The sequence below is a fragment of the Pseudarthrobacter sp. alpha12b genome (genome assembly GCF_054130495.1).
On sequence record NZ_CP196746.1, the window covers coordinates 3,526,617 to 3,584,287 of the forward strand.

Here is a 57,671-nt window from a genome sequence, read left to right on the forward strand (position 1 = left end):
AGAACTGGACCTCTGCCGGAAAGGTACTCTACGTCGCCAAATGCGCGCCGCTGCCGCCAGGCGAGGTGATCGATCCGGTGGATCCGCCCGTCGTCGTTGATCCTCCGGTGGTGACACCCCCCGCCGTCGTTGATCCTCCGGTGGTGACACCCCCCACCGTCGTTGACCAGCCCGTGGTGGCGCCGCCCGCCGTCGTCGACCAACCTGTGGTGGCGCCGCCCGTCGTCGTCGACCAGCCTGTGGTGGCGCCGCCCGCTGTACAGCCGGAAACCACCGCGGTGGAGCCGCCGGCCGCGGTGGCGCCGGCTGCTGTATCCGCCCAGCCTGCACCTGCCAAGCAGGCTGCCGCCGCCCCCAAGGCAGCCCCCAAGGCTGCGCAGGCACCCGCCAGCGTGGGGACCAACCAGGGCTACAACGCCCAGACGGCGGTGGGAGCCCCCGAAGGCGGCCCCGGCTGGCTTGCAGGTGTGGGAGCACTCGCGGCCGCAGGAGCAGCTGTGGCGGTACGCCGCCGGCAACGTCCGCTGCACACTGCCGGCTAGCCCATAATCCGCCACTTCCGGCGGCCCCTCGACAAGGAAGGCGTCCTGCCAGTGCCCGGCAGGACGCCTTCCTTCCAATCCCGCCCCAACCCGTGAGGAGTGCCATGCCACAGGATCGAAGCCGGCACGCGGCGCCAATGCGGCGCAGCACCAGGTGGCAGGCCCTGCGGCGGTGGAACCGGGGCGACCTAACCATCCTCTGCTGTGGTGCCCTCACCTTCCTGTCCTTCACCCTTGGCGCTCCCCTGTTCCACCCGGCACCACTGCTGGCTGCCGGAAGCGCCCCCGCGTCGGCTGCACGCACCCCCGGCACAGTCCCACCCGTTGGCGCAGTGGCCCCGATCGCGGACACTGGCGTACCGCAGGCCACGGCAGCGGACGGACCTGACCTTCCGCCGGCCGCCCTAACCCCGGGTAACCCGGCAGCGGACGGACCTGACCTTCCGCCGGCTGCCCAGCCACTCCACATCCGTTACCCGGCCGCCGCCTTCGACGTGGCCATCCATCCGCTGGACCTGGACGGCGAAGCCCAATCCAGCCGCACCATCGAGCCCCCTGCCACCAAGGACGGGTACTGGCTCACGGCTTTTGGCACTCCGGGCAAAGGCTCCGGCAACACCACCTATGTCATCGGCCACAGCTGGGAAGGGGCGGACGCTCCCTTCAACCATCTCAGTTCCACCGCGGCGGTTGGCGACCGGCTCGATGTTGACACCCCGGCCGGAACCATCAGCTACCGCGTGGACAGCGTCACGACCTACCTGAAGTCCGGCCTCAAGGACAGTTCCGTCTGGGACATGGTGCCCAACCGGCTGGTCCTCATCAGCTGCTTCACCGAGGATCCGTGGGGCAAGAACGTGGTGGTCATCGCCTCCCCCGCAGTTTCCTAATTCCGCGGGCCGGCACTCAGGTACTCCCGGGCCTAACGTACCTGTTCACACAGCGTTGGACGGGCGGACAATGCCAGCATGACATGGGAACACTTCGACGGGGCCCCGCTGCTGGTGGGGGTCATGCCCAAACAGCACCCTGAGGTTATCCAGACCGCGGCCACCCTGGCTGCCCGGTTGGCCGCACCCCTGGTCTGTGCGTACGTGGATGAAGCCAGCTACCTGGTGGAATGGGACCCGGCCCGCTCGGCCCACCGCCTTTCCCTCCACCCGGACGCCGATGACGACATGCTGGCACTGACAACGGAGCTGAAAGCGCAGGTCCAGGCCGCCATGGACAAGCTGCCGGGGGGTGGAAGTCCCCCTGAGTGGTCCTTCCGCACCCTCAGCGGGGACGCGGCCCGCGCCCTGGGACAGCTGGCAGCCGAAGTGAACACCCCCATGATCATTGTGGGAACCTCGGAACGGGGATTTTCCCACCGGCTCTCGGAAGCCCTGGGCGGATCCGTTGGGGCCTGGCTCAGCCACCACCAAAGCCGCCCGGTGCTGGTGGTTCCCTACCGGATGCCCGCCCATGAGGACCGGCCGTAAGCGGCACATATGGGGGCAAGGCGCCTCTATTCCGGACCCGCTTAAAGTAAAGCGAAAGTAGTTATTCGCGGTGCTGGCGCAGTGCCGTACCAGCCAGTAAGCTAATTCAAGCAAGGCCGATCCACAAAAGTGGAAGCCGGACTTGCCCAAAAGCTGCTCCGGAGTGCGTATCCCCCAATAACGCACTCCGGAGCTTTTTTGTGTCCGAACGGACCTGCCCGCCGTCCCCCCGATATACCCCCATGGGGTACTTGCGCTTATACCCCTCCAGGGTATAGCTTGGCTGCATGAACGCTATCGAAGAAACCGCCGCGGCCATCGAACGGCCCGCCCCGGAGGATGGCACTGCCCCCCAGCACGGGTACACGGGTAACAAGGACGCATACCTGCGCCGCCTGAAGCGAATCGAGGGCCAGGTGCGCGGCATTGCCCGGATGGTGGATGAAGACAAGTACTGCATCGACATCCTTACCCAGGTTGCCGCCGTCACCAAGGCCCTGCACGCCGTCAGCCTCGGCCTGGTGGAGGAACATATCGGCCATTGCGTGGTGGGGGCAGCGTCCGAACCGGATCCCGAAGCACGCGCGGAAGCCATTGATGCCAAGGTGAAGGAAGCTGCCGACGCCATCGGCCGGCTGCTTCGCTGACACACCCCCACATCCAACCCCGGCCAGCGCCGGCCCCAATGAAGGAGCAAGCCATGAGCACCACCTCCCCCACCACCACGACCATCAGTGTCTCCGGCATGACCTGCGGGCACTGCGTGTCGGCCGTCAGCGAAGAACTTGAAGCCATTGAAGGCGTTGAAGCAGTCAACGTGGACCTGAACGCCGGCGGCATTTCCACCGTGACCATCACCTCCGCCAAGGACCTCTCCCCCGCGGAGATTGGCGAAGCCGTAGCCGAGGCCGGCTACCTGGTTGTTGCCAACGAGGCCTAGAACCCCCAGTACCGGAAAGCTGAGAAATGAGCCACCAGGAACTGCTCCATCCGCCGGGCACCCGTATCGTCGAACTCGACATCGAGGGGATGACCTGCGCGTCCTGCGTCAACCGGGTGGAAAAGAAGCTCGGCAAGCTCGACGGCGTGGCCGCAACAGTCAACCTACCCCTGGAGTCGGCCTACGTCACGGCCCCGGAGGGCATCACCGACGAGCAGCTCGTGGACACCGTCAACGCTGCAGGCTATACCGCAAGCGTCCGTGCGTCGCGCGGTCCGGCCGGCGATGCCGGGGACTTGCGGCAGCATGCGTCTAAGCGAGGAACGAGCGAGCATGCAGAGCAAGGGTCCGGCATCGCCGCGCAGCTCCGCCCCCGCCTGATAGCCGCAGCGGTCCTGACCGTCCCGGTTTTCCTGGTCAGCATGGTCCCCGCATTCCAGTTCCCCAACTGGGGCTGGGTGGCGGCCGTGCTGGCGCTGCCGGTGGTCACGTGGTCAGCGTGGCCCTTCCACCGGGCAGCGGCGATCAACGCGCGGCACTTCGCCTCCACCATGGACACCCTGGTGTCGCTCGGCGTGGCGGCTGCCTACCTGTTCTCGGGGTGGCAGCTGCTGGCGGATCCGCGCATGACCGAGCACCCCGGCATGGAGGGCATGTCCGGTGGCCTGTACTTTGAGGTGGCGTCCGTGGTCACCACCTTCCTGCTCCTGGGCCGGTACCTGGAGGCCAATGCGAAGCAGAAGGCCGGTGACGCCCTCCAGGCCCTGCTGAACCTGGGCGCCAAGGACGCCACGGTCCTGCGCAACGGCACGGAGGAGAAGATTCCTGCGGACCTGCTGCAGGTGGGCGACGTCCTGGTGGTGCGCCCGGGCGAGAAGATTGCCACCGACGGCGTGGTGGTGGACGGAGCCTCGGCCGTTGACGCCTCACTGGTGACGGGCGAATCGGTCCCCGTGGAGGTGGGGCCGGACAGCCGGGTCACCGGCGCCACCATCAACACCTCCGGCCGCCTGCTGGTCAGGGCCACCCGGGTAGGTTCCGAAACCACTCTTGCCCAGATGGCGCGCCTGGTATCGCAGGCGCAGACCGGCAAGGCACCCATCGCACGGCTCGCCGACCGGATCAGCGCCGTCTTCGTGCCGGTGGTCCTGGCGATTGCGGTCCTGACGTTCGTGCTCTGGCTCCTCCTCGCCGGTCCGGCCGCGGACGGGGACCACCTGCGGCAGGCGTTTACGGCCGCCGTCGCCGTGCTGGTTATTGCCTGCCCCTGCGCACTCGGCCTGGCCACGCCGGTGGGCCTGCTGACGGGCACCGGCCGGGGTGCCCAGCTGGGCATCCTGATCAAGGGCCCGCAGGTCCTGGAGGACACCCGCACAGTTGACACCATCCTGCTGGACAAGACAGGGACGGTCACCACCGGCGTCCTGGCCGTGGATGCCACGGCAGCATTCCCCGGCTTCCGGGACCGGGACGTCCTCCGGCTTGCCGGTGCTGTCGAGGCCGCCTCCGAGCACCCGGTGGCCCGTGCCATCGCGGCAGCGGCCTCAGCAGCACCCTCCACGGGCGCAATGGACGACGCCGGCACCCTGCCACCTGTGCAGGGGTTCAGTTCCGCCCCGGGCGGCGGAGTGTCGGGAACCGTTGAGGGCAGGGACGTCATGGCAGGGCGGAGCGGCTGGCTGGAGCAGAACAGGATCGTCCTGGATGCTGGCCAGCAGGCCCGGTTGGCGGCTGCTGAGGAGGGCGGCGCCACGGCCATCTGCGTCGCAGTGGACGGCAAAGCCGCCGGAATCATCAGCCTCCGGGACACCGTCAAGGAAGGGTCCGCCGCCGCCGTCGACCGATTGAGGGCACTGGGCCTGCGGCCCATCCTGCTGACCGGGGACAACGCAGCTGTCGCCGCCCGGGTGGCTGCCGCCGTCGGGATCGCTCCGGACGACGTCCATGCCGGCGTCCTGCCGGAAGGAAAGGTCGAGGCAGTACGGAAGCTCCAGGCCGGTGGTGCCACGGTGGCCATGGCCGGCGATGGCGTCAACGACGCCGCGGCGCTGGCGCAGGCCGATCTGGGGATTGCGATGGGGTCAGGAACGGATGTGGCCATCGAAGCCGCCGACCTGACAGTGATGGGCAACGACCTCGCCCAGGTGGCACAGGCCATTGAACTGTCACGGAAGACCCTGGGCACCATCAAGACCAACCTGTTTTGGGCGTTCTTTTACAACGCGGTGGGGATCCCGGTGGCCGCCCTGGGGCTGCTCAACCCGATGATCGCCGGCGCCGCCATGGCTGCCAGCTCCGTGCTGGTGGTGGCCAACTCGCTGCGGCTGCGGAGCTTCGGAAAGTAGCGGAGCCCGCCTTGGGGCAGGGAGTCAGGCCGCGCCGTACCGCACTGCGGCGCGCGCCCTGGCCTTTGCGGCCTCGGCCTCCCGGTCCTTGGGCGGCGCCTGCGTCACCAGGGAATCCAGCAGATGCTGCGTGATGTGGGCGATCTGGTGCACGGCTTCGTCAAAGGCCTCCTCGTTGGCCTTCGACGGCTTGGTGCTTCCGCTGATCTTGCGGACATACTGCAGGGCGGCCGCGTGCACCTCGTCGGACGTCGCGTGCGGCTCGAAGTTATGGAGGGTTCGGATATTCCGGCACATAACGCCATGCTAGGCTCTTCCAACGCCTGGGATCGACCCCTTTTTCATGGTCTCCGCCCGGCGTCCATGGGGAGCCCGGCATGGGCAGGGCTGCCCATCGACACTGTTTGGGGGCCGGGATAGGTTTTAGGCAATGGATCTTCCGGATGAGCCGGGGGGCCGCTGGGGATGCCGATCTGGTTCGGATCCACGACCTAACAAGGAGAAACTGATGGCTATTTGGGGTGCAGACGTTGAGCAGCTTCGCCAGCTCGGCAGCAAGCTTCAGGAAGGGGCGTCCCAGATCGAGACGCAGAAATCCACACTTACCAAGCTTCTGCACGGGACCGACTGGAAGGGCCCGGACGCCACCAAGTTCAAGGGCGATTGGGATGGCCAGCACGTCACCATGCTGACCAAGGTTGCCGAGGCCCTGAAAGAGGCTGGCACGCAGGCCAAGCGGAACGCCGAGCAGCAGAGCCAGGCCTCGAACGGCTAATGCATTGGGCGGCAGGAATTGCCGCGGACGAAGGCCCGGGCACCGCAAGGTGCCCGGGCCTTCGTCTCTTAAGGGCGGGTGTTTCCCAAGGGTCTTTAGGGCACGGGCTCGACGTCGTTCGCGTGATCCAGTGGTGATGCCGGCACCCGGGTGCCCGTTCCGCCGTCGTAGGGAACAGCGGTGCTGGGCGAACGCAGCTCGTCGAGCCGGACCAGGATGACGCCGCCGACAATCAGCAGGCCGCCCACGAGTTGGATGGCGCCGGGAAGTTCCCCCAGCAGCAGCCACGCCCAGACCACGGCGAACAGGACCTCGGTGAGTGACACGAAGGACGCCACCTTGGAACCGAGGGCCCGGGCCGCCATGACACCCGAGACGTACGCCAGCACGGTGGCCAGCACCACCAGCCCGGCAAGCGAAACCCACCATGGCACGGTCCACGGCCCCAGGCTGGTGTCCGCGGTGCTGACGGCCATGGGCAGCAGGCCCGTGGCAGCAGCGAGCCACATGGCGGCGGCACCCACCAGAAGGCCGCCGGAGGCCAGCACGATGGGCGGCAGGGTGTCATTTTCCTTTGCCGTGATGAAGAAATAGATGGCCAGGCAGACCGCGGCCGCCATGCCCCACAGCACCCCCACCAAGTCAACCTTCACGGCTCCGGTGAGGTCCAGCACCAGCACCAGCCCGGCCAAGGACAGCAGCGTCCCGCCGGCAGTCAACACCCGTGGACGACGGCGGCTCGCAGCCCAGAGCCACAGGACGATGATCACCGGAGCCAGGTACTCCAACAGGAGCGCGACGCCCACGGAGAGCCGGGCCACCGCGTTGAAGTAGAACAACTGGCATGCCGCCACCCCGATCAGCCCGAACAGCACGATGGTGGGCCAGTTGTCCTTCAACTGGTTCCAGCGGCCCTGCAGCGCGCAGGCGGCGGGCACGGCAAGGATCAGGGCGGCGCCTGTCAGGCGGGCAGTGACGGCGGCCCCTGGAGACCACCCGGTTTCCAGCAAGGATTTTGCGAAGGATCCTGACAGGCCAAAGACTGCGGAGGAGAACAGTGCGATGCCGAGCCCGGATGCCAGGAAGCCAGACCGGCCCGTGGGCAGCTCCGGGGTGGCGATGTGGTGGTTGGCGGCAGGCATCGTCGCCTCCTGTCAGGAGTAAAGTGGGGTAATGCTCATGACACTACGCTCGGGTGCTGTAAGGAGTCAACATGGTTTTCGCCCCTGACACTGAAGTGGCGCTGCGTACGGTGGTGAACCTCATCAACACGTCCGCGAACGGCAGGGAAGGGCTGGCCTCCGTTGCGGACCTGGACGCCTTCCTGGCCGCCGAGGGGTTCTCCGGGGGCCGGAGTCGGGATGCCGCGGAATTGGCGAGCGTGCTGCAGCTCCGCGGTGAACTGGCGGCGGTGTGGAGAGCGGATGAGGATGCCGCCGTGGACACAGTCAACCGGCTGCTGCGGGATGCAAATGCCCTGCCGCAGCTGATGAAGCACGACGGCTGGGACTGGCATCTGCATGCGACGGCGCCCGAGGCACCGCTGGCGGACCGGATGAGTACCGAGGCAGCCATGGCCCTGGCTGACGTGATCCGCAGCAAGGAGATGGAACGGCTGCGGATGTGCGAGTCAGAGGACTGCGATGCCGCAGTGCTGGATTTGAGCCGCAACCGGTCCAAGCGGTACTGCGATACGGGCAACTGCGCCAACCGGGCCCATGTTGCGGCCTACCGGGCCAGGCAGGCGGCCGCAGGTTAGCGTGCCGGTCCTGCGTGCCCCGTTTCGCCCCTAGTGCCGGGGCGTTCCGTCGGTGCCATCACCGGATGCCGGCGGGTTCTGGCTGCCCGGAGCACCAAAGCCGTGGCTGGGCCCTCCGTGGGGAGATGCTTTGGGCGCGGAGCTCAGGTTCACGCCCGATCCCTTGCCCAGGTGCTCGGCGTTCTCCTTGTAGCTCATCGACAGCATGGCGGCGATCACCAGGGTGACGATGAAGGCGATGCCGGCTGCCGTGAAGGCGAGGTCGAAGCGGGGCGCCCGGGCGCTTCCCCCGGAGGCGAAGATCAACACGGCCACGAAGGCGACGACGGCCCAGAACGCCGAAAACATCAGCGGCCCCTTCACCGAGGTCCGCAGCTTGCGCGGTTTTCCTTGATGCTGGTCAGCCACAGTGGTTCCTCCCTGCAGGCGGCGCGCGGCCGGCCTGGTTTACGAATTGCGGTGTCGCACCGGATTTTCTACAGAAAGTAGAAGGGCGCTCTCCCTAGTTTACGGCTTTCCTGCGCCGGCGCGGGCATCGTGCCGCAGCGTCAGGCCGGACAGTACCCACAGGACGCCTGAAATAATGGCCCCTCCACCGGCCACCCCCAGCAGGGCATGGGCCCCAAGGTTGATGAAGAACGGCAGCAGCACGGCCGTTCCGACACCGATGACCCCGGACGCAATCCAGTCGCGGGCAAGAACATGGCGGCCCCGGTGCTGCAGGCCGCAGGCAAGCTCGAGGACGCCGGCCACGCCCAGACCCAGGGCGGCGATCACCCCGAACAACAGGTCACTGTGCAGCAGGAGCACAGCAAAACCGGCGCCGGCCAGGACCGCGCCGCCAGCAGACAGCAGCTTGCCGGGCGCCGAGCCCTGGGCAAATCCCGCTGCCGGGATGGCGCGGAGTGACACCACACCGACGGCCAGGAGGTAGAGTCCCCCGGCCCAGCCCATGACTTCCACGGAAGGCGATGTCCAGAAGACCGTCACGGCGCCGAACACCAGCGCAGCAGCCGCGCGGAGCAGGACCGGCTTCCAGAGGTCATTACGGGGTGCGGTTCCCGGGGCAGCGCCTGCGGGGGTGGATGGTTGCGTCACCGGTCCAGTTTAGTGTGGGCCGCCGGAAGGTCGAACCGGGCCGCAATGCAGGACCCGCCGCAAAGCTTCTCACCCGGACCCCAGCACCATCCACCGGTCAGACCGGGCACGCAGGCCGAGGGTCACGGCGCGCGCCGCCATGTACCCCAGCGCGAAGGCCGCCCAGAGCCACCCGAGCCCCGGCACGCCGGCAGCACCGGAGAGCGCAACCCCTGCCAACAGCGGCACGTAGACGGCCAGGTTCACCAGCCCGGCGAGGGCGAGGTAGCGAGCGTCCCCCGCCCCGATCAGCACACCGTCCAGGACAAAGACGTAGCCGGCGATGGGCTGCCCGGCAGCCAGCACCCAGAGGGCCACTGTGAGCACTGACTGCACCTGGGGATCCGGCGTGAACAGGGCCCCCAGCCAAGGGGCAACCGTGGCCAGCAGCAGGCCCGTCACTACGCCGAACCCGGCGCCCCAGCGGATCATGGTGCCGGTCAGAAGCCGGGCCCTGGCCGCATTTGACGCACCCAGCTCCTTTCCGATGAGTGCCTGGGCTGCGATGGCCAGGGCATCCAAAGCGAATGCCAGGAAGGAAAAGATGGTCATGGCCAGTTGATGGGCCGCGAGGTTGACCTCGCCCTGCGCCGTCACCACCAGCACCGTTGCCAGGATCGCTGCACGCAGGCTGAGCGTGCGAAGCATGAGCCAGGACCCAACCCGAGTCAAGCTGCGGATGCCCCGCCAGCTGGGCAGAAGACTTACGCCATGCCGCACTGCATTCCGGCGCACCATCACCACATAGACCGCAGCCATGGCCCACTGGGCCAGGCTGGTGCCGATCGCCGAACCGGCCACGGACAGTCCCACGCCGTAGACAAGCCACAGGTTCAGCAGGATATTAAAGCCGAAGCCCGCCGTGGCCACCACCAGCGGGGTCCGGGTGTCCTGCAGCCCGCGCAGCACCCCGGTGCCGGCGAAGATCAGCAGCATTGCCACCAGGCCCGGCATGGACCAGCGGAAATAGTCGATGGCAAACGTCCGGACGCCGCCTTCTGCGCCCAGCAAATCAATGAGGGGTTCGGCCGCGGCGAAGCCGGCCGCCGCCAGGAGCACGCCGAGGAGCGTTGCCAGCCACACACCGTCGCGCCCTGCCGCCAGGGCCTTGCCCAGCTGCCCGTCGCCGATGGCACGGGCCACGGCGGGCGTTGTGGAGTACGCCAGGAAGACCATCAGTCCGACGGCGGTTTGCAGCACTGCGGATGCCAGCCCCACCCCCGCAAGCTGGGCGACACCGAGATGTCCCACGATGGCGGAGTCCGCCAGCAGGAAGAGGGGTTCGGCCACCAGCGCCCCGAAGGCGGGGAGGGCAAGGCGAAGGATTTCGCGGCCGGGCCCGCGGGTGCCGGCCGCGGCGGCAAGGGCAGGTTGTTGGGGCACGCTGCCAGCCTAACCGCGGCCGCCGCCGAAAGGAGCCGGGCATGACAAAGCCCACAATCTGCCAGTATTAGTTGACACTTCAACAATCGATCCGGGACAGTGGAAACCATGAACAAGCCAGCACTGACCACGACCGCCCTTACCGCCCTCCGCATCATCCTTGGCTTCCTCTTCGCAGCCCACGGCTGGCAGAAGTTCAATGAATGGACCATCGCCGGCACCCAGGCTTCCTTCGCCAAGATGGGCGTTCCGGCCGCGGACGTCATGGCCCCCGCCATCGCCGTCCTGGAACTGGCAGGCGGCGTTGCCCTGATCCTGGGCATCCTGACCCGCGTCGTGGCCGGACTTCTTGTCCTGGACATGCTGGGCGCCCTGTTCCTGGTGCACGCGCCCGCCGGCATCTTCGCGGCCAACGGAGGCTACGAACTTGTCCTGCTCCTGGCCGCAGCGTCCTTCGCGCTGGCCCTCACCGGAGCCGGCCGCCTATCCCTGGACCGGGCGCTCTTCGGCCGCACCGATTCCAAGCTGGCCGCCCTGGCCTAGGAGCACCCGCCAAGACCCCGACGGCGGTTGGACACCGAGGTGCCCGGCCGCCGCCGGACTTTAAGCGGCGCATCGCATTGTGGCGGCCCCAACCCGCCAGTAACCGGGGTCCTCAGTAAGATCGCAGCATGACTGAGACCGGCCGCCCCAACTCCGTAACCCTCCGCTTCCTTGCCGCCCCCACCGATGTGGGACACAGCGGCTCGGTGGACGCAGGTACGGTGCTGGAGTGGGTGGACAAGGCCGCATATGCCGCGGCGGTGGGATGGGCCAAGTCCTACTGTGTCACCGCGTACGTGGGAAACATCCACTTCGCGGATCCCGTCAACAGCGGAGACATGGTGGAGGTGGAGGCAACGATCGTCTACACCGGCCGGTCCTCTATGCACATCCGCACCGTGGTCTCCTCCGGCGACCCGAAAGGCGGCCCTGCCACGATGCGCAGCCAGTGCATGGTGATCTTCGTGGCGGTCGGTGCGGACGGCAAGCCCATCCCGGTACAGCAGTTTGAACCCGTTACCCCCGCCGAGATCGAGCAGCGGGACCACGCCCTGGCAAGGATCAAGGTCCGGGAACAGATCGTTGAAGCTATGAACCGGCAGGAATATACCGATGCAGGTACGGCCGAACGCGTGACGCTGCGGTTCATGGCCGCCCCCACCGACGTGAACTGGGGCGGCAAGGTCCACGGCGGCATCGTCATGAAGTGGATTGACGAGGCCGCCTACGTGTGCGCCTCCCGCTACTGCGGCAGGGACACCGTGGCGGTCTTTTCAGGCGGCGTGCGCTTTTACCGGCCCCTGCTGATTGGCCATGTAGTGGAGGTGGAGGCCCGCCTTGTTTACACCGGGACCAAGGGCATGCACATCGCCGTCCACGTTCGCTCCGGCGACCCCAAGGGCCGCGAATTGAACCTCACCACCTACTGCCTCACCGTGATGGTGGCGCGCGACGACGAAGGCACCTCTGTGCCAGTCCCGGCGTGGGTGCCGGTCAGCGAGGAAGACAAGCGGCTCCACGCGCATGCCCGCGAACTACTGGAGATCCGGGGAACAGCCCCCGGGAACCGCCTGCCGAACCATCTGCTGGCCGCAGCCGGACCTGCCGGGGGCGCCGCACCCCGGTCCGGCAGCCAAAGCGGTTAGAAGCCGCCGCCGCCGGTATCACCGGCCATGTTGGCGAAGCGGGAGTAGTGGCCCTGGAACGCCACCACGATGTCCTTGGTGGGGCCGTTACGGTGCTTGGCAACCAGGATGTCGGCTTCCCCGGCGCGGGGTGATTCCTTGTCATAAACGTCTTCGCGGTGAAGCAGGATGACCATGTCGGCGTCCTGCTCGATGGAACCGGACTCACGGAGGTCAGAAACCATGGGCCGCTTGTCCTGGCGCTGTTCCGACCCACGGTTCAGCTGGGACAGGGCGATCACGGGGACCTGGAGTTCCTTGGCCAGGAGCTTCAGCGCACGGGAGAATTCAGAAACTTCCTGCTGGCGGGACTCCACCTTCTTGCCCGAGCTCATGAGCTGCAGGTAGTCCAGGATGACCAGCTTGAGGTCATGCTGCTGCTTCAGGCGCCGGCACTTGGCCCGGATTTCCATCAGGGACATGTTGGGGCTGTCGTCGATGAACAGCGGGGCATCGTTCATCCGGCCCATGGTGGTGGCAATCTTGGACCACTGTTCATCCTTGATGGTTCCCTTGCGCAGGTCCTGCAGGCCGATGGTGGCCTCGGCGGAGAGCAGTCGCATGGCGATCTCGTTCCGGCCCATTTCGAGCGAGAACATCACGGTGGCCAGGTTGTTCTTGATGGCAGCGGAGCGGGCGAAGTCCAGGGCGAAGGTTGACTTACCGACGGCGGGGCGCGCAGCGATGACAATCATCTGGCCAGGGTGGAGCCCATGGGTCAGCTCGTCGAGTTCGTAGAAGCCGGTGGGCACACCTGTCATACCCTCCCCGCGGTGGCCGGACGCCTCGATTTCGTCCACCGTGGACTCCATGACGTCCTTCAACACCACGTAGTCCTCTGCGGTGCGGCGTTCAGCGACGGCGTAGACCTCCGCCTGCGCCTGATTGACCAGGTCCTCAACTTCGCCGTCGGAGCCGTAGCCAAGCTGGACGATCTTTGTTCCCGCGTTCACCAGCCGGCGAAGCACCGCCCGCTCGGCCACGATCTCGGCGTAGTAGCCGGCGTTGGCTGCGGTGGGCACGGTCTGGATCAGTTCGTGCAGGTAGGCCGGGCCGCCGATCCTGTTGATCTCGGCGCGCTTGGTCAGCTCATCAGACACCGTGACGGCGTCCGCGGGCTCCCCGCGGCCATAGAGGTCGATGATGGCCTCATAGATGGTCTCATGCGCCGGTCGGTAGAAATCCTGTCCGCGGAGGATCTCAACCACATCCGCAATGGCATCCTTGGACAGCATCATCCCGCCCAGCACCGACTGTTCGGCCGGAATGTCCTGCGGGGGCTTCCGGCTCGCGTCCGATCCACGGGTCGTCTCGACAGGGTCCAGATGAGCGATTGACAAAGCTGCCGTCCTCCATTTGTACCGGGCGTGCGGCCCGGTGATCCATCCTGTTCGCGGCCTCCGATATCCGGCTCCGCCACCCGTCCAGGTCTACCCGCAGGCCCTGACAATCAAGCGCCGGGGTCAGGAACCCGGCTCCGGACCGGAGTTATCCCCAATATCCACAGCTTTTCCACAGAGAGACGCGGGAGGCGGGTACGAAGAGGCCCCCAAAACCGAAGCAGGAGGCCCTGTTTCGGCCGCGGAGAACAGGTACCCCGCTACGCTAGCCGCCGCAGCGCCACCCGCAAAGCCAGCAAGGCGGTGCCCCTGTGGATAACCTGTGCAGTACGGGGCATAGCTTGTGCACAGCCTGTGGGGAAGTCTGTGGATACATATTTATTTTGACGCGCATTCCGCCTCTGACCTGCGGAAACACCACCGACAGCATGTGGAGTAAATATTTCTTCCAAGGAATTTCATCCACAGGCACTGACCGGGATCCCGGGCGGGAGGAATGACCAAGGGGTCCCTGCAAGTGCTCGGGAATAGGCCCGTGACACCCCTCATATTCCTTGCCGGGAGCTTGACCGCCCCTCCGCCCCGCACTGTATGCGGAGCGGTGAATATTGCTGTGGATAAACCTAATCTGGAATAAGCTCTACGTATGGGCGATCTTCTGCTGGTGCTGTTGCCTGCGATAGTTTTGGCGGCGCTCATGTGGGGCGTTGCCACCGCTCTGCGCCCGCGTGATGCGGGGACTTCGGAGGCCGACAAATACCAGCGCGAGCTCGCCGAGCGGTCCGCCCGCCACTACGCAGACCAGGTCCAGGCTGCCACCGCTGCCCGTGCCCGCCTGGAGGCGGCTACCCGCCCCAGCCAGAACGCCCAGCAGCACAGCCAGCAGCAGGAACATCTGCGGGCTATTGACCGGCAAAGCAACCGCACCTGGCGAGGGCCAGGAAGTACATAGAAGAACGGCTCGTGAAAATGGAATCCCTTGTGGTCCCGGTCCTTATCCTGCTCGCGGTGGTTGCGGGGGTCACGGTGGCATACCGTGCCGCCCGGAGGCGCAAAGCGGCGCACGGAGCCACCCGGTCCCAGCCCGCTGCCACACCGCAGGAACTGGCCCGGGCAGCGGCAGACCGGCTGTCAGAGGACCAGCACCGGAGGCTCTACGCCTTGATCGCCCAAGGGCAGGCCATGGCCGCCATCAAGCTCTACTACGAGGCCACCGGTGAGGGGCTGCGGGCCTCACGTGACGCAGTAGGCGCCCTCGCGGCCCATCCCCAGCCCCACCGGAGCCAGGAGCCGGCACAGGTCCCTGACGAGGACGACGATGAGCCCCAGCGGTTCCCGTACCGCTACCGGGCGATCGCCAGCAAAGGCGACGTAACCCGCGAGGTAAGCAGCAACATGCTCAATGATGAGATCTACGGCAGGATCCGCACCCTGGCCCGGAGCGGTGATACCGAGGCGGCTGCCAATGCGTTGACGCGGCACTCGGACATCTCCCTAAAGCAGGCACGGGAATTCATCGAGCTGCTTGACGACTAGCGGGATCCGGAAATACCGGCCAGAAGCTGCTCGAACGGAAGGGATTCCAGCGGGACGGACTTTCGGCCCGGCTGCGGCCCGTCCAGCAGTCGCGCAAATTCGCCTGCAGCGCGCTCAATCCGGTCCGCAAGGGACACCCCGCCCTCCTCTGCGGTTCCCCAGTCCTGGGGCCCGGCAAAGACGCCGGTTGCCGCCATGCGCGTCCGCAGGTAGCTGAACAGCGGCCGCAGCGCGTAGTCCAGGACCATCTGGTGCCGGTCCGTTCCGCCGGTGGCGCCCAACAGGACTGCCTTGCCGTCCAGTGACTTGGGGTCCAGGACGTCGACGAAGGACTTGAAGAGGCCGCTGTAGGAGGCGCTGAAGACGGGACTCACGGCAATGATCCCGTCCGATGCCTCCACGGCGGCGATCACGTCCGCCAGCCGCGGGGCCGCGTAGCCGGTGACGAAGTTGTTGGCGATATCCACGGCCAGGTCGCGGAGCTCGACGACGTCCACTGCCACCTCATAGCCGCCTGCCTTGAGCTGCCGCACGGCGGCCGCTGAAAGCTGGTCGGCCAGCAGCCGGCTCGATGAAGGTACGCCAAGTCCTGCGGAAAGGACGGTGATGCGGCGGGTTTCCATGGCATTCTCCTGGTGCTCGTTCAATCCATCATACATGCGTTTGCATCTATATCAATGAACTGTTGCCGGCGGCGGAGTATTCCCGCACAGGTATTGGCTGGCTTCGGATCAGAGCAGGACGGTTCCCCGGATGCAGGTGGCGGAGTCGCCGCCCACCCACGTGTCCCCGCCTTCAGTACTGATGTGGATGCGGCCGGCCCGGCCCAGCACGGTCCCCTGCGAGGCCACATACTTCTCCGGCGCCCGGCCGTTTCCAATCAGCCACTGGGCGGCACCGGCGTTGAATCTGCCCGTGACGGGGTCCTCCGCCATGGAATCACCGGGCAGGAACGTGCGGACCTCAAAGTCGGTGCCGGTGCCGGGAGCGTGGGGCCCGATAACGCCGATTTTCAGGTGTCCCATTGCCGCATAGTCCGGCTCAAGGGCCAGCACGTGATCCGCGGATTCCAGCAGGACGCCGATCCATTCGGGACCATTCACCAGCCAGGACGCGTCCACGATGTCGCCGCCGGACACCCGCAGCGCCGCAACCAGCTGCCGGCGGATGGATTCCTCCACGGGGCCACAACGCGTCAGTGGCGGGGCCGCGAAAGCCAGCCTCCCGCCGTCGCGCTTTACCCGGACCAGCCCCGCGGCGCACTCCTGCACTACATAGCCGCCGGACTTCGGCACGCCCCCGGCTTCCAGCCAGGTATGGGCCGAGCCGAGCGTGGGGTGGCCTGCGAACGGGAACTCCTCACTGCCGGTGAAGATGCGGACCCTGTAATCGGCACGGGGATCCTGCGGAGGCAGGAGGAAGGTGGTTTCAGAAAGGTTGGTCCAGTTGGCGAATTGCTGCATGGTTGCCGCGTCCAGGTCCTGGGCATCAAGAACGACGGCGAGCGGGTTGCCGCGGTAGGCCTGGCCGGCGAAGACATCCACTTGGTGGAAGGGGCGGCTGCGGGGGTTCGGGTTCACCGGAGCAGGCTACCACCGGCCTGCGCCAGGACCGGGCCGGCCAAGGGAACGGTGATGATTACTGCGCAGGAAACCAGATTGATCCACCTGTAGGTTGCAAGGATGGCGATGAATTCCCGTAGGAAGGCACTGGGGATGAAGTAGCCCGCGGTCCTGGCTCCGGTGACATGCGCCCTCAGCCCCGCGCGCCGGGTGAACATGGCCGCACGAAATACGTGGTAGCTGCTGGTGACGACCGTGACGGGTGCATCCGGCCGCTCCATCAGATCACGCGAGAAGTCCAGGTTCTCCATGGTTGTGGTTGCCCGGTCCTCCACGATGATCCGGTCGGCAGGAACACCCTTCCGCTGCAGGTAGCGGGCCATCGCCGTTCCTTCCGGGAGGAGTTCGTCCCTCCCCTGCCCGCCGCTTGGAATCAGTGCTTTGATGGAACCGCCATGCTTCCCGCGGTACAGGCGGACGGCGGCGTCCAGCCTGGAAGCCAGCAGGGGCGGGACAGATTCACCGTTCAGGCCGGAACCCAGAATCACCACGTACTCAGGGTGTCGGCGCGGCGGAAGATTCGAGTAGATCAGGGAATAGACCAGGTAGCTGACGAACACGAATCCCACATAACCGGCCACCAGGGCCACCACGGAAGTGACCGCGCCCAAACCCGGTGCAACCGACTTCAGGGCGGCCAGCAAGAGGGGCGCGGCCACCACAGCGAGTCCTGTCAGCAGGGACAGCAGGTTTCCCGGGCTGCGGCCCTCGCGGCGCAGCATGATGATCCCGTTGAGGACCAGGAAAAGTGCCAGTAGCGGCCCGGACACGATGAGCAGGACGGCCAAGGCCAAAGTCATGACGGCCGGAACGGAGTTGTTGCCGGAGGCCAGGAGCAACCCAAGCCACCCGAAGATCACACCCGAGACCAGGAAGACGCCGTTCCGCAGCCGCCTGCGGTCCGTCACAAAACTGATGGCCGCAGCCGCCAGGAGGATGCTGCTGACGGCAAGGAACGGCAACGCTTGACGACCTTACTGGGAAATGGCGGATGGGGCCCGCACCGAACATCCGGGGCGGCATCCCAGCAAGCTTATGGTGCCGGCAGCCGGCAGAGGGAAAAGCCGGCGGTGATATGGGACGCAAAAGGCCCCCGCCGGAGTTCCAGCGGGGGCCTTTCAGCTGCGGTTGGAGACTACTTGCCTGCAACCACGTCGAGTTCGATCACAGCGGCAACGTCAGCGTGGAGGCGGACGTTGGCCTGGTAGGAACCGACCGACTTGATGTGGGCGGGCAGTTCCACCTTGCGCTTGTCGATCTTGCCAAGGCCAGCGGCCTCAACAGCGTCGGCGACGTCGCCCTGCTTGACGGTGCCGAACAGGCGGCCGGACTCGCCGGCCTTGACGATCAGCTTGACCGGCTTGGCGGACAGTGCAGCGGCCTGCTTCTGAGCATCTTCCAGGGAAGCGTGCTCGCGGGCGGCGCGGGCAGCCTTGATGGACTCAACCTGCTTCTCGCCACCCTTCGACCAGGTCAGGGCGAAGTTGCGGGGCAGCAGGTAGTTACGTGCGTAACCGTCCTTGACCTCGACTACATCGCCAGCAGCACCGAGACCGGTGACTTCGTGGGTCAGAATGAGCTTTGCCATGTTAGTTAATCCCTTCCTTAGCCGCGGCCAGCGCCGGAGTAAGGCAGCAGAGCAACTTCGCGGGCGTTCTTGATTGCCTGGGCGATCTTGCGCTGTTCCTGCACCGTAACGCCAGTGACGCGACGGGCGCGGATCTTTCCGCGGTCGGAGATGAACTTGCGCAGCAATGCTACGTCCTTGTAGTCGATGACAGTGATGTCAGCGGCCTTCAAGGGGTTGGACTTTGGTTTGGGCTTACGGAGTTCAGCCTTAGCCATCGTGGAGCTCCTATTCTAGGGAGCCCGTGGATATTGATCCACGGGATGGTGGTGGTCCGACGGCGGCAGTGCCATGGGTGCGTTACGGCACCCGGGCAGCCCCGGAGTCGGGCCGTTATTTGGGGTTTAGAAGGGAGGTTCGGAATCGGGGCCGTTGCCCCAGCCGCCTGCGTTGGACACACCGGGCGTGGCCCAGGGATCGTCCTGTGCAGCCTGCTGGTTGCCGCCGCCCCAGCCTCCACCGGAGTTGCCGCCCTGGTTTCCACCAGAGTTGCCGCCTCCGAAGCCACCGCCGCTGTTGCCGCCACCGAAGCCGCCGCCACCCTGTCCGCCGGAGCGCTGGGTGCGGTTGACCTTGGCATTGGCATAGCGCAGGCTGGGGCCGATTTCGTCGACCTCAAGCTCGATAACGGTGCGCTTTTCGCCTTCTTTTGTTTCGTAGGAGCGGCTCTTCAGGCGGCCGGTAACAATCACGCGCATGCCCTTGGTCAGGGATTCGGCGACGTTCTCGGCTGCTTCACGCCATACAGCGGCGCGGAGGAACAGGGTCTCCCCGTCCTTCCACTCGTTGGACTGGCGATCAAAGGTGCGGGGGGTGGAAGCGATGGTGAAGTTCGCTACTGCCGAACCGGACGGTGTGAACCGCAATTCCGGGTCATTGGTGAGATTACCGATGACCGTAATGGTGGTCTCGCCTGCCATCTACTGCCTCCTTGTTCGATCCTGGGTGAAGAGTGCGTTTCCTGCGGGGTAAAGAATGAAGACCGGTGCTGAATTACTCAGCAATAACCTTCTGCTCTTCGGGGCGGGTGATCTTGGTGCGCATGATGGTCTCGTTAAGAGACAGCTGGCGGTCAAGTTCCTTGGCGGTCTCCGGCTTGGCGGTGAAGTTCACCACGGCGTAGATACCTTCGGACTTCTTCTTGATCTCGTAAGCCAGACGGCGACGGCCCCAGATGTCAACCTTTTCGATGGTTCCACCATCGTTGGTGATGACGTTCAGGAACTTCTGAAGCGACGGCTCAACGGTACGCTCTTCGACCTCGGGGTCGATGATTACCATCAATTCGTAAGGACGCATATGTGAACCCACCTCCTTTGGGCTAAGCGGTTACGGCATTTCCGTAACAGGAGGTTCATTTGCGATTCCGTGCAATGCCCCGCCGCCGGAACGGAGGCAGGACGCAGCACAGACTTCAATATCCTAGTGCATTTGGACCCGATAGGCGATTCGCGCTTGTCCCAAGGCTAGGCCCATGATGTACCGCGGGCAGCCCCGACTGACGCTATGTGGAAAACAATGCCGCGACCGCTGCGCATTACAACGTCCCGCGCCGTGGCCGGCCGGCGCCGCGCCCACCCAGTGAGGTCCGTTACCTAATTGTGATTCTTGCGTCCCTTTCGTGTACGGTCATCCGGGGGCCGCCCCCAGCCGGCCCCAGTCCCGAAGGTCGTCCAACTCTGCCGCCTCCGTGACTAGACCCGGACTCCAGGCAGAGGCGGGGGACCCAAGCGTCCCGGGCACGGCCCCGCGCCTGCCCTTGGGGTGAAGCCGCGATTCGCGGCCGAATGGCCTCATTCGAACCCGACAGCTAACTCCGCAGGCGATGAGAGGTGACTTCCCCATGCCCGCACTCCGCAATGATCGCGCCAAACCGTCCCACCGTTATCAAAATGAGACTGGACCTGCCGGAACCTCTCCGGACTCAAGGTCCACCACGCCCGGCCTGCCCCGGCGGCGCTGGCCCCTCGCCGCGGGGCTTGCCGCAGCCCTCCTCGGAGCCGGCTCCCTGGGCCTCGGCCTGACCCACAACGATGGCGCCGCCGACATGGCGCGGGTGGCCAGTGCCGCCGACGCCGGCAGCGACGCACCCACCCAGACTCCAGAGGCTGTTCCTTCCTCCGTGGCGCCTGCCCCGGCACCGGTACCGGCAGCTGACGCCGCTCCCGCTGCAGCCCCTTCCCCGGAACAGGCTCCGCCCGCGCCCGCAGCTGCACCGGTTCCCGCCGCGCCGGCTCCCTCCTCCGAATCCCCCATCGCAGTGGCGCCGGCCGCGGCGCAGCTTGCCAGCAGCGGGGCCCCTGCGCCCGCCGGCGTTCCGGGCAACTGGACCATGACCTTCGCCGACGAGTTCAACGGGGCCGGACTGGACACCGCGAAGTGGTCCGGATGTTGGTTCTCCCCCGGCTGCGGGACCATGAATAAGGTTTCCACCAGCCCGGCGAACGTCTCGGTGGCCAACGGAAACCTGGCCCTGGGCCTCGCCTCCGCCACCTCCGGGGGATTGGTATCGACCAACCCGAAGGGCGGGGCAGGCACGGGCTTCCAGTTCACCACCGGCTATGTGGAGGCCCGCATCAAGTTCCCCGGCAACGCCAACGGCCTCTTCAACTGGCCCGCGTTCTGGACCACGGGACAGTCCTGGCCGACCACCGGCGAGAATGACATTGCGGAGGTCCTGCAAGCGAAGATGACCGTTAATTACCACTCCGGTTCCGGCTCCCAGAACCAGGGCGGCGTGGGCGGCAACTGGGCCAACGAGTACCACACCTTCGGCCTGCACAGGATGGCGAATTCCTCCGACGTCTACTTTGACGGCGTCAAGGTCAAGTCCTACCCCACCAACGACGGAAACGCTCCGCAGTACATCGTGCTGAACGTCGGCGCCTCCTCCACGAACCCGGCCTACGGCCCACAGTCCCAGATGATGGTGGACTACGTGCGCGCCTGGCAGTAGCCGGCCACGCACCACCTGATGGAAGGGCGACGGCGGGACCTCCCGCCGTCGCCCTTCCAGCTTCACCTCAAGGTTGCCCAAAGGTCACCCTCCGCCGGCAGTGTGATCCAGTACACTCTTGCAATGAGGCTCCTGTACGTGACGGAAAGCGTGCCCAACCGGGATCCGGAACTGGGCGATGGAAGCTCGATGATTCCGTACGAAGTGATCCTGCACCTCCCTCCTGACGTTGCCGTCACGCTGCTGACTTTTTCGGGCCCCGTCCCGGTTCCGGCGGAGATCAGGAACCGCTGCGAAACCGTGTACGAACTGGCGCCGCGGGAGGAAATTTCGGCCTTTGTCCGTTCCCTGGGCGGCCTCGCCGGGCTGGGGAAACACCGCCGTTCAACCCCGTCTGCCCGCGCCGCAGCCGCCCGGTTGTCCGCAGACAGGGACGCCACCCTCATCCACGGCCCGCACGCCCTGTTCCTGTCCCATCACGTCACCGGGCCTCTGGTGCTGCAGACAGTTGACCCCTGGTCCATCCGGGCCGGCATGGACACGGCCATCGCGCGCACCTTCCGGCCGGCCTATCGGCTGCGCGAGCAGCTGGCCGCCCGGGCTGAGCTGCAGCTGCCGCCCAGGGCCCGGCTCCTCACCGTCGGGGCCCAGGATTCTGCGGCCTGGTCCGCCAAGCTGGGCAGGTCCGTCCGAAGCATCCCCAACGGAACAGCAATGGCTGCCGGTCCCCGCCGGGAGCGGGATATCCCCGTTGTCTGCTTTGCGGGCAGCCTGAACTACGCCCCGAACGTGGACAGCGCCACCGTGCTGGTCAGCAGGATCGCGCCGCTGGTGTGGCGGGAAGTCCCCAACGCCCGCTTCGTCATCGCGGGGCGGCGGCCCACCCCGGCGGTGCAGGCGCTGGCCGGACCCCAGGTGGACGTCCTGGCGAACGTGCCTTCCATCCTGGACGTCTTCCAGGGGGCCGACGTTGCAGTCTTCCCGGACGAGCACGGCGTGGGCATCCGGAACTCCGTCCTGGAAGCCCTTGCCGCGGGGCTGCCCGTGGTTGCCACACCGGTGGCTGCGAGGGAACTGCCTGCGCACCCGCTGCTGACCGTTCAGGACAGCCAGGAGGCACTCGTGCGCAAGGTGGTGGAACACCTCACCGCCCCCGCGCCACTGCAAGGGCGTCCCGCCAGCATGACGGCGGAAGGGTCTGCAGGCGCTGTCCGCACCTGGGACACCGTGACGGACGAGTACCTGGCGGAAGTCCATGCGGCCATGGCTGCTCCATCCCCTGCCGGGGAGCTTTCCCGAACGAACAGGCACCCATGACCTACGCGCCGGGGGAATTGGAGCGCAAGGGAGTCCGGGGAGCCCTGTGGCAGGGGCTGGCCTTCGCCTCTGGCAGGGTGATCGTGCTGGTAACCACGGTGGTGCTGGCACGGCTCCTCTCACCTGAGGAATACGGCCTCGTAGCCCTGGCGCTGGTGCTGATGGCCTACGCCGAAACCATCGCCGACGCCGGTGTGGGGCAGGCGCTGGTCTACCTGCCCAAAACCCCCGTCATCGCCCGATCAGCACTGCTGCTTTCCGTTGCCCTGGGCGCGGTGCTGGCCCTGGCGGCGGTGCTTGCCGCGGACACAGTGGAGGACCTCCTGGGGCTGGACGGTGTGGCTCCGCTGGTGCAGGTCCTTGGGGTTTCCGTGCTGGCCACGGCCTGCGGTGCCGTCCCGGAGGCCATCATGCGGCGGGACCTGAAGTTCAGGCAGCTCACGGCGGCGCCGGTGCTGCGCGCCGCAACCATGGGGACGGTGACCCTTTACCTGGCCTTCACCGGCCACGGCGCCTGGTCGCTCGCCGTCGGAACGGCTGCCGGGTCCGTGGCCTATGCCGCCACCTGCTGGTTCCTTGTCCGCCATGAAGCGCCCTGGCAGATCTGGCGTGTCAGCAGGAGCGCCCTTGGGGAGAACATCCGCTTCGGCGCCCCCGTCGCCGGCAGCACCATGCTGGCCAGGGCCATCTTCGACGTCGACTACCTGGTCATTGGCATCGTGCTGGGCGCGCATGCGCTGGGTCTCTACACCCTCGCCTTCCGGCTGCCGGAGGCCCTGATCCTGAACGTCTTCTTCGTGCTCTCCACCGTCCTGTTCCCCCTCTACACGCAGGTCCGCGGCGACCGGCAGCGGCTGCGGGACGGATACCTGAAAAGTGTCACCGTCCAGGCCCTTTACGGCATCACGGCAGGCGTGGGACTGGCCGTGGTGGCGCCCGTCCTGGTGCCAGTCCTTTTCGGCCAGCAATGGGAGGAATCGGTCACGCCGCTGGTATTCCTGGCCCTGTATGCGGCGGCACGCTCCCTGGGCGCCGGGGCAAATGACGTTTACAAGGCGATGGGGCGGCCCGGTCTTTCCATCTGGATCTCCGTGGTCCGCCTGGTGGTCCTCCTTCCCGCCCTGATCTTCGCCACCCAGTGGGGAATTGTGGGGGTCGCGTGTGCCCAGATGGTGGTGGCCGTGGTCTTCGCGTTTGGCATGCAGGCGGTGGCCGCCAAGGTCATGGGAACAAGGATGCGCCGGATGATGCGCGCCGCGGCACCGGGCCTGGTGTGCGGTGCCGCGGTGGCCCTGGTGGGCCTGGTCAACTTTGCCAGGCACGCCCTGGGACCCGTGCCCACGTTGGCTGTCATGGTGGTTGCCGGGGTGGGCGCGGTGTACGCGGTGCTGCGGTTCGGCTACCGCGACCTGCACGACGAGATACTGCGGCTTTTCAAGCGCCACCACGAGGGCTGACGGGCGGCCGGAAGCAGGGCTTCCCAAGGGTCAACGCCGGAATTGCGGACCAGTCCGCCCGGGCCCGGCCCACCGGCCCGGCCCCGTCCCCGGGACTCGGCCTTTTAGGCGGCTTCCACAGCATGGCGCCACAACCAGAAGTCCCTGTCCGCCTGGAGGGCGGCCCGGACTTTTCCGTTGCCCTGCGCCGGGTCGGCCTCCGCTTCCTGCGCCAGCCGGTCGGCGAGCGTGGCGGTGGAGCGCGCCCACGTGGCGACCACCAGCAGCGGGAGGAGCGAGTGGTCAACCCCCCGCATGCCAAGGTGGCGGGAGAGCGGGTCCAGCGCCCAGCCGCCCTGGCCGAAGGCCTTGTCGAAGGCCGCGATCTGGGCCTCCCTGACGAAGGCATGTTCGCTGGACTCGCTCAGGTACTGGAGGTAGAAGACCAGATCGTGCCCGGGAACGCCGTCCATGAGCGAGCGCTCCCAGTCCATGACCTGCAGCGCGCCGCCGGACTTAACAAGCAGGTTGGGATGGCTCAGGTCGCCATGCTCGATGACCGCGGGCAGCTGCGCCTGGCGCAGCGGGGCAAGGAGTTCGTGCGTCCGTTCCACCAGTTCGTTTGTGCCCGCGTCAGGCCCGGCCAGTCCCTCCAGGGCCGCCAACGGCGCGGCCACGGCGCGCTGGTACCAGTCCACATTGCCGGCGGCAGGCTGGGTGCAGGGAAGGGCTCCAACAAATGCGGTCCCGGTGGCGACGGCGGCGGGCAGATCCGCTGCCACCGTCCGGGGATCCAGTGGCATGCCGGTCAACGCGGTTTCAACGAGGACCGTGTAGGGCCCCACGTCCCGCATGCCCACCAGGAGTGGCACACCGGCGCCTGGGCTGCCGACGGCGGCTGAAAGTTGGGCGAGCATGGCGGCCTCGCGGCGGACGCCGCTGTTGTCCCCAGGCTGGCGGGGCACCTTCACCACCAGGGCGGGATCACTTCGCCGGGACGGAAACACCAGGGCCACCACGTGCCGGGACGTTGCGAAGCGCGGGGTCAGCAGCAGCGTTTCCCAGCGCTTCCCCAGGCCGTACTGGTCAAGGGAGAACTCCTCGAAGTGGTCCTGCAGGAACTGATCTATGAAGCTCATTGCCCCGGGCTCCTTTCCGGCAGCCGCCCCGTGATGGTGCCTTCGGGAACCAGGAGGTCGAAGACGCGCAGTGCCAGGGCCACGTGCACCGCAGCCGCCTTGAGGACCCCGAAGCGCACATCCTTGCGCAGGGCCAGGGTGTCCCGGATGGACACGCCGGACTGCACCGGAACCAACCGGGCGGTCCGCTCCCGGTTGGGGGCATTCCAGTACAAGGCAACGTCCTGGTACCCCCGGCGCTCCAGCATCCGCTTCCAGCCCCTTAACGTCCGCGGGCCCGAATGCTGCAGCAGGGAGCGGCTGGCCTCCACGCAGATCCAGCCTCCCGGCTCCAATGCCAGTCCTGCGCTTTCGATCTGGCCCGGGCCGGGCGAGGCCAGCAGCACCACGTCGCATGCCCTGCCGCCCGGCCGCGTTGCCGGCTCTGTTGCCGGCTCCGCCAGCCGCATGGCCTGGGGGTCCAGCAGCCGCAGCGCCGACTCTGTTTCCGGGCTTATCCTTCCGGCGAAACCCAGGGTGCGTGGCTGCAGGACGGGAAGAAGGAACCGCCAGTCCAGAAGCCGCCAGAGGTGGAGCGACAGGGCTTCGCCTGCGCCGGCTTCCGGGGCGGCGTCACTACCGGAAGAGAGGCCGACGGCGGGGGCCGGGTGCGTGGCGCGGCCGGCGGTGGTTGCCCTCCCGGCCGCTGGTGTGCACGTATCCCAGATGATGCCGGTAGCCACACGCTGCACAGCCTCCACGGGCTGGGCCGCATCCACTACCCGGCTCCCGGGAAGCCGGCCGGCCAGCTGGAGGTAGTCGTTCCGCCACGTTTCCAGGAGCTCCGGGCTGTGTTCACCTTTCCGCTCAAACATCACTGCGCCGGGAACATCCAGCACCAGGAGAACATCCGGGGCAGGGATCACGGCCAGTGCCAGCCTGTTGCTCATCCATGCCAGCGGGCCACCGCCGGAGCCGGCAAGCAGCGCGTCATAGGCCACGCGGTCCATCAGCACCACCTTGCCCAAGCGGCGGTAAAACCTGGCCACAACTCCACCGCGCACCAGCCGGTACACCTTCTTGGCGGTACGGCCGCCGGGAATCCGGTTGAGCACCGCATCAAAGGGCCCTGCCCCCCACAGGCCCATGTACACGTACTTGGTGGGCAACGGTACGTCAGCGTGAAGTCCGTTCAGCAGCGTGGTCTTGCCCGCTCCGTCCGGAGCCATGACTCCCAATAAGGGAGTATGCCCCCGGAACCGGGCACCGGAGCGCCGCAGCGTCCGGTTGACTGCTTCAATGAGCATGGGGCCCGCACCGCCGCTCCAGGACGCCCTCAGCCGGGCAGCCATGGCGGGCGCATCCTCGAACCGTCCAGCGAGGACCAGGTTCAACATGTCAGTTGCCAGCCCCGCACCCACCCTGCGCCGGACCGACTCTGCGATCCTGCCGCCGTCGGCCGCTACCTTGGCAGCCGTCCGCGCAGGCTCCTGCCGCGCCGCCGCGATTCCGCCCTTGTCCATGAACAGGTGCAGCAGCAGCAGCCAGGCCTGGTCTGCAACGTCCGGCATCCAGTAGGAGCCGTGGCGGATCCTGCGCCGCAGGCAGCGGGCCGCCCAGGAGGTGCGCCATTGCTGGTAGGGGCCAAAGGCCAGCTCGGAGACAACGTCCAGCTTGATCCAGGCTCCCTCCTCCGCTGAGTAGCAGAAGTAGAACCTGTGGCTGCCGTGGCCCCATGCCAGAACCCGGCAGAATCCCGCTGCTGCCATCAATCCATCGAGGCGGGGAAGGATGTCCTTGTCCACAAGGATGTCCACGTCCCCGGCGGGCAGGGCAAGATCGTCCTCTCCGCGGAGCAGGAGCCAGGGCGACCCGGCCCCGTCAAGGATGCCGAATACTGAGGCCACCCGGGGGTGGAGCTGCTGCTTCCCGGGGATCACCGGCTCCGGCAGGGCGCCGAGGTGCCCCAGCTCTTCGGGAACAGGAAGGTCACTGGCGATATCCATGGTGCAATCCCCCAAATCTTTCTAAAGCGCGGTTGCGGCACTTGGTTCGTTCACGGCGTGTAGGCATATTGCGCCACCCAATCAACCTGCAGGTGCCCGGCGGCGTCAGCGGCGGGAAAGGTTCCTGTGGCGTCATCGGCGGTTTCCGCCTGGAGCGTCCAGCGCATAGGCGTGTTGGGCACGCCTTTGGGTTTGGTTGTCTGGTCCACCAGACCGTCATCAAGGAACCACCGGACCATCCCGGGGCTCCATTCGATGGTGGCAACATGCCACTGGCCCGGGCCGGAAGCCGAGTACTTCCTGTCAGCAGGATCAAACTCCATGCCGCTCGACGTGCGGGTCCCTTTGATGGCCGAGTTCCCGTAGAGCGATCCGTCCAGGGCCCCTTCCGGCCAGTCGATCTCCCCTTCATTCCAGTCATCGCTGGCAGGCCAGAGGAGGAACGCGATCTTGTAACCGGGGATGGAGTCGTACCGGAACCTCACCGAGTATCTTCCGTACGTCTGGCCCGTGTAGCCGAAGGGAATGACGCTGGCCACCCGGGGCCTGCTGTTCGAGTAGTGGAGGTGGAAATCGAGGTAGCCGTCATGGACCGAAAGGACATCGTCCGGTGTGTACGTGCCAAAGCCGGATGAGTCGGAAAACCCGGAATATCCACGCATGTCCGGCCCGTATACCTGGCCCACAGTCCCTAGGGGGGCGGGGACGTCGAAGTCCTGGATCATGGTCTGCCGCCAGGACGGCAGGTCCCCTTTCGGGGCGCCGGTAACCTTCGATGAATCGCCGTGGAGGGCCAGGAGGGCCGCCCCGACGATGGACAGCGACGTTACGGTGACGAGCGACAACTGGTACACCCGTCCGCTATTTTCCCCAGTCAGCACGTGAAACCTCGTAGATTCTCACCGACTTGTTCTCAAACACGAGTTCGGTGCCCCTTGCCACGTTCAAGTCGTGCTCCAACGGGACCAGGATGTCCTTCGGGAATTGCCGTGGAACGCCGGTCGACGTGCGCTGCTGCAGGTCCGACACCACCACGAAGACCCGGTCCGAGGGCCGCAGCTTGGCTGCTGCCCTGGTCTTGTCAACGTAGGCCAGCATGTCGTCCCCCGTGAACGGTTGGGCGGTGTTGTGCAGCTTCGATGCAACCGAGACGAGCTGCCCGTTGCGGAGGTAGAAGGAGTAGTGCGGGCCGACCAGCAGCGGCAGGTGGTAGTTGGTCTCAACCACCGCGTCACCCCGGCGGACGTTCGAGTCGAGCCAGCGGCTGGCGGATACGTCTGCAGCCGGTACCCGCACGTTGGCTTCGTTCTGGAAGTACACGGCCGTGAACAGCACAGCCATGGCCGAAATCGCCGCTGTTGCCCCCACCACTGCTTTCCTGCCGGGGAGCTTGCCGGACCAGAAAAGCCATGCTGCACCGATCGCAAGCCACGGAAGGGCAAACATGAAGACGCGGAGCCTGCCCTCGCCGCCGTAGGACGTTCCGAACAGTCCAATGATGGGGGTAGCCGCAAGCGTCCCTACGATCAGGGTGGTGCGGACATTGCCCCGGAGGAAGTTGCGGATGAACCCCAACCCCGCGAGCAGGGCGGTGAACAGGGACAGGGCCAGTGCCTCGCGGGCAAGCCACCGTCCGGAGAGGAGGGATGGGCCCGGTGCGCCGCTGGTGGCTTTGTAGCCGGCGTTGGCGAGGAAATCGAAGCCGTTGAGCAGGCCGTACTTGTCCTTCACGAATTCCGCGTTGGGAAGGAGGTAGAGCAAGGCCATCAACAGCAGCGCCGGCGCCACCCAGGCTGGCTTGAAGTAGCGCGCCAGGAAGAGGGGGAAAAGTCCCAGAATGGCCAGGTACGGGGTCAGCTGGTGGCTCATCACAATCATTGCCTGCAGGACCAGGACCGCCGCGATCGCCAGCGCCTGCTGGCGGCCGCCGTAGATCTTGACCTCCTCCGGCTCGGGTGCCGACTTTGAAAGGCGGCTGGAAAGCCTGCCCTCAAGCTTGAGTACCCAGGGAGCGGGCGTGCCGCGGAGGAACGTGAGGATCACCAGGCACATGGTCAGGTGGAGGGTGTAGGCAAAGGCCTGCGGGGAGTAGTAGTTTTGGTTCAGCCAGTTCGAGAGGGCGAAAACCACCGCACTGGTCCAGTAGATCCGTGGATTCTTCGTCAGGGTCCTGGCAATGGCAAGCACCAGCGCCACGTTCATCAACGCAAATACCGGCTCGGCCCATCCCGCATAGGCCATGGCGTCCTTGTAGCCGCTGGATTCACCCAGGAACGCGCTGAACAGGAAGAAGCCGGGCCACCGGTTGTAGATATCGATGTCCGGGTCGAACTGGCCGGTGGTCTGGATCAGGTCCGTGACGGCAATGTGCTTGTAGGTCCAGGGCAGCCGCGGGACGCTGGCCAGCAGGCCGGCGGACGAGTAAAGGATGACCACCAGTCCGGTGACCGAGGCCCCCGTGAGCCATCCGGCGTGCTCGCCGCGCCGGACGATGCTCCAGATGCAGAGCGCAACAACCAGTCCCAGCGCAACGTACCAGGTGACCGGAAACGCCGTGAGCAGCCCGAGGTCGCCCAGGTGCGGGTTTGTGGACCCCAATGTGGCTCCCCACATGACCATGGCAACCAGGAGAACCAGCCATGGTGCGGAGGTGCTGAGCTGCGGACGTGGCAGCCTCGGGGCAGGCAGCGCCCCGGCTGGGGTCGGGACCAGTAGCGCGGCCGCGGATGCCAGCATGATGCCGACGGCGGCGGGCCGGGGATTCCAAAGCTGAAGCCAACCCATGACGGCGGCGGCCAGGGCGAAAGCAGTTGCGCCGGCGACGACCGTGAAGATCAGGCGGGCCACCGGGTCCACGTGGCGGACCCAGCGGACCAGTGCCCAACCCGGAATGGCGAGGCACACCAGGAGTTTGGCGCCTGCAATGGACTCACCGCCGACGTCGAACAGGATCAGGACCGCCGTCACGGCACCGAGCAGTGCCAGGACGTAATCGGAATACCCTGGCCTGCGCCGGCGTGAGGTGCGGGAGTTCATCGGGCCGGACACGTCACCCCTGATGAGAAGCGCCATACTGTTTCAACTCCTGGATTGCTTGCCGCCGGCGGAGCGAGCCTCCGCCGTCGGCCCAAATGTGGACTGTGGTCTTAGCTGCCCGCAGCAGCCCTGCGTGACTGCAGATATTTGTAGGGGCCGAAGGCTACAGCCAGCAGCTGCAGCCACACGAGCCTGTCGGCCTGGGCCTCAAGGGAGCCATGGATTGGCGGGCCCTGGAGCGCAGGCTGGCCGGCCTGTTGGCGCCGGTTCAGGAACTCGAGCCCAACGCCCCAACTCCTGGCAAGGGCCAGCCTGGCGGTGCGGGGATCCATCATCACCTTGGTCATCCACGCCCCAAGCCCGTTGCCGTAGCCCCGCGCCTGTACCCGCAGGTCTTCGAGCCCGTCCCGGTGGCGGTGCCAGACAATGGCCGCCGGCTGGACCACCAACGCGTGCCCCTCGAGGATGACCCGCGTGAACATGTCGATGTCCTCCCCGCCCCCCGTGGGAGTACCAACCCCCAGGGCGGGATCGAATCCGCCAAGGCGAAGCGCAGGCTGGCGCCTGAGGGCGAAATTTGCCCCCGTGCCGAAAGCTCCCGGGCTAAATGGAAACTTGGGCAGCGCCGCGGGTGGGTCCGCCAGCGAGTAAACCTGCGGGACCAGGGACCTTGACCAGCTGACCTTCGCGTCAAAATAGCCCTGGGCGGGGGTGCGGAGCTCTCCCGCGGGAACCAGCCCCGTCACGCAGGCAGCGGCAGGAACGGCTTCGAACGCAGCGGCGATTTCCCTCAGCCAGGACCTGTCCACCACAACGTCGTCATCCGTGAAGGCCACGAGGTCTCCCCTGGCGTGCCGAAGTCCGGTGTTCCTTGCATGGGAGAGGCCAGGAACGGGTTCCGTCACCAGCCGTACCCGCTGGTCCCTGAACTCCCGGCGAACCAACTCTTCCGTGTCGTGCGTTGCCGGCGCGTTGTCCACCACCACCACGTCAAAGCGTGGGTAGTCCAGGGCAAGGATGGTCAGGAGGGCACCGCGCAACTGCAGGGTGCGGTCCCGGGTGCACACCACCACCGTGATGTGCGGGGCGGTCACCGCCGGCGGGAAAGATGGGACTGGCGGCAGGGCCGCCAGGGCGTTTTCGAAGACAGCCCGATCCACGATTCCCGCCGGCGACGGCACATCGACAAATCCCCGCACAGCCCCCGACGCACGCACCAGCAGCCGTGCCCGTTCGTATCCAGCATGGTTCTCCAGTTCAAAGCGCGAACAGTCCGCGAGGTCCTCCAGGTCTATCGACCCGATCCAGCGCGCCCCCGGCCACGCCGGCGGCAACAGGGACTCCATGGCGGGCACCAGGATCAGTGCCTCGCCCTGAAGATCCTCAAGCACTTGGCTGGCACCTTCGCTCATTGCACTTCCCTCCACTGCCCGCCGGCCGGGACCAGGACAACGTCCTCTTCCTCAGGCCCCGTCCAATGCTGAAGCCGGCGTCCCTGGAAGTATCCGGCGGCGGTGCAGGCCAAAACCGCGATGACGGCGCCGGCACGGCCCAGTCCATCGGGGCTGCCGTCCCGCCCCCATGACTTCAGCCCTGTGAATACTGCGCGCGGCAGAATGCTGCGGACATACCGGCGTTCCGGTCCCAGAGCCCGCTTGTGGCCAACCAGCTGGCTGACCTGGGCCTTGGACAGGCCCTCCGACCAGGACCTGGACAACATGTACCGCCACGTTCCGCGGGATGCGGGAACGTGATGGCGGACCAGCGCCGCTGGTTCATAGACAATGCGCGATCCCGGCGACCCCATCCGCGAACGGATGCAGATCTCCGTCTCCTCGCACCCGAGCGGCAACGTGCCTTTGCGTCCCAGCGACAGGTTGAAGCCGCCCACCTGGCGCAGCACCTCAAGCCGGAAGGACATATTGGCGCCTATGACGTTGCGGACTTCGGACGCCACCCGCGGCATGCCCCGATGGCTGCATCCAACGATCCAGTCCAGTTCCTCGGCGAAGTAGCCCGGCCGGCCGGATTCCCACATCGGGACAACCTTCCCGCCTACAGCCAGGACGTCGGGATCGTCGTACAGCGCAACCAGGCGTTCGAGCCAATCCGGCGCTGCCTCGGCGTCGTCATCAAGGAAGGCGACGATGTCTGACTCGGCAAGCCCCACTCCCGTGTTGCGGGCGCCCGACAGGCCGGGCAGTCCGGTGCTCTCCACTACCGTAACGTCGTCGACGATCTCAATGAGCCGTTCGTACAGGGCCTCGTTGTGGTCAATGACAACCAGTACCTGGTCCGGGACGAGGGTCTGGTTGCGGACTGATTCGATGACGTCCAACAGCAAGCCCCACCGCTCGGAGGTGTAGGCGCAGATCACCACTGTCACGGACAGGGATTTGATTCGATCAAGCATGCTGGCTCACCGCCGGGGCGAGGACGCTGTGCGGATCCACGGGGAGACGCGGGAAGCGGACGTTGGAGTAGGTGTACTTCACGCGGCGGAGGGCCTCCGGGCGGGCGCCTGCGGTTGGCGCCTCCCAGACCGTGCACTCCCGGGCCAGCGTGGTCAGCACCCTCCAGCCGTCGCGGAACGTCTGCAGGTTGGATGCCCCCGAAATCCGGTCAAGCTCAAGGCTGGGAACTTCGGCAATCCTCAGCCCGGCCTTGGCAGCCCGGACAATGAGTTCGGTTTCGATTTCGAAGCCGTCGGACTGCAGCTCCAGCACCTCCAGGCATTCCCGGCGGAAGGCGATGTATCCGTAGCAGAGATCCGAATAGTTGCTGTGCAGTACAGCATTCGCAAGTCCGGTCAATGCCCTGTTGCCGGCTTTCCGCAGCCGGGTCAGGTCTTCCGACCCGCCACCGGTTACATGCCGGGATCCCTTCACGAAATCGAAGTCGTGCTGGAGGGGCGCAACGAACCAGCCGATCTCCTGGGGGTCCATGCTCCCGTCCGCGTCCAGCATCACGATGATGTCCCCCGTAGCGGCAGTAAAGCCGGCGCGGAGGGCAACACCCTTCCCTTTACGCGTTTCATTGACCACCACCACGTCCGGGCGCAGGGCCTTGGCAACTTCAACAGTGTTGTCCTGCGAGCGGCCGTCCACGATGATCACCTCATCGACATAGGAGGGCATCCGGCGGAGAACCCATGGGAGGTTCTTTTCCTCGTTCAGGGTGGGAATGACCACGCTGATTGAAGCTTGTGGAAATAAATGTCCCGGCTCGGAAAACAGAGCTGGAAGTTGGGGCGAAATCGACAATTGCCTCACCACTTCATGACAGTTCGGATTTTAGACAATGCCGCCGGCCGGTGTGGCCGTGGCACTAACGCTTAATCCGGTCATGGTCTGGTCGCTGACCCCCCAGCAACCCATCGCCAATCCTCTGGCCGTTCCGGAAGACTATCCCCTACCTAATGCGGGTATCACGAGTAGTAGGTACTCGCTTTTTACCTAGGGTTACCCCCTGTTAGGCAAGTAAAGGGCTCTGGGGTGCCGGAAAAGATTAGGTATAGGGGATAACGGCGGTCTAAAGAACGTTAGGTAGGGGAGTGAAAATAACCCCTAATTAGGTACGTCACCTGCATTGCCCCCGGAGGAGTGCAGGCATACGCTTCTGGGTACTTGGGGGCTGAGAGCTCTTTGTGACTGGGCCAAACGGGCAGACGTTCCCCGAATTCTTCCTATGCCCCAGGAGTTCCCTTATGAAGCTCAGACGCAGACACTTTTTCAGCCGGACGGGGCAGGCCCTTGCCGTTGCCTTGGTTCTTGCAGCCTCCATCCTCGGCGTGCCAGGTACGGCCGTAGCTGACCCCGTTTATGGCACGCAGAGCATTGCCTATTCAGGGGTGTCCAATCCGCCAACGTCGGACAAGCCGCAAAGCAAGCTGTGGTGGAACGACGGGTCCTGGTGGGCCGACATGTGGAAGTCCGGCACAGGATGGAGCATCTACCGGCTGGACCGGGCCTCCAACACCTGGGTGGACACCGGGGTGGTCAATGACACCAGGGGCAGCACGCTGGCGGACACGATGTGGGACGGGTCCCACCTCTACATCGCCTCCCACGTGGTGACCATCACCGGCGATGGAACACCCAAGCCGTCGCTCTCCAACTCCCCGGCCAAGCTCTACCGGTACAGCTACGCAGCCGGCAAGTACACACTGGACGCCGGTTTCCCCACCACCATCACCAACAATTCCAGCGAATCCATGACGATCGACAAGGACACCACCGGCCGGGTCTGGGCCACCTGGACCCAAGTTGGCGGGAACTCAACGTCGGGATACACCAACACGGTGTACATGAACGCTGCCAGCAACAGCGGCGCCTCCTGGGGAACGCCCTTCGTCCTCCCCGTCAGCAACCCGAACCCCGCTCCGGATGACATCTCGGCGGTGGTCGCCTTTGGCAACGGGCAGGTTGGGGTGATGTGGAGCGACCACAAAGCGGACACCGTATGGTGGGCCACCCACAAGGACTCAGACGCTGCCAACTCGTCCTGGAAGCTCCAGCCGGCACTGCGCGGCAACGGCCAGTCCGATGACCACCTGAACCTCAAAACTCTGCAGGCCGACACCAGCGGCCGGGTCTTCGCAGCCGTTAAGACCAGCCTGAATGACATCTCCAGCGACAAGACCCTGCCGCAGCTGATCCTCCTGGTCTTCAAGCCAGGCACCGGAGCTTTCACGCAGTCCACAATCGCCAAGACGGGCGACTGTGTATCCCGGCCCCAAATTATCCTTGACACCCAGAACAACCTGGTGCGGGCATTCCACACGGCTCCGCCAACGTCTGTGTCCGGCTGCGCCTACTCCGGCGTCGCGGGCAGCATCTATGAGAAGACCGCGTCCATGGACAATCCTGTCTTTGGGTCGGGCCGGGGCACGCCCATCATGCAGGCAGCATCGTCGTCGAACATCAATGACGTGACCACCAGCAAGCAGAGCGTGAACAACACCACCGGCCTGGTGGTCATGGCCAGCGACAATGTGGCAAAGCGCTACTGGTTCTCGGACCGGTCGCTCGGTGGCACCCCGCCACCCGCAGGCCAGGCGCCGGTGGCATCGTTCACCGCCAACCCCACGTCGGGTGCCGCGCCGCTGAACGTCGCCTTCACTGATACGTCCACCAATTCGCCCACCTCCTGGGCATGGACTTTCGGTGACGGCGGAACGTCCACTGCGCAGAATCCAAGCCACTCGTATGCGACCGCGGGGACGTACACAGCCAAACTCACGGCGACCAATGCCGCGGGGTCGTCCTCCGCAACGGCCACCATCACCGTGGGCACGACACCACCGCCGGCAACTGGCGGGATCACGGTGGTGAATTCCAGCACCGCCAACTCCGGGACCGCCGTGACCACAGCGTCGATTCCGGTTCCGGCCGGCACCGCCGCAGGTGATGTCCTGGTAGCCTCCATCACCACGGACCTCAACCCGAATCTCACCGCACCGGCAGGCTGGACGGCAATGGTGAACGCCAAGTCCATCAACAGCACGTCCACCTCCGGAGCACGGGCATTCGCGTACTACAAGGTGGTGGGCGCCTCGGACCCGGCAACATACAGCTGGACCCTCAGCTCCGCAGCCAAGTGGGGCGGCGGCATCACGGCCTACCGCGGCGTCAACAACACCACGCCGCTGGACAGCCCGGTGGTCACCGCCGCTGACACCAGCTACTCAGCCACCAGTATTACGGTGGGCAGCATCACCACGGCCAGTAACGGTGCCATGCTGATTGGCGGGGTGGCCTGCGACTGCAGCGCACCTGTGGTCACTGCCCCGTCGGGCTGGACCGAACGCTGGGAGGCAGCGGCAGGACAAATTGCCGAGCAGGCAGACAAACCGCAGCCGACGGCGGGTGCCAGCGGAACAGCCACCTGGACGTTGAGTGCCGCACGGGCTGTGGCTGCCTGGCGGACCGCGCTCAAGCCGGCGGCCTAGTGGAACCCACAACTGAATAGATAACTGAACAGGGAACGGCTCCGGCCCGCCAGTCACGGCGGACCGGAGCCGCTTCACCGTTAAACCGCGTCACTTGCTGACTATGGAGAACCGGTCTGTGAAGGAATATCCTGCGGCGGGTACAAAGCGTGCATCCAGCCGGTCATGGGTAATCGTTACGTCCAGTGTGCCCAGTGCGGGGTCTTTGTTGGCTCCGGACCAGGCAGCAAAGTAGCCGGCTTCCGGATCATCGGCGTTTACCTTGTGCCCTCCCAGACCACCCGTGCCGACACCGGCAAAGACGGTCCCTTCCCCTTGGGCCATCGGGTCAAGGGCGCCGGCAATGCAGGATTCCCTGGTGCTGCCCGGATCGATCCGCGCACAACCGCTGCCCACCGCCAACTGGTGGCTTCGCTGGTAGATATGCTCGTGCGCGGTGAGGACCAGGTCAACCTTCTTGCTGACCAGGAGGTCGGTGATGTCCTGGCCCGCAACGCAGTCATACTTACCGAGGCTGAAGCAGGGAGCGTGCATGGCCACCAATGTCCAGGGGATGTTGGCATCCCGGGCACCGTCAATGGCGGTTTCGGTCCACTTCCAGCGGTCGCTGCCACTTGAGTAGTCCAGCTCGTTGCCGTCCCGGAACTTGAGGCCGGGCGAGATCAGGACAATCCGCGCCAGGGGCTGTTGCTGCGGAACATCCACGTACCACTGCACCCCATAGGTGCCCTGGAGTCCCGGCAATTTGTTTGGCAGACACTCTGCAAAGTTCTCGATCTGCCCGTCGTGGCCGTCACTTTCGTGGTTGCCCGTGATCAGTTCGTAAGGAAAATCCGCGCCAAGCTTCCTGGCCACCATTCGACAAAAATCCTGCTCAGCCCCTGCCTTGTAGGAGAAGTCACCCAGGGCGACGTTGAAATCCGGCTTGAGACGGGCCACCACATCCAGCACCGACCGCGCACCACCGCCCATGCCCACGTCACCGGATGCCGTGAAGTGCACAGTGCCGGCATTCGGAGCCGGTTGCTCCTGGCAGGCGGCCAGGCCTGTGCACAGCACGGCCCACAGGACTGCCGTGCAGATGCGCCAGCCACCACTTTTCATGAGCCATTCCGTCCTCGAACCAATGCAGGGCCCGGGTTTTCCCGAGCATAACGGGCAACGTGCCCCGGTGGCGAGGGATCCCTGCGCGGGCCGTGCGGATGGAGCCTTAAGCAAGTGCAGGGTCCAATCTTGATGCAATCCAGCGGTAACCCTGTGGTCCCGCAGCTTGTTGCGGCGCTATATTCGCATGTACGGCATAATTCCGCGCTGGGGAGCGGGAAGCCGGAACGTGCCCGGTAGTGCAAGCAAGAATGCGGTCTCCTTCTTCGATGAATGGGGACAACGTGCCGCTCGTGGGTCGAAGCAAAGAACTGGACCGTATACTCTCCGCAGTCCGCGGACCAAAGGACGCCTCCCTGGCAGTGATCGGCCGCAGGGGTACCGGCAAATCCGCCCTCTTGTCGGAAATTTCCTCCCTCTCTAATTATCGAACCGTATTCCTGGCCGCCACGGCTGCAGAATCGGAATGGCCGTTGTCCGGATTAACCGCGCTCCTGAACGGCATGGATGATCCGGTCCTGAACCGGATCGCCGATGAGCTCCTGCGGGACACTGGCGGGACCATGAGCGTGCCCACTGTCTCCAGCATGCTGCTGAATGGCCTGCACCAGCGCTCGTCGGCACGCACCATCATCGTGATCGACGACGCCGACCAGCTGGATCCCAGCAGCCAGGCAGTCATCGGATTCATCGCCAGGCGCCTGAGCGGTACGGACATCGTCCTGTTTATCAGCATCCTGGAGGACTTCCCCGAAGGTCCCTTCAGCGGCCTGTCGACCCTGAGGCTGGGCGCTCTCAGCTACAGCGACACCGTTCGGATGCTGGAGAGCATCCCCGCCAAAAGGACCACGACGGCGGCCGCCCACGCGGTTGCCGCGGCCACCGATGGCAACCCGCTTGCCGCCGTCGAGCTCTACAACCAACTGCTGGAAAGGTACGCCGAGGGCAAGTACGCGCTGCCCGTCCCGCTGCCGTCCCGGGGCAGCTTCGACGCACAGTATGCATCAGTGGTTGGCGCGCTGACCCCCGGCGCGCGGAACGTCCTTGACCTGCTCGCACTATCCTTCCGCAGCAATATTTCCACCGTCGAGAAAATCGAACGCGATGTTTGGACGAGCGTGGATGAGTTGCTGGCTACCGGTCTAGTGAAACGATCCGGGCCGAATCTGAGGATCGGGGACCAGTTGCTGAGGGGATACGTGTACACGGCGATGACCCCGGCAATCCGTACCGGCAACCATCGTGCACTGGCGGAAGCATCATGTGACACGGACCCCTACGCCCGCAGGTGGCATCTGAGCTTTACAGCGCTGGAACGGCAAACCCCGTTCCAACTGCTCCGCCACGCCGTGGACCTGATCCGGGGTGGTGAAGTTCCTTTTGCGGTGGAATACATCGAGAGGGCCCTCACTATCAACCCGTGGGAAGCGGAAACGGCCGCGCGGCTCACAAGCGTGGCGGAATTGCTGTTCAACCGGGGTGAGTTCGTGTATGCACGCCGCTACCTCGAATGGGCGCAGCGGGTGACTCGAAACCCGGCACTGATCCTGCGGCTGACCGGGCTGTCGTTCGAAATCCAGTTCGCCCAAGGAGCTGCCGTGCGTTCAAGCATGGTGCTTCGGCTTGCGAAGGAGTTCGGCCAGCACGATCCAGCATATTCCGCCAGTCTGCTGGCCATCGGCGCCCTCTACTACGCCGAGCGGTGGGAACTGCAGGAGGCCTCTGAGCTCCTGCGCCACGGCAGCGCATTCCGCGGGTCCGCATCCGCACAGTGCCTGGCTATTGCCGAGCGCGCCAAACTGCTGATCGAATCCATCGGCGGTGACACGGCCAACCTTGCCCGCAAGCATGAGCTAACCGGGACCGCCCGGATAGCCGGCCTCATGATGCACGGCCGCGCCCTCACTTACGCAGAGCACTACGAAACCGCCCAGGAAGCATTTACACTGCTCCACAATGCGGCCGAACCGGGCCACATCAACTGGCAGGAAACCGCAGCCTTCATGGCAGTGGACAATGAAATCCGCGCCGGAAATGTTCGCACAGCGGTCAGGCTGATCGACGAACTCGAGCTTGCCGAACCTGAGCTCAAGTACCACCGCGGGATGCGGCATCTCTTCCGGGTATGGCGTGCGCATTCCCTCGGCGACGACGCGCAGGCCCGCGCTCACGCCTCCGAGGCGCTCCGTTATGCGGGGGCGGACAGCCACCCTGCCATTACGGCACAGCTTGCCGCCTGCCAGGGGCACTTCGCGCTGCTGCGCGGTGACCTTGCGGAGTCCGTTGCCCAGTTGTCCCGTGCGGCCGAGCTTGGCTCGCGGTTTGGCAACCCCACCCTTCTGCGCTGTGAGGCGGACCTGGTGGAGGTACTGATCCGCCTGGTCCGGCACCACGAGGCAACTCAGGCGCTCCTCCGCCTTGAAAGCCGCGCCGTGGGGCTGCGGTCACCGTGGTTGATGATGGCCGTTGCCAGGAGTCGCGCCATGCTTGCGGATGGCGAGCAGTCACTGCAACTTTTCAGCCAGGCACTCGAAGGCAGGAATGGGCACACCCTTGAACGGGCGAGGACCCTGATGTGTTACGCCGAGCGGTTGCATGCCTTTGGCAGGCGGCGCGACGCGCGGGATGCGCTGCTCCGGGCCAAAGTGATCTTCGACGAGGCCGGTGCGGACGCGTGGACCCAACATGTGGATGCCCTCCTGCTGGACGAACGCATGGAGCCGGTCCGTCCCCAGGGCAATCCGGCGATGCTGTTGCTCGCCGACCATGAGCGGTCACTGGCCAAGATGGTGGCCCGGGGCATGCGTAACAAGGAAATTGCGGCCACGCTGTACGTCTCCGTGCGTACAGTCGAAGTGCGTCTCACCGCCATCTACCGCAAGCTCGGCGTTGAGTCCAGGGCCCAACTGACCGCACTGGCCGCCGCCAAGGGAACCACGGCCGCCGAGCCTTACGTCCTGCCGGTTTTATAGACCAAGAGCCCTGCAATTTGCAGGTACCCGCAGTATCCACATCCTTCCTCCGCGGTACCCACAAAGGCCTTGCCGATCCCCTTCGATCCCACCTTTCCGGGGCTAGTTTTGCTTCACGGCCACGGACAGGCAGCTACGCCGGAAAGGGGCACCATGGCAGAGATTCCCGTAGTCCGCACCCGGCGTACTGCCTTCGACTGGCCCGCTGCGCCCGCTAGTGCACAGAGGACTTCAAGCTGGACTTCGACCGGGCCAAAAGCCCGGACCCGGAAGGCATCGACAGCCTGGATCTCCACCCATGTCAACCTCCTCAGGGGTGCTGACGCCGTAGTGGTGGCGGCGGCTGTTTATGCCGGTTTCCATCTTTCCGAGGCCGGGTTTTCGCCCGAGGGCCCGAGGGACGGGGGAGCAGCAGCCGCAGCAGCAGTGCTGACCATCATCTGGTTGGCGGCCTTGGAGGTTTACCACACAAGGGATCCAAAGGTGCTGGGCATAGGTGCCGACGAGTACAAGCGGGTGGCATCGGCCACGCTCCGCATCTTCGGCCTGATGGCCCTCGCCGCTGTGATCTTCTCCGTCCACGGCGCCACCGCGTTCGTCACGGTATCACTGCCGGCGGGCCTGGTAGCCCTGAGCACCAACCGCTGGGCATTCCGCAGGCGGTTGGCCGCCGAGAAGTTAAAGGGCCGGCACCTCTCGCGGGCTGTTGTGGTGGGCGAGCCGGAGGACGTCCGGTACGTCGTCCAGCAGGTGTCCCGGAAGTCCGGGGCAGTGTACGAAATCCTTGGGGCCTGCCTTCCCGGAGCCCGTCGCGGAGCCGGCATCCGGGTGGATGGCCGCACCGTGCCAGTGCTTTCATCGACGGACGCCATCGCCCGCACCGTCCGGCTGCTCGACGCGGACTCGGTGATAATCGCCGGGCCCCTTCCGGGCGGGAACAAGTTCATCCGTGAGCTTGGGTGGAAGCTTGAGGAGTCCTCCACCGAGTTGATCCTGGCGGCAACCCTCACCAACGTAGCCGGTCCGCGTATCCACTGGAGGCCTGTGGAGGGCCTGCCCCTCATGCATGTGGATATCCCGCAGTACGGCGGGGCAAAGCATGCCTTGAAGCGGGTCATGGATGTCTTTATGGCGCTGGCCGCCCTCCTGGTCCTCTCCCCGGTGCTCCTGGTGCTCGCACTGATCGTCCGGCTGGACAGCCCCGGTCCCATCCTTTTCCGGCAGGACCGGATCGGCAAGGACGGCCAGGTCTTCGGAATGTTCAAGTTCCGCTCCATGGTGGTGGGCGCCGAGGCGCAGCGAGCAGTCTTGGACCAGCAGAACCAGGGCGCCGGCGTGCTCTTCAAGATGAAACACGATCCCAGGGTTACGCGCTGCGGCCGCTGGATGCGCAAATACTCCCTGGACGAACTTCCCCAGCTCTGGAACGTGGTGCTGGGCGACATGAGCATGGTGGGGCCGCGGCCACCGCTGGACCGTGAAGTAAGCGGCTATGAACGCCACACGCACCGCCGGCTCCTGATCAAGCCGGGCATCACTGGTCTTTGGCAGATCAACGGCCGCTCGGATCTTCCCTGGGAGGAAGCGGTCCGGCTAGACCTCTACTACGTCGAAAACTGGTCCCTTGCGGGTGACCTGCTGATTCTCTGGCGGACATTCCGGGCAGTCGTCCGGCCGTCCGGCGCCTACTAGCACATCCACAGAATGGGAAGAAAAATCACATGAGGGCATTCGGTAATCAAACTCACTCGCCCACGCAACTGCGCCCTGCCCGCAAACTCCGTATCGCGGTCGTCGGTGCCGGCTACTGGGGACCAAACCTGGCGCGCAACCTCCAGGCAAGTCCTGACTGGGACCTGGTGGCCATTTGCGACCTGGATGTTGAGCGGGCGCGGAAGCTGGCAGCGACCCTTGGAGAAATTCCCTGTGTCGAGTCAATGGATGAACTGCTGGACCTTTGTGATGTGGACGCAGTGGCCATTGCGACGCCGGCCCGCACCCACCACGGGACGGTAATGACGGCGCTGCGCGCGGGAAAACACGTCCTGGTGGAAAAGCCGCTGGCTGACAGCAGGGAACACGGGCTGGAGATGGTGGCCGAAGCCGAGGCGAACGGGCTGGTGCTGATGGCGGACCACACCTACTGTTACACCCCGGCTGTCCTAAAGATGCAGGAACTGGTGCAATCGGGGTCCCTTGGCGAAATCCTGTTCGTGGATTCGACCCGGATCAACCTGGGGCTCGTGCAGCCGGATGTGGACGTCTTCTGGGACCTCGCGCCGCACGATCTCGCCATCCTCGACTTTGTCCTCCCCGGTGGCCTCAACCCCGCCGAAGTCTCCGCATTCGGCGCGGATCCGCTGGGAACCGGACGCGACTGCGTGGGCCACCTCAACTTCCGGCTTCCGAACGATGCCACCGCCCATGTGCACGTCAACTGGTTAAGCCCCACCAAGATCCGCCAAATGGTGATTGGCGGCTCCCTGCGGACACTGGTGTGGGACGACCTCAACCCGCAGCAAAGGCTCAGCGTCTATGACAGGGGCGTGAGCCTGGACCGGCAGCCGAAATCAGCGGGTGAGAAGGCATCGACGGCCGTGTCCTACCGCCTCGGTGACACCTGGTCCCCCGCGCTGCCGGAGCGCGAGGCCCTCAGCCTGGTGGTGCAGGAACTGGCGTCCTGCATCCGCAACGGCGAGGAAGCCAGGACAGGAGGTACCTCCGGGCTCCGGGTGCTGTCCGTCCTCGAAGCGGTCACCCGCAGCCTGGGCATGGATGGCCAGGCTGCACCGGTAGCTGGATCTGCCATGGCCGCAACCGGTTCCGATATGGAGGAGGCACTGTGAGCGCATTGGAAGGAGCCAGCGTCCTGGTTACCGGCGGGGCGGGCACCATCGGATCAACCTTGGTGGACGGCCTGCTTGAAGCCGGTGTGCAACGCATTGACGTCCTGGACAACCTGGTCCGCGGCCGGCTGGACAACCTCTCCGGCGCCCTGGCAGCCGGGCACGTTGAACTGGTGCAGGGCACCATCCAGGACCGGGATCTGGTACACGACCTCACACGAGGCAAGGACCTGGTATTCCACCAGGCCGCGATCCGCATCACCCAGTGCGCCGAGGAGCCGCGGCTGGCCCTGGAGGTGCTGGTGGACGGAACATTCAACGTCCTTGAGGCCGCTGCGGAGCACAAGGTGGACAAGCTGGTGGCGGCATCCAGCGCCTCCGTGTATGGGATGGCCGAGGAGTTTCCCACCTCCGAACGGCATCATCACGCCAACAACGACACCTTTTACGGCGCAGCCAAGTCCTTCAACGAAGGCATGGCCCGCAGCTTCCGCGCCATGACCGGCCTGGACTACGTGATGCTCCGCTACTTCAACGTTTACGGGCCCCGCATGGATGTCCACGGCCTCTACACCGAGGTGCTGGTGCGGTGGATGGAACGGATCATGGACGGGCAGCCGCCGCTGATTTTCGGGGACGGCCTCCAGACCATGGATTTCGTGCATACCGCTGACGTGGCTCGGGCCAACGTTCTGGCGGCCGCCAGCGGGATCACGGAGGGGATCTACAACGTGGCCAGCGGCATGGAGACCAGCCTGCTGGAAATGGCGCAGGCGCTGCTGAGGGTCATGGGCTCGGACCTTGAGGTGGAGCACGGCCCAACACGCCAGGTGAATGGCGTGGTCCGGCGGCTGGCCGATACGTCCGCTGCCGCACGCGATCTTGGCTTCAAGGCCGAGGTGGAACTCGAAGAAGGACTCCGGCAACTCGTCAGCTGGTGGATGCCGCTGCGGGACCAAATTGCCGCCGCACGGAAGATTGGTGCCTGATGACTGCCGAGGCGTTCCTTACACGGATAAACGTCATGAAGCCATGGCTTGGTGACGAGGAAGCCCGGGCCCTGGCCGAAGTGGTTGCCTCCGGGTGGGTGGCGCAGGGACCCAAGGTCAAGGAGTTCGAGTCCCGCTTTGCCGAGTCCCAGGGCATCCGGCACGCCGTGGCCACCTCCAGCTGCACCACCGCGCTTCACCTGGCACTGGTGGTGGCCGGGATCGGTCCCGGGGACGACGTCGTGGTTCCATCTCTGTCCTTCATCGCCACAGCGAACGCGGTGACCTACGTAGGCGCCCGGCCAGTGTTCTGCGACGTGGACCCGGTCACCGGAAACGTGACGGCGGAGACCATCCACGCCGCCCTCACGTTAGACACCCGGGCCGTGATCGTCGTGGACCAGGGCGGCGTACCGCTGGACATGGACCCCATCCGTAGTCTGTGTGACCGCCACGAGATCACCGTGATCGAAGACGCTGCATGCGCTGTGGGGTCAACGTACAAAGGCCGGCCGGTAGGTGTGGCCGCGGACGTCGCCGTGTGGTCTTTCCATCCGCGCAAGATCCTCACCACCGGCGAGGGCGGGATGCTCACCACCAACCGGGCCGACTGGGCTGCGAGGGCCAGGACGTTGCGGGAGCACTCCATGAGCGTGTCCGCCGCGGACCGGCACGGATCGCTGCTGGCACCGCCGGAAGACTACCTTGAGGTGGGGTTCAACTACCGAATGACGGACCTGCAGGCCGCAGTCGGCATCGTCCAGTTGGGCCGGCTGCCGGAGGTGCTTGAGCGGCGGCGGGACATAGCGGCACGGTACGTGGCCGGCCTCGCCCGGGTGCCCGGCCTCCGGCTCGTGTCGGATCCACCCTATGGCACCTCAAACTTCCAGTCGTTCTGGGTGGAGGTACTGCCCAGCTTCGGAACCAGCCGGGACGCGCTGCTGGAACAGCTGGCGAAAGCCGGGATCTCGGGGCGCCGCGGAATCATGGCCGCGCACCGCCAACCCGCCTACCGGTGGCGCGACTCGGGCGGAACCCTGCTGCAACACACGGAACGGCTTAACGACAGGACCTTGATCCTGCCGGTGTACCACGAACTGGACGACGACGGGCTGGGCAGAATCATCAGCACTATCCGGGCTGCGTCCACGGGGATGCGCACATGAGTGAGCTGATCCTGATAGCTGCCAGTGGCCTGGCGCGCGAAGTCCTGGCGATGGTGCGCACCAGCGGCCAGTACGACGTCGTCGGACTGCTTGATGACGACAAGGAAATGGCAGGGGTCAGCGTGGACGGTGCCCCGGTGCTGGGGACCATCGATGACGCCGCCAAATACACCCACGCGTTCGTCCTGGTGTGCATCGGTTCCGGCAGGGCCCGCGAATCCGTGGTGGAGCGGTTGGCGGCACTGGGCCTGACTGAGGCACGCTATGCCACCGCCATAGACCCTTCGGTCCAGTATCCGGAGGGGTGCCGGGTGGGCAGGGGCAGCATCCTGCTCCGGAACGTCACGCTCACCGCCTCCGTCACGCTGGGATCCCACGTGGTTGCCATGCCCTCAGTGACATTCACGCACGACGACGACGTGGCGGACTTTGCGACGTTCGCTGCGGGAGTGTCGCTGGGCGGCGGAGTCCGGATCGGCCGGGCAGCCTACCTGGGCATGAACGCCAGCGTGCGCGAACGGACCTCCGTGGGGGCCTACGCCACCGTGGGGATGGGAGCGGCGGTACTCAGCAACGTCCCCGACGGGCAGACCTGGGTAGGCGTGCCGGCACACGAGATCGACGGGGAAAGCTTCCGGATTGGGGGGATGTCATGAGGGCCTCCCGGCCTCGGGAAGCCAAAGATTCTGCAGCTGTCACCGTTGTCATTCCCTGTTACAACTACGGAAAGTACCTCCCGCAAGTGGTGCACAGCGTACTGGCGCAGCAGAGGGTTGCATCGAAGGTCATCATTGTCGACGACTCCTCACCGGATGGTTCGGTGAAGGTGGCCAACGCCCTCGCCGACGGCGATCCCAGGATCACTGTTGTGGCCCACAAGCAGAACATGGGCCACATCGCGACATACAACGACGGTCTGGCAAGGGTAGAAACAGAATTTGTGTCACTGGTGTCAGCGGATGACATCGTCGCCCCAGGGGCCCTGTCCAGGGCGACGGACCTGATGATGGCCCATCCCCGTGTGGGTCTTGTCTATGGTTTGCCGTCGGAATTTCACGGAGAGCCCCAGGCTTCCTGGGATGCAGACGGGGCGCGCAGAAGCAGCTGGATCATCTGGCCAGGCAGGGAATGGCTTCGGTGGGCCTGCCTCCGTGGGCGGAACTTCATCTTTTCGCCAGAGGTGGTGATGCGTACGTCTGCCATGCGTCAAGTGGGTGAGTACAACAAGGAACTTCCACATTCAGCGGACCTTGAGTACTGGATCCGCACAGCTGCGTGCTGGGATATCGGACGGGTAAACGGGCCCTCCCAGGCTTATTACAGGGTTCATGACAGCAACATGCATGTCACCACTTACAACACACTGCAGGTGGACCTGGAACACAGGCTTGCTGCCTTTCGTGTGCTGGCAACACCGGGGATGGAGCACTGCCTCCCCAATGGAGCTCGCCTGTTTGAACTCGCCAAAAGGGGTATTTGCCGGGAAGCCCTCCTGCTCGCGGAGCGGAACCTGGACGGTGGCGGACCTGCTGACGCCTCCCTCGAGTTCGTCAACGTCGCGACGGCAGCCTATCCGGCTGCTGCCGGTACTTTACGGGGCCGAAGTGTCCGCTACAGGATCCGACGTGCCCAGACCGGAGCAACACCCACCGTTTTCCAGAGCCTAATGGAAAGCTACAGACACCAACTGAACCGTGCGCGCTGGGTAGCGTGGCGCAAAGTGGGGATTTCATGAGTTCCGGACCGGGCGACGCAGACCCGGTCGAAACAGTCAGGGCAGGGCTCAAAGGAGGCCTCGCCTGGGGAGCCATAGGTGTCGCATCGGGAAGGGCTCTGCAGTTCGTTATGATGCTCGTGCTGGCCCGAATCCTGGCTCCGGAGCATTTCGGCGCGCTGGCAGTGGCCCAAGTGGTCCAAGCCATTGCAATCAACGTTACCGAACTGGGCGCCACGGCAGCCTTGGCGCGCGGCGACAGAGACCCGCGCGAGATTGCACCAACCATTCTGACCCTGGGCTTGGCGACCAGCGCAGTGATCACGGGCGGCGTCATTGTCCTCGCTCCAACCCTGGCCAACCTTATGGGTGATCCTGGAGCAGTAGGGGTAATCCAAATTCTGGCAATCACCATCCTTCTTTCGGGATGTTCTGGAGTGCCGGCGGCCATGGTGTGGCGAAACTACCTTCAGCGGCCGCGGGCGTTTATTGAAGTAGCTGGAGCGGCACTCACCCTTGCAGCGGCGATCCCGATGGCACAGGACGGCATGGGAGCCTACGCGCTCGTCTGGTCCCGGGTGGCCGGTCAGATTTTTTCGACGGTCGGGTATTGGGTAGTGACTCCAACCCGCTTCCGTCCCGGTTTTGACCGGGCAGCGGCCGCCTACGTCCTGCGTCTTGGGTTACCACTGGCCCTGGCAAACCTCGTGGTTTTCGCCACACTCAACCTTGACTACGTCATCGTGGGTCGGCAACTCGGACCCACGGAGCTGGGTGTCTATCTTCTAGCGTTCAGCCTGGCGAACTTGCCCAGCAGTTTGATTACCGCCATTATCCGCACGGTGGCGGTGCCTACTTTTGGCCGGCTCCATAAAGCAGGACTCCTGGACCAGGCTGCACCCGATGTCTTGGGCTTGGCCGCATTCCTGGCTATGCCGATCTCCGCGTTGCTGGCAGGACTCGCGGGTCCGCTTGTTCAGGTGCTGTACGGCCCCACCTGGCAGGGCGCTGCAGCCGCCATGGTCGGCCTGGGAATCTTTGGAGCGGGCAGGATTGTATCGGAAATCCTGGCCGACCTCTGCGTCGGCGGCGGCCGGACAGCAGGACTGTTTTGGGTGCAGATGCTTTGGTTGGCGTGCCTCTTCCCAGCCCTCTTAGCGGGTGTTTCCTCTGCGGGGGTAAGCGGTGCCGGAATGGCCCACGCTGTTGTGATCTGGCTGGCAGTCCTCCCTGTCTACTTCTTCCTGGTCGGAAGGGTTATCAAAACATCAGTGAGGCGAATGCTTGCGCCATCCCTTATCCCGCTTGGTGCGGCCACGGGAGCGGGGACCGTTGGCTGGCTCATCTCGAATTGGATTGGGCCTCCCTTCCTCGCGCTTTCCTGTGGTTGCTTCGCCGGCATTGCGCTCTACCTCGCACTGACGATCCGGTCGGCCAAGCGGACTTACTCGCGCCTGAGATTGTTGAGCAGCACCGATCCAAGCCCGGACGACGACAGGCCCGAGGCTAAGGGCGCGGCACCAACGGCGACTGGAATCATCTCCCAGACAATCGATAGGAGCTCGAATTGAACCAGCCAGAAGAACTCCGCGTGCCGTTGGTCGACATCGCTGCACAGCAGGAGGAGATCCGGGAGGAACTGGAGCCGCAGCTGGCGGACATTATGACGCGGGCTGCTTTCATAGGCGGCAAAGAGGTAGGGCTATTCGAGCAGCAGTACGCCGAGTTCCTCGGCGCACGTCACTGCATCGGCTCCGCTAATGGCACCGATGCACTGGAGATGGCGCTAAGCGCCGGGGGTGTAAGACCTGGGCAGGAAGTAATTGTCCCAGCCAACACTTTTATAGCCACCGTGGAGGCAGTCCTCAGAATCGGTGCGCGGCCAGTGCTGGCTGATGTGGACGAGGAACACCTGCTGCTGGATCCCGAGTCGGCGCGGAAGTCAGTAACGAGCAGGACGGCCGCCATCATCCCGGTGCATCTCTTCGGACAGGTAGCTCCCGTGGAGCGTTTGGCGTCCATCGCCGAAGAATGCGGGGCCGTAGTCATCGAAGATGCCGCGCAGGCGCAGGGCGCCACCAGATTCAACAGGGCCGCTGGGACGTTAGGGCACCTGGCCGCGACAAGCTTCTATCCGGGCAAGAACTTAGGCGCCGCCGGAGACGCTGGAGCAGTCACCACGGACGACGACGCGGCCGCCCGACATGTGCGGCTGCTTGGCGCTCACGGAAGTGAACACAAATATCAGCACGAGATTATGGGGCGTAACTCCCGTCTCGACACCATCCAGGCGGCCGTGCTTTCGTGCAAGTTGCGACGGCTGGCGGCTTGGAACGAACTACGCCGCCAAGCGGCCACCAACTACCATCATCTCCTGGCCAATATAGAAGAACTGAAACTACCGCGGTCAGCTCCAGGAAATTCTGATGTCTGGCATCTTTTCGTCGTCCGCGTGGCCAATCGCGACTTCATTGCAGACCAACTACAGCAAGTAGGCGTCTCTTCCGCGGTGCATTACCCGATGCCTATCCACCGAACGGATGCCTGGAGGAGGTTGGGGCTCCCGTGTCAGAGCCTCCCCGTGGCCGAGTCGGCCGCCCGGAGGATTTTATCGATCCCTATCTATCCGCACATCACGCCGGAACAGCAGCGGCACGTGGCGAAGTCGTTGAAGAACGCACTTGCGAAGGAGTCGAAGTGATGCGGGTGGGGTTGGGCGAAATTATTGCGAGAACAGGGGCGCGCGGCCTCGGAGATACCTCGCGTCGAGTGGTACGGCGGCTTTACGGTGAACTGGATGCGCGCATGGGTATCCAGTCTCTTAACTTCCCGCTGAATTCGGAAGACGTGTCCAGTTCCATAGGTATAGGTTTTGAAGAGCCCGCGGCCGGCGAGGGCCCGCTGAATATTGGGTGGCTTATTACGCCGCCCATCCCGGGCGCGGGCGGTCATACGACTTTCTTCCGGATGATCCAGGGAATGGAGGAGCGGGGCCACCGCTGCACGATCCTGGTCTACAACCGGAACGACGGGGCGATGGACCGGCACCGGTCGGTCATCAAGAAGTTCTGGCCAGGTGTAAAGGCCGATATTCAGCCCGTCCCCGCAAGGTTGGCTGGCTTCGACGCCTGCGTAGCCAGTTCATGGGAAACCGCCCATGTGCTCGCGGCCCGCATGCCCCGCCGCAGAGGGCCTTCACCCTACTACTTCATTCAGGACTATGAGCCATATTTCCACCCTCGCGGTTCACTTTACGCACTCGCCGAGGACAGCTACCGCTTCGGCTTCCACCTACTGGCTCTGGGGCCGATGGTGGCAGAAGTGCTGGAACGGGAGATCGGCATCGAGGCACAAATTCTGCCCTTTGGCAGTGACATAGGGACCTATCAGCTAACCAACACGAGCGGCCGCTCCGGCGTCGTATTCTTTGCCAAGCCCGAGGCCGAACGGAGAGGTTACGATATGGGCCGCCTTGCACTGCAGGAGTTCCATCGCATGCACCCGAGGCAGGAAATCCACGTCTACGGAGCACGCGTGACGGAATGGGGCGTTCCCGTGCAACAGCACGGGAGGATTTCTCCCCAAGAACTAAATGAACTCTATAACCGGACCATTGCCGGTCTAGCCCTGAGCTTTACAAACATCACCCTGGTGGCAGCGGAAATGCTGGCCGCCGGCAACATTCCGGTCCTCAACGATGATCCATATGCCCGCTCCGTACTGACCAACCCGGAAGCAGTTTGGGCTGCACCCAGCCCGACTGTTCTGGCCAGCGCCCTAAGTGACGTTGTCACCGCCACCGACACGGCCGAACGCTCAGCAAGGGCGGCACGGGCCGCTGCACACCGCGAACACACGTGGGCCGAAACCCAAGCCAGCTTTGCCGAGGCGATGACCGGCCGTGAGTTCAGTCCCTTGCGCTCCCGCTGACGTTCCGAATGCCGGTATTAGAAGAATCCAACGTGTCAAAGGAGACTACGGATGCGAATACCCACAGCTTTTTCGTGGTTTTCGACTGCCCTTATTGCTGAGGCGCCCGCGACAAGTTCCACCAAGCTATCGAAGCCGATGTCTGTTCCGCAGGGACTGCAGTATGTTCCTGCCCTTGATGGCCTGCGCGCTGTGGCCATTCTGCTTGTTCTCGTACACCACGGGCTGCAGCCGCTGCCATTTGCGGGCTTTCTGGGTGTCGATATCTTCTTTGCCTTGTCCGGGTTCCTCATTACGTCCATCCTCCTGGCGGAGCTGAACCGTCGCCACAGCATCCGGCTTGGCCTCTTCTATTGGCGCAGGGCCGTTCGTCTGTACCCTGCGCTACTGATAGCCATAGTGGCCATCCTCCCCTTCGGCTTACTGATAAGGGGAAGCAAGCATCTCTTTGAGGTCGCTTTGGCAGCCACTTATCTAACGCCAGTGGCAGGCCAATTCTTCGGTAAAGCGGGACTCACCTGGCTTCAAACCTGGAGCCTCGGAATTGAGGAAATCTTTTACTTGGTTTGGCCTTTCACGTTGCTGGTCCTCTTTTCGCGCCGGGTCGCCAAGAAGTGGGTCGTGTCCCTGACCTTGGGCATCCTCCTGGACGGCGCGCAGGTTTGGCAGGCCATGACGGGACATGACGCGAGCTACTTCTTCCGTGCAGGGGGCCTGTTTCTCGGCTGCAGTTTCGCGCTCTGGTTATCGCAACACAAGGACGTCCAGTTCGGCCCATCATGGGGTTATGCGGGGGCGCTGGTCATAACCGTGGGAGTGGTCACCGCCGGGTTCTGGCCGGGTTTCAGCTCCTTGGCCTATGTGGCGGCTGCGGTTGGGACGATGGCAATCATTGCTTCCATAATTGCGGGTACCCGGAGCCGGTTCGCTTTGAAGTCGGCCCTCTCGGCGCCGCCTGTCGTCTACGTCGGAAAGATCAGTTACGAACTGTATATCTGGCACTACCCGGTGGCAATCCTCCTCATGCTCGCCGTCGGGACCAATCAACTGATCAACGTAGGTTGGTACGCCATACCGGGAAGCGCCCTCCTGGCGGCCCTCACGCATCATGTCCTCGCCAAGCCCTCGGCCCGATGGAAGACGAAATTCTCCTGACGGGCTGCCCCGGCCAGGAGAAACGCGGCGCGGGTGCCCGCAGTTTCCGCACTCTTATAGGCGTCAGTCCACAAAGCGTCAACAGTTCATCCCGGCGCCAAGCAACGCCGCGCTAGTTTTGCACCCAAGCCCACGGCTTCACCTGCCTGCGGGCACTCCACAAAAGGAAGGGACCGACATCGTGACAGCCAAGCATGAGGTCAACAGCGATGACTCCGGTACGGGAATGGGGGTACGCGGCTACGTCCGGGTGGCAAGGCTCTACTGGCGGTCCATTGCCGTGGTGACGATTGCGGTCACGGCCCTGGTCACACTCTGGGGCGCCCTCCAGCCCCGCATCTACGCGGCTGAGTCCAGCGCCCTTGTCCTCACGGTGGGTTCAGAAAATGTGAACACGCTGCTGACCGGCGATGCGCTGGCGAAGTCCAAAATCAAGAACTACGAGTCGATTGCCGAATCCCGCCTGATTGCCGATCAAGTCATTGCCTCGGTGGGGCTGAATACCACCGCTGACGCCCTGCTGCCGACTATCTCGGTCAAAGTCCCCGTCGAAACGGCTGAAATTCGCATTACTGCCACCTCCCCGGATCCGGTGATGGCCCAACGGGTGGCGGACGCGTGGATCAGCGAGTTGGCCAAACAGGTCCAACTGCTGGAGAGTTCCGTCACCGCCGGCCAACCGCCCTCCCCGTCTCTCCCGGTAGGCCTGGTTCCGCTCGATAAGGCGGTCCGTCCCGTTGCACCAATCTCCCCTAACATGCAACTCGCGCTCCTCTTCGGTGCGGTTGGCGGCCTCCTATTGGCCTACGCCGCAGCGCTTCTCCGCCATCATCTTGACCGTAGGCTGCGGAGCTCCAGGGAGATTGAGCGCCTCTTCGAAGTTCCCGTGATCGGGACGCTCCCCTACGACCAGGACATCAGCGATACCTTCAAGGTCCTTGGCACGGATCGCCACGAACTCCAGCAAACAGAAGTACAGAACCGTGCCTTCATAGAGGCTCTTCGGGCGCTCAGGACCAACCTGAGATTCCTCGACGTGGATAATCGTCCGCGCATCATTCTGGTGACGAGTCCGATGACATCCGAAGGCAAGTCGACCGTCGCCGGGAACTTGGCCGTAACGATGGCAGCAACCGGTGAGCCCGTCGTCGTCGTCGATGGAGACCTCCGCCGTCCACGTATCGCCGGAGCCTTCAACCTCGTCCCAGGGGTCGGTGTGACCAATGTCCTTAGCGGCCAGGCCCAGCTGGTCGATGTGATCCAAGCCCCGACCGTCCTGTCGAACCTCTCCATCCTGGGCTCCGGACCAACGCCGCCCAACCCAAGCGAACTGCTGGGCACAAACGCCATGAAGCAATTGCTGACCACCCTTGCGGTCGGGGCCACGGTGCTCATCGACGCTCCCCCTCTGCTCCCCGTCACGGACGCCGCTGTCCTGTCACGGGCCGCCGACGGGGTCATTGTGGTGGCCCGGGCCGGCCAAACCACGCGGGATGAACTCGAACGGTCGCTCAAGACACTGCAAACGGTAAATGCCACTGTCCTCGGTGTGATCTTCAACTGCGTTCCCACAAAAGGTGTGGATTCCTACGCCTACTACGGCTCCTACATGACTGCCCCGGACGTCACATCCTCCGAAAATGCGGACAGCGCTGAACTTCATGACGGTGCCCGCAGGGAAAGCCGGGAAGCCTCGTAGCCGCCCGCAACGGGAAGTCTGCAATGGCGCAAACGGGGGATATAGGAGAACGAAAGATGTCCAACACTGTGGCAGTCGTCGGCACGCGCGGTTATCCAAGCTACTACGGCGGATTTGAAACCGCCGTCAGGAAAATCGCACCCTTTCTGGCCGGCAAAGGCTGGGCTGTCAACGTGTATTGCCGGCCCGGGTCCACCAAAGATGATGATGCCGCCCGCGACCGCCGTGTCAGGACCACCATCACTCCGGGTCTGGAAAGCAAATCACTGAGCACCCTGTCATTCGGACTCACCGCGGTTCTCCACTGCCTCCGGGAGAAGCCTGACGTCGCACTGGTCATGAACGTGGCGAACGGCTTCTGGCTGCCGCTGCTGAAACTCCGTGGCATACCAACCGTAGTGAACGTTGACGGAATCGAATGGGAACGTGCCAAGTGGAACGGGTTCGCAAAACTCGTTTTCAAGCTCGGAGCCCGTCTTACCGCCCGTTTCGGGACCATTCTGGTTAGCGATTCCGTCGAAATACAGCGGCGCTGGAAAGAGGACTTTGGCCGGGACTCAATGTTCATTCCGTACGGAGGTGACGTTTCGGTTCCTTTGGAAGTAGTTCCGGGTCTCGAACACGACTCGTACGTTCTCATGGTGGCCCGGTTCGTCCCCGAAAACACGGTGTCGCAGTTCTTTGAGGCAGTAGAGGACATAGCGGGCCAGCATCCAGTGGTCATTGTGGGTTCCAGCGGATACGGAGGTTCCCTCGACGAGGACGCGAAGGCGCTCAGCGCCCGGCATCCGAATGTTACGTGGCTCGGTCACCTCAGTGACGACAACAAGCTGCTGTCACTGTGGCAGCATGCCGGGGTCTACTTCCACGGGCACAGCGTCGGAGGCACTAATCCGGCCCTGGTGCAGGCCATGGCGTGTGGGGCACCGGTGGTGGCGCGGCGCACCGTATACAACAGCGAAGTACTTGATACCCCCGACCTCCTGGTGGAGCCGGATCCACCCGCTATCGGGCGGGCGCTTTGCCGCATGCTGTCGGACGGCGACCTCCGTTCGAAGGCGAGGCAGGCAAACAAGGAACGGGCCGCTTCCCACTACAACTGGAACGACGTTTGCGGGCAGTACGAACGGGCGCTCCTGGCGGCGATCGGTCCTGCCCGGAAGACGGCAGGCCTGCTCTCTGTTGGGCATGCCCAGTGATCATTCCGGACTTGGCTGCCGTGGTGGTCCACCACCGCAGCTACCGGACGCTGGGAACCACCCTCGCCGCACTGGTCTCCGGAGGTGTGCCCCCGGAGAAGCTCCTCGTGGTGGACAACAGCGAGGAACCTGACCGCCGGGCCGAGGTGGAGAGGCTCCTGCCTCCGGGCGCACACGCCGTCTACTGCGCGAATGCCGGCTACGGTGCGGCAGTCAACCGCGGAGCTTCCTGGCATGAAGAAAACACGCACGAATGGCAATACCTCCTGGTATCCACCCATGAGTCGAAGCCGGAGACGGACTGCCTCGCCCTCCTCCGTTCCGCCCTCGCCGAGGATCCCGGGACGGCAGTAGTTGGGCCGGTCCTGGTCACGGGCGACGACGGGATGACCACTTGGTCGCAAGGGGGACGCTTCACCAGAGTCCTGGGTTTGCCCCGCCACCGTGGGCATCTGACGGCACGGCCTGAACCGGCCGCGGATCCCCCAGAACCCGTGTCGTGGCTCGATGGCGCCTTCCTGATGTTCCGGCGCGGCATACTGACCCGTTTCCCCATTGATGAAACCTATTTCCTATATATGGAGGAAACAGACCATCATCAAACCCTCCAGCGCCACGGGTTGAAGGTGAAGGTGTGCCCACAGGCTTTGGCCTGGCAGCATTCAAACGGAGTCCCGCCGTTCTACCTGACCCGGAACATCCAAATCTTCCATGCCAAGAACGGGTCACGATTCCAGGCCCATGTGTCCGCGCCGTATCTTTTGGTGCGGTCTGCGGCCAGGGACCTTATCAAAAACCGGCACATGGGCTCGTTCCGTCCCCTGCTGTCCGGGCTTCGCGCCGGGCGGACGCTGGCTGCCACCGCCCTGGCCATGCAGCCGGAGGGCGTCATCATCGTAAACCCCCTGGGAGGCGCCCTGAGGCACTACACCAACGCGTTGCATCAGCACCTGGTGGATGCGGGAATTCCGGCGCAGGTCCTGTCCATTGAGGAACCCTCCCTATCCGGCAGGCATCGCCTCGCGTGGCTTCTGGAATACGTGGAGCTGCTGGGGCGGGCTGGCTGGCACGCACGGCGTCGCAGCGTTCCATCGCGGATTTTGGTTACCTGGCCCGTTTTGGGATTTTGGGACCTTCTCCTGGTCAAGGTGATGTGCGGGAGTTCCTCGTGGGTGGTCTATCACGACCCCAAGCCGCTGGTCAGGTCAACCGGAAGCGGCCGGGCGGTGTCCGCCCTCATGCGGAAGCTGAAAGGCCGGCCCGGAACGCTGGTGCACAGCGAAGAAGCTGCCGAAGCCATGCGTGGAAGGGGGCTCGGCGCATTGACGATCGTGCGCCACCCCGTACTTCCACCTTCAACGGAGCGGCCCCCAACCCATATTGGCGGGCAGGGCCTGGCGCACCGGCCCAGGATCCGCGTCCTGGGACAATTCAAGCGGGACCGGGATCTGAACCTCTTGGAATCGCTGGCCGAACACCTTGGAGCCACCTATGACTGCGAGATCATTGGCCGTGGATGGCCGGCAGTCAAGGGATGGATGGTGGATGCGCGGTTCGTCCCCGAAGACGAGCTGGACCAGCTGATTGCAGGCAGCACAGTCATCCTCATACCCTATAAGCGGTTCTTCCAGAGTGGGATTGCCATCCGGGCCCTTGAGCACGCCGTTCCGGTGGTGGGGCGCTCCGAGACGAGCCTGGGGGATCTCTTTGGGCCGGAGTCACGGCTATTGATCAGCGAACAGAGCGGCTCCGCGGGCGACGTGGACGCCTGGCTCAAGGCGATTGAATTCGCTGCCACCGACGGAGGGGCAGAAGCCGCCAGGGCTGCCGAATCCTTCCACCATGAGGCAGCACGCGATTGGGCCCGGCTGGCAGCTCCCCGGAATCCACGAATCTAGCCCCTATCGGCCACTGCCGAGGGCCCTACTCCCTGCCGACGAGGGTGCCTTCCAGTCGGTGGCGGGGACTAGGTAACGCCTCCCCGTTGCGGGGGGCAGCAATCATCGCCAACCCGACAAGAAGCCATGTCACGGGGAAGAACACAGCGTTGGAAAACAAGCTGCACACGAGCGTGAAGAGCAGGAGCTGGCCCGGGATGCTCCGCACCCGCATCAACGCAAGACCTATCAGGAAGACAATCAAGGGAACCGCGAAGAACGCGCCGTCCACCCACATGCCCAGGACCCAGTTGCTGGCCACGTTGTTTTGGGACTCACCTACAGTATCGATCTGGCCCCAGACCCCTACTCTTCCCGCGGCGCTAAGACCATGACCGTAGACGGGAATGGACCTGGCCAGCTCGAAAAGGGAGTCGTTCTGCCTGATCCGGGCCTGGCCGGAGATATCGTCCTCCTGGACCGTCCCCAGCATCGTGGACGCACGGGCTGTCACGTCCTCGTGCAATTGGGGAACGGCCGCCAGCGCCGCAATGGCGGCGACCGAGGCGACAACGACGGCGGCGCGCCGCCCCCGCCGTGGGCCAGTTGGGACAGTAACGGTCGATCCCCGAAACCTTTGGACTATCGACGCGACTGATGCGGCAGCCACACACACCAGGAGTGCGATCCACGAGGCCCGCGCCATAGCCAGGACAAAGACGATGATATTTGGCAGAAAGAATGCCACCTTTGCCGGCCGGGACATGGAGAGCCGCCAGCTCAGCAGCACCCCCACACCCGAGAACATTCCCAGCCAATCAGGTTCAGGGTAGATTCCCGTGGGGCGGCCGATGGAGCTGACGTGAAGGTGCCAGAGATCCATGGGGATGACCTGGAACACCTGGAGCACGCCCACGGCACTGCCGACGGTGGAGACCGCCAGCAGGCCCCACAGCATGGCTGCCATATCCCGTCGGTTCGATGTCA

At 64.9% G+C, this 57,671-nt stretch carries 52 protein-coding genes and 1 riboswitch (2 of these 53 cut by a window edge); of the genes, 30 read left to right on the forward strand and 22 right to left on the reverse strand.

The genetic code is table 11. From position 1 onward, the window contains the following. From ACTAQI_RS16275 to ACTAQI_RS16300, 6 genes are all read left to right on the forward strand, one after another. Positions 1-542, forward strand: the 3' portion of a protein-coding gene (locus ACTAQI_RS16275) for a hypothetical protein (RefSeq protein ID WP_457947229.1). Its footprint begins 205 nt before the window's first position; the window shows 542 of its 747 coding nt (coding positions 206-747); its start codon lies off the left edge, out of view; it ends in the stop codon at positions 540-542. Between the two features lie 104 nt (positions 543-646). Continuing rightward, on the forward strand, positions 647-1,432 hold the full coding sequence (locus ACTAQI_RS16280) for a class F sortase (protein WP_457947231.1): 786 nt from the start codon (positions 647-649) through the stop codon (positions 1,430-1,432). Between the two features lie 78 nt (positions 1,433-1,510). Continuing rightward, complete coding sequence (locus ACTAQI_RS16285) at positions 1,511-2,023, forward strand: universal stress protein (RefSeq protein WP_457947232.1); 513 nt, start codon at positions 1,511-1,513, stop codon at positions 2,021-2,023. A 287-nt stretch (positions 2,024-2,310) separates the two neighbouring features. Further along, positions 2,311-2,670, forward strand: a complete 360-nt coding sequence (locus ACTAQI_RS16290) for a metal-sensitive transcriptional regulator (RefSeq protein WP_457947234.1) — start codon at positions 2,311-2,313, stop codon at positions 2,668-2,670. A 53-nt stretch (positions 2,671-2,723) separates the two neighbouring features. Continuing rightward, entirely contained in the window at positions 2,724-2,963 is a 240-nt protein-coding gene (locus ACTAQI_RS16295; RefSeq protein ID WP_457947236.1) for a heavy-metal-associated domain-containing protein, read from the forward strand. Positions 2,964-2,989: 26 nt separating this feature from the next. Beyond that, positions 2,990-5,308: a heavy metal translocating P-type ATPase gene (locus ACTAQI_RS16300; protein WP_457947238.1), complete on the forward strand. Its 2,319-nt coding sequence runs from the start codon at positions 2,990-2,992 to the stop codon at positions 5,306-5,308. Between the two features lie 24 nt (positions 5,309-5,332). Here the strand turns inward: ACTAQI_RS16300 and ACTAQI_RS16305 are convergent, their stop codons facing one another. Further along, entirely contained in the window at positions 5,333-5,605 is a 273-nt protein-coding gene (locus ACTAQI_RS16305; protein ID WP_457947239.1) for a DUF2277 domain-containing protein, read from the reverse strand. A 211-nt stretch (positions 5,606-5,816) separates the two neighbouring features. Here ACTAQI_RS16305 and ACTAQI_RS16310 point away from each other — a divergent pair, with 211 nt between their 5' ends. Beyond that, the gene (locus tag ACTAQI_RS16310; protein WP_457947241.1) at positions 5,817-6,083 is read left to right on the forward strand and encodes a WXG100 family type VII secretion target; all 267 of its coding nucleotides are present in this window, start codon (positions 5,817-5,819) and stop codon (positions 6,081-6,083) included. Positions 6,084-6,178: 95 nt separating this feature from the next. Here ACTAQI_RS16310 and ACTAQI_RS16315 read toward each other — a convergent pair whose 3' ends face one another. Further along, positions 6,179-7,225, reverse strand: coding sequence for an EamA family transporter (locus ACTAQI_RS16315; RefSeq protein ID WP_457947242.1), 1,047 nt, complete (start codon positions 7,223-7,225; stop codon positions 6,179-6,181). 71 nt (positions 7,226-7,296) lie between these two features. On the opposite strand from ACTAQI_RS16315, the gene ACTAQI_RS16320 reads away from it, so the two are divergent. Beyond that, positions 7,297-7,842 carry a CGNR zinc finger domain-containing protein gene (locus ACTAQI_RS16320; RefSeq protein WP_457947243.1) on the forward strand — a complete coding sequence of 182 codons (546 nt, stop codon included), beginning with the start codon at positions 7,297-7,299 and terminating at the stop codon, positions 7,840-7,842. 30 nt (positions 7,843-7,872) lie between these two features. Here the strand turns inward: ACTAQI_RS16320 and ACTAQI_RS16325 are convergent, their stop codons facing one another. From ACTAQI_RS16325 to ACTAQI_RS16335, 3 genes are all read right to left on the reverse strand, one after another. Beyond that, complete coding sequence (locus ACTAQI_RS16325; protein ID WP_457947244.1) at positions 7,873-8,250, reverse strand: hypothetical protein; 378 nt, start codon at positions 8,248-8,250, stop codon at positions 7,873-7,875. A 99-nt stretch (positions 8,251-8,349) separates the two neighbouring features. After that, positions 8,350-8,940, reverse strand: a complete 591-nt coding sequence (locus tag ACTAQI_RS16330) for a hypothetical protein (RefSeq protein WP_457947245.1) — start codon at positions 8,938-8,940, stop codon at positions 8,350-8,352. Between the two features lie 69 nt (positions 8,941-9,009). Further along, positions 9,010-10,362, reverse strand: coding sequence for an MATE family efflux transporter (locus ACTAQI_RS16335; RefSeq protein ID WP_457947246.1), 1,353 nt, complete (start codon positions 10,360-10,362; stop codon positions 9,010-9,012). 108 nt (positions 10,363-10,470) lie between these two features. Here ACTAQI_RS16335 and ACTAQI_RS16340 point away from each other — a divergent pair, with 108 nt between their 5' ends. Together ACTAQI_RS16340 and ACTAQI_RS16345 are read left to right on the forward strand one after the other, a co-directional pair. Further along, the gene (locus tag ACTAQI_RS16340) at positions 10,471-10,905 is read left to right on the forward strand and encodes a DoxX family protein (protein ID WP_457947248.1); all 435 of its coding nucleotides are present in this window, start codon (positions 10,471-10,473) and stop codon (positions 10,903-10,905) included. Positions 10,906-11,033: 128 nt separating this feature from the next. Next, entirely contained in the window at positions 11,034-12,050 is a 1,017-nt protein-coding gene (locus ACTAQI_RS16345) for an acyl-CoA thioesterase (RefSeq protein ID WP_457947249.1), read from the forward strand. Here ACTAQI_RS16345 and dnaB read toward each other — a convergent pair. After that, positions 12,047-13,429: a replicative DNA helicase gene (dnaB, locus tag ACTAQI_RS16350; RefSeq protein ID WP_306629390.1), complete on the reverse strand. Its 1,383-nt coding sequence runs from the start codon at positions 13,427-13,429 to the stop codon at positions 12,047-12,049. The genes ACTAQI_RS16345 and dnaB overlap by 4 nt on opposite strands. Positions 13,430-14,075: 646 nt before the next feature. Between dnaB and ACTAQI_RS16355 the strand changes: the two genes are divergently transcribed. Both ACTAQI_RS16355 and ACTAQI_RS16360 read left to right on the forward strand, forming a co-directional pair. After that, entirely contained in the window at positions 14,076-14,381 is a 306-nt protein-coding gene (locus ACTAQI_RS16355) for a hypothetical protein (protein ID WP_457947250.1), read from the forward strand. A gap of 17 nt (positions 14,382-14,398) precedes the next feature. Beyond that, positions 14,399-14,965 carry a hypothetical protein gene (locus ACTAQI_RS16360; protein WP_457951085.1) on the forward strand — a complete coding sequence of 189 codons (567 nt, stop codon included), beginning with the start codon at positions 14,399-14,401 and terminating at the stop codon, positions 14,963-14,965. Here ACTAQI_RS16360 and ACTAQI_RS16365 read toward each other — a convergent pair. The 7 genes from ACTAQI_RS16365 to rpsF form a co-directional block, all read right to left on the reverse strand. Then, positions 14,962-15,588 carry an FMN reductase gene (locus ACTAQI_RS16365; protein WP_457947251.1) on the reverse strand — a complete coding sequence of 209 codons (627 nt, stop codon included), beginning with the start codon at positions 15,586-15,588 and terminating at the stop codon, positions 14,962-14,964. The genes ACTAQI_RS16360 and ACTAQI_RS16365 overlap by 4 nt on opposite strands. Before the next feature lie 108 nt (positions 15,589-15,696). Beyond that, the gene (locus ACTAQI_RS16370) at positions 15,697-16,545 is read right to left on the reverse strand and encodes a PhzF family phenazine biosynthesis protein (RefSeq protein ID WP_457947252.1); all 849 of its coding nucleotides are present in this window, start codon (positions 16,543-16,545) and stop codon (positions 15,697-15,699) included. Further along, complete coding sequence (locus ACTAQI_RS16375) at positions 16,542-17,549, reverse strand: YdcF family protein (RefSeq protein WP_457947253.1); 1,008 nt, start codon at positions 17,547-17,549, stop codon at positions 16,542-16,544. Before ACTAQI_RS16375 ends, ACTAQI_RS16370 begins: the two co-directional genes overlap by 4 nt. 173 nt (positions 17,550-17,722) lie before the next feature. Then, a complete protein-coding gene (gene rplI, locus ACTAQI_RS16380) occupies positions 17,723-18,175 on the reverse strand; it encodes a 50S ribosomal protein L9 (protein WP_457947255.1) in 453 nt (150 codons plus the stop codon). A 17-nt stretch (positions 18,176-18,192) separates the two neighbouring features. Continuing rightward, a complete protein-coding gene (gene rpsR, locus ACTAQI_RS16385; protein ID WP_003800144.1) occupies positions 18,193-18,432 on the reverse strand; it encodes a 30S ribosomal protein S18 in 240 nt (79 codons plus the stop codon). Between the two features lie 126 nt (positions 18,433-18,558). Further along, complete coding sequence (locus ACTAQI_RS16390; RefSeq protein WP_141158852.1) at positions 18,559-19,134, reverse strand: single-stranded DNA-binding protein; 576 nt, start codon at positions 19,132-19,134, stop codon at positions 18,559-18,561. 73 nt (positions 19,135-19,207) lie between these two features. After that, positions 19,208-19,513 (reverse strand): 30S ribosomal protein S6, encoded by a 306-nt coding sequence (rpsF, locus tag ACTAQI_RS16395; RefSeq protein ID WP_457947261.1) that lies wholly within the window; start codon positions 19,511-19,513, stop codon positions 19,208-19,210. A gap of 389 nt (positions 19,514-19,902) precedes the next feature. Further along, a riboswitch (cyclic di-AMP (ydaO/yuaA leader) is annotated at positions 19,903-20,053 on the forward strand. Between the two features lie 4 nt (positions 20,054-20,057). Between rpsF and ACTAQI_RS16400 the strand changes: the two genes are divergently transcribed. From ACTAQI_RS16400 to ACTAQI_RS16410, 3 genes are all read left to right on the forward strand, one after another. After that, positions 20,058-21,170 carry a glycoside hydrolase family 16 protein gene (locus ACTAQI_RS16400; protein ID WP_457947263.1) on the forward strand — a complete coding sequence of 371 codons (1,113 nt, stop codon included), beginning with the start codon at positions 20,058-20,060 and terminating at the stop codon, positions 21,168-21,170. A gap of 123 nt (positions 21,171-21,293) precedes the next feature. Next, the gene (locus ACTAQI_RS16405) at positions 21,294-22,487 is read left to right on the forward strand and encodes a glycosyltransferase (RefSeq protein WP_457947265.1); all 1,194 of its coding nucleotides are present in this window, start codon (positions 21,294-21,296) and stop codon (positions 22,485-22,487) included. Next, complete coding sequence (locus ACTAQI_RS16410) at positions 22,484-23,944, forward strand: oligosaccharide flippase family protein (RefSeq protein ID WP_457947266.1); 1,461 nt, start codon at positions 22,484-22,486, stop codon at positions 23,942-23,944. Before ACTAQI_RS16405 ends, ACTAQI_RS16410 begins: the two co-directional genes overlap by 4 nt. A gap of 104 nt (positions 23,945-24,048) precedes the next feature. On the opposite strand, the gene ACTAQI_RS16415 is transcribed toward ACTAQI_RS16410, so the two are convergent. The 7 genes from ACTAQI_RS16415 to ACTAQI_RS16445 all read right to left on the reverse strand — a co-directional run bounded on the left by ACTAQI_RS16415 (position 24,049) and on the right by ACTAQI_RS16445 (position 33,274). Further along, complete coding sequence (locus ACTAQI_RS16415) at positions 24,049-25,062, reverse strand: aminoglycoside phosphotransferase family protein (protein ID WP_457947267.1); 1,014 nt, start codon at positions 25,060-25,062, stop codon at positions 24,049-24,051. After that, positions 25,059-27,047, reverse strand: coding sequence for a dTMP kinase (locus ACTAQI_RS16420; RefSeq protein WP_457947268.1), 1,989 nt, complete (start codon positions 27,045-27,047; stop codon positions 25,059-25,061). The genes ACTAQI_RS16415 and ACTAQI_RS16420 overlap by 4 nt, the downstream gene beginning before the upstream one ends. 50 nt (positions 27,048-27,097) lie before the next feature. Further along, positions 27,098-27,901: a glycoside hydrolase family 16 protein gene (locus ACTAQI_RS16425; protein ID WP_457947269.1), complete on the reverse strand. Its 804-nt coding sequence runs from the start codon at positions 27,899-27,901 to the stop codon at positions 27,098-27,100. 7 nt (positions 27,902-27,908) lie between these two features. After that, on the reverse strand, positions 27,909-30,119 hold the full coding sequence (locus ACTAQI_RS16430) for a hypothetical protein (protein WP_457947270.1): 2,211 nt from the start codon (positions 30,117-30,119) through the stop codon (positions 27,909-27,911). A gap of 74 nt (positions 30,120-30,193) precedes the next feature. Beyond that, positions 30,194-31,495, reverse strand: coding sequence for a glycosyltransferase family 2 protein (locus tag ACTAQI_RS16435; RefSeq protein WP_457947271.1), 1,302 nt, complete (start codon positions 31,493-31,495; stop codon positions 30,194-30,196). After that, the gene (locus ACTAQI_RS16440; protein ID WP_457947272.1) at positions 31,492-32,496 is read right to left on the reverse strand and encodes a glycosyltransferase family 2 protein; all 1,005 of its coding nucleotides are present in this window, start codon (positions 32,494-32,496) and stop codon (positions 31,492-31,494) included. The genes ACTAQI_RS16435 and ACTAQI_RS16440 overlap by 4 nt, the downstream gene beginning before the upstream one ends. Then, positions 32,489-33,274: a glycosyltransferase family 2 protein gene (locus tag ACTAQI_RS16445; protein ID WP_457947273.1), complete on the reverse strand. Its 786-nt coding sequence runs from the start codon at positions 33,272-33,274 to the stop codon at positions 32,489-32,491. Before ACTAQI_RS16445 ends, ACTAQI_RS16440 begins: the two co-directional genes overlap by 8 nt. 515 nt (positions 33,275-33,789) lie before the next feature. Here ACTAQI_RS16445 and ACTAQI_RS16450 point away from each other — a divergent pair. Continuing rightward, positions 33,790-36,033: a PKD domain-containing protein gene (locus tag ACTAQI_RS16450; RefSeq protein WP_457947274.1), complete on the forward strand. Its 2,244-nt coding sequence runs from the start codon at positions 33,790-33,792 to the stop codon at positions 36,031-36,033. Between the two features lie 90 nt (positions 36,034-36,123). Here the strand turns inward: ACTAQI_RS16450 and ACTAQI_RS16455 are convergent, their stop codons facing one another. Then, the gene (locus ACTAQI_RS16455; RefSeq protein WP_457947275.1) at positions 36,124-37,137 is read right to left on the reverse strand and encodes a metallophosphoesterase; all 1,014 of its coding nucleotides are present in this window, start codon (positions 37,135-37,137) and stop codon (positions 36,124-36,126) included. A 293-nt stretch (positions 37,138-37,430) separates the two neighbouring features. On the opposite strand from ACTAQI_RS16455, the gene ACTAQI_RS16460 reads away from it, so the two are divergent. The 14 genes from ACTAQI_RS16460 (at position 37,431) to ACTAQI_RS16525 (ending at position 56,705) form a co-directional block, all read left to right on the forward strand. After that, positions 37,431-40,109, forward strand: coding sequence for a LuxR C-terminal-related transcriptional regulator (locus ACTAQI_RS16460; protein ID WP_457947276.1), 2,679 nt, complete (start codon positions 37,431-37,433; stop codon positions 40,107-40,109). Positions 40,110-40,262: 153 nt separating this feature from the next. Beyond that, on the forward strand, positions 40,263-41,801 hold the full coding sequence (locus tag ACTAQI_RS16465; protein WP_457947277.1) for a sugar transferase: 1,539 nt from the start codon (positions 40,263-40,265) through the stop codon (positions 41,799-41,801). A 29-nt stretch (positions 41,802-41,830) separates the two neighbouring features. Beyond that, complete coding sequence (locus ACTAQI_RS16470; RefSeq protein ID WP_457947279.1) at positions 41,831-42,955, forward strand: Gfo/Idh/MocA family protein; 1,125 nt, start codon at positions 41,831-41,833, stop codon at positions 42,953-42,955. Then, complete coding sequence (locus tag ACTAQI_RS16475; protein WP_457947280.1) at positions 42,952-43,944, forward strand: NAD-dependent epimerase/dehydratase family protein; 993 nt, start codon at positions 42,952-42,954, stop codon at positions 43,942-43,944. Before ACTAQI_RS16470 ends, ACTAQI_RS16475 begins: the two co-directional genes overlap by 4 nt. Further along, positions 43,944-45,110, forward strand: a complete 1,167-nt coding sequence (locus ACTAQI_RS16480) for a DegT/DnrJ/EryC1/StrS family aminotransferase (protein ID WP_457947281.1) — start codon at positions 43,944-43,946, stop codon at positions 45,108-45,110. Before ACTAQI_RS16475 ends, ACTAQI_RS16480 begins: the two co-directional genes overlap by 1 nt. Continuing rightward, on the forward strand, positions 45,107-45,766 hold the full coding sequence (locus tag ACTAQI_RS16485) for an acetyltransferase (protein ID WP_457947282.1): 660 nt from the start codon (positions 45,107-45,109) through the stop codon (positions 45,764-45,766). Before ACTAQI_RS16480 ends, ACTAQI_RS16485 begins: the two co-directional genes overlap by 4 nt. Then, the gene (locus tag ACTAQI_RS16490) at positions 45,763-46,845 is read left to right on the forward strand and encodes a glycosyltransferase family 2 protein (protein ID WP_457947284.1); all 1,083 of its coding nucleotides are present in this window, start codon (positions 45,763-45,765) and stop codon (positions 46,843-46,845) included. Before ACTAQI_RS16485 ends, ACTAQI_RS16490 begins: the two co-directional genes overlap by 4 nt. Next, positions 46,842-48,395, forward strand: a complete 1,554-nt coding sequence (locus tag ACTAQI_RS16495) for a lipopolysaccharide biosynthesis protein (protein WP_457947286.1) — start codon at positions 46,842-46,844, stop codon at positions 48,393-48,395. Before ACTAQI_RS16490 ends, ACTAQI_RS16495 begins: the two co-directional genes overlap by 4 nt. After that, positions 48,392-49,525: a DegT/DnrJ/EryC1/StrS family aminotransferase gene (locus ACTAQI_RS16500; protein ID WP_457947287.1), complete on the forward strand. Its 1,134-nt coding sequence runs from the start codon at positions 48,392-48,394 to the stop codon at positions 49,523-49,525. Before ACTAQI_RS16495 ends, ACTAQI_RS16500 begins: the two co-directional genes overlap by 4 nt. Further along, positions 49,525-50,754 (forward strand): rhamnosyltransferase WsaF family glycosyltransferase, encoded by a 1,230-nt coding sequence (locus ACTAQI_RS16505; protein WP_457951086.1) that lies wholly within the window; start codon positions 49,525-49,527, stop codon positions 50,752-50,754. The genes ACTAQI_RS16500 and ACTAQI_RS16505 overlap by 1 nt, the downstream gene beginning before the upstream one ends. A 51-nt stretch (positions 50,755-50,805) precedes the next feature. Further along, a complete protein-coding gene (locus ACTAQI_RS16510) occupies positions 50,806-51,909 on the forward strand; it encodes an acyltransferase family protein (RefSeq protein WP_457947288.1) in 1,104 nt (367 codons plus the stop codon). A gap of 181 nt (positions 51,910-52,090) precedes the next feature. Continuing rightward, positions 52,091-53,608: a polysaccharide biosynthesis tyrosine autokinase gene (locus tag ACTAQI_RS16515; RefSeq protein ID WP_457947290.1), complete on the forward strand. Its 1,518-nt coding sequence runs from the start codon at positions 52,091-52,093 to the stop codon at positions 53,606-53,608. 56 nt (positions 53,609-53,664) lie between these two features. Next, on the forward strand, positions 53,665-54,807 hold the full coding sequence (locus ACTAQI_RS16520) for a glycosyltransferase (RefSeq protein ID WP_457947292.1): 1,143 nt from the start codon (positions 53,665-53,667) through the stop codon (positions 54,805-54,807). Beyond that, positions 54,804-56,705, forward strand: coding sequence for a glycosyltransferase (locus tag ACTAQI_RS16525; RefSeq protein WP_457947293.1), 1,902 nt, complete (start codon positions 54,804-54,806; stop codon positions 56,703-56,705). Before ACTAQI_RS16520 ends, ACTAQI_RS16525 begins: the two co-directional genes overlap by 4 nt. A gap of 25 nt (positions 56,706-56,730) precedes the next feature. Here the strand turns inward: ACTAQI_RS16525 and ACTAQI_RS16530 are convergent, their stop codons facing one another. After that, positions 56,731-57,671: the 3' portion of an O-antigen ligase family protein gene (locus ACTAQI_RS16530; RefSeq protein WP_457947295.1), read on the reverse strand. 355 nt of this gene lie beyond the right edge of the window; 941 of the gene's 1,296 nt are visible here — the last part of the coding sequence; its start codon lies beyond the right edge, outside the window; its stop codon occupies positions 56,731-56,733.

Coding starts and splice junctions, on each gene's coding strand:
- ACTAQI_RS16420 (WP_457947268.1), bottom strand. CDS start 27,047: ATGGATATCGCCAGTGACCTTCCTGTTCCCGAAGAGCTGGGGCACCTC.
- ACTAQI_RS16465 (WP_457947277.1), top strand. CDS start 40,263: ATGGCAGAGATTCCCGTAGTCCGCACCCGGCGTACTGCCTTCGACTGG.
- ACTAQI_RS16355 (WP_457947250.1), top strand. CDS start 14,076: ATGGGCGATCTTCTGCTGGTGCTGTTGCCTGCGATAGTTTTGGCGGCG.
- ACTAQI_RS16315 (WP_457947242.1), bottom strand. CDS start 7,225: ATGCCTGCCGCCAACCACCACATCGCCACCCCGGAGCTGCCCACGGGC.
- rpsR (WP_003800144.1), bottom strand. CDS start 18,432: ATGGCTAAGGCTGAACTCCGTAAGCCCAAACCAAAGTCCAACCCCTTG.
- ACTAQI_RS16365 (WP_457947251.1), bottom strand. CDS start 15,588: ATGGAAACCCGCCGCATCACCGTCCTTTCCGCAGGACTTGGCGTACCT.
- ACTAQI_RS16360 (WP_457951085.1), top strand. CDS start 14,399: ATGGAATCCCTTGTGGTCCCGGTCCTTATCCTGCTCGCGGTGGTTGCG.
- ACTAQI_RS16410 (WP_457947266.1), top strand. CDS start 22,484: ATGACCTACGCGCCGGGGGAATTGGAGCGCAAGGGAGTCCGGGGAGCC.
- ACTAQI_RS16455 (WP_457947275.1), bottom strand. CDS start 37,137: ATGAAAAGTGGTGGCTGGCGCATCTGCACGGCAGTCCTGTGGGCCGTG.
- ACTAQI_RS16430 (WP_457947270.1), bottom strand. CDS start 30,119: ATGGCGCTTCTCATCAGGGGTGACGTGTCCGGCCCGATGAACTCCCGC.
- ACTAQI_RS16405 (WP_457947265.1), top strand. CDS start 21,294: ATGAGGCTCCTGTACGTGACGGAAAGCGTGCCCAACCGGGATCCGGAA.
- ACTAQI_RS16440 (WP_457947272.1), bottom strand. CDS start 32,496: ATGCTTGATCGAATCAAATCCCTGTCCGTGACAGTGGTGATCTGCGCC.
- ACTAQI_RS16490 (WP_457947284.1), top strand. CDS start 45,763: ATGAGGGCCTCCCGGCCTCGGGAAGCCAAAGATTCTGCAGCTGTCACC.
- ACTAQI_RS16415 (WP_457947267.1), bottom strand. CDS start 25,062: ATGAGCTTCATAGATCAGTTCCTGCAGGACCACTTCGAGGAGTTCTCC.
- ACTAQI_RS16285 (WP_457947232.1), top strand. CDS start 1,511: ATGACATGGGAACACTTCGACGGGGCCCCGCTGCTGGTGGGGGTCATG.
- ACTAQI_RS16340 (WP_457947248.1), top strand. CDS start 10,471: ATGAACAAGCCAGCACTGACCACGACCGCCCTTACCGCCCTCCGCATC.
- ACTAQI_RS16510 (WP_457947288.1), top strand. CDS start 50,806: ATGCGAATACCCACAGCTTTTTCGTGGTTTTCGACTGCCCTTATTGCT.
- ACTAQI_RS16450 (WP_457947274.1), top strand. CDS start 33,790: ATGAAGCTCAGACGCAGACACTTTTTCAGCCGGACGGGGCAGGCCCTT.
- ACTAQI_RS16310 (WP_457947241.1), top strand. CDS start 5,817: ATGGCTATTTGGGGTGCAGACGTTGAGCAGCTTCGCCAGCTCGGCAGC.
- ACTAQI_RS16435 (WP_457947271.1), bottom strand. CDS start 31,495: ATGAGCGAAGGTGCCAGCCAAGTGCTTGAGGATCTTCAGGGCGAGGCA.
- ACTAQI_RS16345 (WP_457947249.1), top strand. CDS start 11,034: ATGACTGAGACCGGCCGCCCCAACTCCGTAACCCTCCGCTTCCTTGCC.
- ACTAQI_RS16305 (WP_457947239.1), bottom strand. CDS start 5,605: ATGTGCCGGAATATCCGAACCCTCCATAACTTCGAGCCGCACGCGACG.
- ACTAQI_RS16495 (WP_457947286.1), top strand. CDS start 46,842: ATGAGTTCCGGACCGGGCGACGCAGACCCGGTCGAAACAGTCAGGGCA.
- ACTAQI_RS16295 (WP_457947236.1), top strand. CDS start 2,724: ATGAGCACCACCTCCCCCACCACCACGACCATCAGTGTCTCCGGCATG.
- ACTAQI_RS16400 (WP_457947263.1), top strand. CDS start 20,058: ATGCCCGCACTCCGCAATGATCGCGCCAAACCGTCCCACCGTTATCAA.
- ACTAQI_RS16290 (WP_457947234.1), top strand. CDS start 2,311: ATGAACGCTATCGAAGAAACCGCCGCGGCCATCGAACGGCCCGCCCCG.
- ACTAQI_RS16470 (WP_457947279.1), top strand. CDS start 41,831: ATGAGGGCATTCGGTAATCAAACTCACTCGCCCACGCAACTGCGCCCT.
- ACTAQI_RS16485 (WP_457947282.1), top strand. CDS start 45,107: ATGAGTGAGCTGATCCTGATAGCTGCCAGTGGCCTGGCGCGCGAAGTC.
- ACTAQI_RS16390 (WP_141158852.1), bottom strand. CDS start 19,134: ATGGCAGGCGAGACCACCATTACGGTCATCGGTAATCTCACCAATGAC.
- ACTAQI_RS16480 (WP_457947281.1), top strand. CDS start 43,944: ATGACTGCCGAGGCGTTCCTTACACGGATAAACGTCATGAAGCCATGG.
- rplI (WP_457947255.1), bottom strand. CDS start 18,175: ATGGCAAAGCTCATTCTGACCCACGAAGTCACCGGTCTCGGTGCTGCT.
- ACTAQI_RS16505 (WP_457951086.1), top strand. CDS start 49,525: ATGCGGGTGGGGTTGGGCGAAATTATTGCGAGAACAGGGGCGCGCGGC.
- ACTAQI_RS16280 (WP_457947231.1), top strand. CDS start 647: ATGCCACAGGATCGAAGCCGGCACGCGGCGCCAATGCGGCGCAGCACC.
- ACTAQI_RS16320 (WP_457947243.1), top strand. CDS start 7,297: ATGGTTTTCGCCCCTGACACTGAAGTGGCGCTGCGTACGGTGGTGAAC.
- rpsF (WP_457947261.1), bottom strand. CDS start 19,513: ATGCGTCCTTACGAATTGATGGTAATCATCGACCCCGAGGTCGAAGAG.
- ACTAQI_RS16300 (WP_457947238.1), top strand. CDS start 2,990: ATGAGCCACCAGGAACTGCTCCATCCGCCGGGCACCCGTATCGTCGAA.
- ACTAQI_RS16520 (WP_457947292.1), top strand. CDS start 53,665: ATGTCCAACACTGTGGCAGTCGTCGGCACGCGCGGTTATCCAAGCTAC.